This is a genomic window from Methanomethylovorans hollandica DSM 15978 (assembly GCF_000328665.1).
Taxonomy (GTDB): domain Archaea; phylum Halobacteriota; class Methanosarcinia; order Methanosarcinales; family Methanosarcinaceae; genus Methanomethylovorans; species Methanomethylovorans hollandica.
Genome location: NC_019977.1, coordinates 1,898,452 through 1,956,122 on the forward strand (window position 1 = coordinate 1,898,452; position 57,671 = coordinate 1,956,122).

Here is a 57,671-nt window from a genome sequence, read left to right on the forward strand (position 1 = left end):
GAGACAGAAAGTGGAGCGGATGTTCATCGAATCAAAGAACATTCTCGCCCACAGAGGTGCCGAACAAAAAATAAGCTCCTACAGAGGTGGTTATCACGGGCATGAACGTGAGATCATTGAGAAAGGGCTTTCCAGCGGGCAGATAGCGGGTGTTATTTCCACTAATGCACTTGAACTGGGAATTGACATCGGTGGCCTCGATGCCTGTATCATGGATGGATTCCCGGGAACAATAATGAGTGCAAGGCAGCAAGCAGGAAGGGCAGGGCGCGGACATGCGCAAAGCATAGTGGTACTTGTTGCCGATCCGAATCCTCTGGATCAGTACTACATGCGAAATCCCGGGGACTTTTTCAGAAAACAGTGTGAAGAAGCGGTGATAAATGTCTCTAACCGCTATATACAGGCAGGCCATCTGTTGTGTGCCGCCAGAGAGATCCCTTTACGTGCAGCAGATGAACAGTATTTCGGAAATGAGTTCAGCAATATAGTGAATGTGCTGGAAGAAGAAGGATTACTTGAAGGCACTGATGAAAAAAAAGCATTGGACACTGATGCTCATATGCACGTATCTATCCGGGATATTGACAGTGATGCATATACTATTATTGACAAAGCTTCCAAAAAACCTCTGGAGAATTCTCTTTGCAGACTACAGGCTTACAGGGAGGCATTCGAAGGTGCTGTGTATATAAACAAGGGAAATGCCTATGTTGTCACTACCCAGAACCATGAAAAACGCGAGATACACGTAGAACATACACAGAATGAATACTATACCAGGTCGATGGTATCCTCAGAAGTGATCATTAGAAATGTCTTAGAAACAAAAGCGTTGTCAACTTGCCCTGATGTAAAAGTGGGATTTGGAAGTGTGGATGTTACCCAGCAGGTAACAGGATACAAGAAATTGCAGCAGCGTACGGATAAAGAACTTGATCAATGTGCTTTGCAAATGCCTAAGTTCACTCTTGAAACAGAAGCTCTCTGGATTGAACTGCCCGGCTGGTCCATGGGGGCAGTTGCAGCACACGACAGAGATTTTGCGGGAGGGATCCATGCTATTGAACATGCTATAATAGCGATGTACCCTTTACACCTGCTTGCTGACCGCAATGATGTAGGAGGGCTTTCCACAGCAGAACACGCTGATATAGGAGGCAGCAGTGGAATATTCGTATACGATGGACATCCGGGAGGTGTCGGTTACGCTGAGAACGGATATGATAAGATCGTTGAAATGCTGGAGGTCACTCTGCGGTCCATTGAAAGCTGTCCCTGCAAGGAAGGGTGCCCATCCTGCATCCAGTCCCCAAAATGTGGTAACAATAACAATCCACTGGACAAGGATGCTGCGATCATCTTACTTTGCAAAATGCTCGGAAAACCTGAATATATTCCTCAGAAGAAAAAGGCCCTTAATGAAGTGAAAAAATCAGAAAAACGTATTAGTGACATACCTGAAAACAAGGAAAGAATTGAACAGAGATTCGATCCTGTAAGCGCTCTGAACAGGGCTAGGAGAAAACTTCGCCAGAAGCAGACAAAAACAGCATCCGAATGGGTAAAGACCGGTATTTTCACTGGAAAAGAACAAAAAGATCATGAACAGGCGTATGAGTGCTTTGAAGCTGCTCTGCAGCTTGAGCCCGACAATCCTAGTGCATTGCTGAACAAGGGTATAACCTGTTTGAACCTCGATCAGAACCAGGCTGCACTTACATGCTTTAACAGGCTTATTAATATGGGTGTGGACCAGAGTGTTGTATGGAAGAACAAAGGAACTGCTCTATATCGCCTCGGAGATCCAAGAGGCGCTATAAAAGCATACGATGAGGCTTTGAGAATTAAACCAGATGATAAGAAAGTACAGGAACTGAAAGAGAGAGCAAAGAAAATGTGTCTTTAGGAAGAGCTGATCAGTGAACCTGAAAAAGAGATGAGAATCCTGATTAACCCTCTATAATTTGTACCGGATACAAATAGAAGGGTGACCGGATTACTCACTTTTTTGAACATCAATTGGATATGCGTCTTTCACTATTTCTTAATGAACTGGTTGGAGTCTAATTCCTGGAAAGCCAGGTTCAGTTCTTCTTTCGTGTTCATGACGATGGGACCGCCCCAGGCAATCGGTTCTTTTAACGGCCTGGCGGACAGGAGCAGGAAGCGGATACCCTTATCTGCGGCTTTGATCCAGAACTGGTTGCCATCACTGAAGAGAACAGCTTGCTTTTCGTCGATCAGATCATCAGGATTATCTATATTTTTGGCAGGGTCAAAAATAGCTTGGCCTGCAAAAATATATATAAACAGAGTGTCGTGAGGATCGTTTGAGAAGGACCATTCGTGACCAGCTGCAACTTCAACATCCAAGTAGGTAGCTTTGACATATTTTCCTTCGAAAGCCCCTCTTGTACCCAGATATTCACCGGCAACTATATGGATTCTATTGCCGTTTTCCTCAATGACAGGAATGTTTTCACATTTAATGTCACCGTAACCGGGATCGGTCATTTTGTCTTTGGCAGGAAGATTCAACCACAGCTGAGCGCCAAGCAGGCGGTCGCTAGCTTTCGGCATCTCCTGATGTATAATTCCAGATCCTGCAGTCATCCACTGGCAGTCGCCATCGAGAATGCTGCCACGATTACCCAGACTGTCACCATGCTCGATATCGCCCTTAATAAGATAGGTGATCGTCTCAATACCACGATGTGGATGCCAGGGGAATCCTTTTGTATAATCATCCGGGTTCGTAGAATCAAAGGCATCAAGCATCAGAAAGGGATCAAAGTCCTTCGTATCATTATAACCAAGGACACGGACCAACCTGACTCCTGCACCATCAACGGCTCTCTGACCACTTACGATTTTTTTAATTTCTCTTAATTGACTCATAATCTGTTTCCTTCTGATATGTCATAGGATGTATGAATTTTTCTGGTATTTTCTTGACAAAAAACGCAGAAAATAATTTTTAAATCTTTTTGAGGGTTTAGGGACAATTATTTAAACATGTAATAAAAAAACTTGCTTGCTTTACTGAAAAACTCATCGATTCTGCTCACAATTAGGTCTCCGGACCTTATCATTGAAAGTTTTAAAAAATAGAGGCATGGTAAATGATTATTTAATACAGCTAATTAAAAGACATATTATTTAAGAGATTGCAGTTTCAGAATTTTTATCTTTTGGCAGTGTCCCCATTTTGTCGTAAATTCGTCTGTACCCTGTATGGCAAAGAACCCATATTTATTTTCGCTCCTTGCAGCTTTCCACAGTCCAATCCCTTTACAAAGAAGATCCCATAATATTAATACAATGAAATGGGCCATGAATCCTGAGGCTCCCAGCGCATGCAGGATGTCACTAACACATTGAAGCTCCCAATAATGCATTGGTATATATCAAAATATAAAATTTTGGCATATCAACATAGATAATCGTTGATATTATAATCAGAGTATTTTAATAAGAAAAAATATTTTTAGTTATAAAAACAATATAAATAATAACATTTAAGTAGTTTTTATATTTTCTTTTTTAAGATATGATCCGTGTGAAACATTAATAAGTAGTGCCGACTACTATAAAGTAGTATGGTAATTCCTGTATTATTGAAATTCCTGGTCTTTATCATAAGCCTATCAATTTCAGGGTGTGTTTCACCTAGTGACCAGCCTGTTGATACTGTCACAAATATCAATGTGCCAACGGGACCCATTGCATACGTAGATACAGACGGAAATGCAAATTATAACTGTGATGGAGTAAATGACCATGTGGAAATCAACAAAGCACTTGAATATATCAATAGTATTGGCGGTGGAACTGTATACCTGAAGGGGCCAAATACATACTGGATAGATGGTACCCTGAAGATGGGATCAAACACCGTCCTTGCAGGAGATTCCAGTGCCTGTATCAAGCTCATACCAAATGCCGATTGGGGCGACTATGTGCCTTTGATCACCAACATGGAAGATGCAAATAAGAATTTTACAATCAAAGGATTCATAATAGATGGAAATAGTGAGAACCAGTCCGTTCCCCGGGGTTCAGGATACTATGACATGATCTATTTCCACAAATGTACTGACATAACTGTCACAAACATGCGTTTGCGATGGGGCACAAGTGATGGCCTGATTGTTAGGAACTACTTCCATGATATTCCTTCTAATATCGTTTTCGCGAATAATTCAGTATATAAGCTTGGACATGAAGCCTTGTATACCCTGGGACTTAATGGAGTTACAGTAGCTAACAACAATGTGTTCACGAGGACTAACACCGCCTTCAGACTATCAAGTTCAGGCCACGCTAAGATCTACAATAACATCATCCATTCAGAGATACAGGACTGGTCAACCGGACCAGGCATCGAGATCGACAAGAGTGATGGATACGAATCCGAGAATATAGAAATATACAGAAATCGGATCCACACCCTTAATGGTGCTGCTATCTGGATATTTGGAGAGGACACTGATAATGTAGTACGTGGCAAGGATGTGTACATACATCACAATATTATATATGATGTTGGCCAATACGATAAGTTTACCGGCTACAGCAACGCAGCGATCGTGATAGGACAGTTCAATAATACAGTAATAGAGAACAACGTCATTCATAATGGAGGCCATGCAGGAATTAAATACTACCAATACCCGAACACAGCCAGCATGAATGAATCGTTCACGACCATTGTCAGGAACAATGTTATATTGGGCTCTAATAAAAACAATGACAGGGGATTGTGGAACACTGATGAAATAAATCACACGTTCATATCAAATAACAACTGCATATACAATGTGGACCTGAACTATGATGGGGACGGTATAATCCACAAAGATGATATATATGTTGATCCACTGTTCGCCGACATGGCAAAACGTGATTACCATCTGAGAAGTGCTGCAGGCCGTTGGTCCGGCAATTCATGGATAAGTGATTCTGTAACAAGCCCGCTTATAGATGCTGGATATCCCGCATCGGGCTTCAGCCGGGAACCAGAACCCAACGGTGGTAGAATAAACATAGGCAGATATGGCAATACTAATGAAGCTTCCAAGAGCCCTTCGAGATAACACACAGAAAAGTGGACTACTGTTTGTAAATAAAATTTAAAATTGAAGCACATTTTCTGAAAGTAGCATAGACTAAACTTTAAGATCAAAAAAGACATTTTCAAATCCATGCAAATCATGCGTGATCATCCCACACTTTGGATAAAGGGCAATACTTCAGCTTCTCTCAAAGGCAAAACAATAGTACTTGCAGTGACCGGTAGCATCGCAGCCGTACGCACTGTGGAGCTTGCCCGTGAATTGATCCGCAGAGGTGCTGATGTATATGCTGTCATGAGCGAGGCTGCCTCATGGATACTTAATCCTATGGCTCTGCACTATGCTACCGGCCATGAAGTGATGACCCGGATTACCGGAGCTGTAGAACATGTGGAATTCTGCGGTATGAGCGGTAAAGCTGACCTGTTGCTCATAGCCCCCGCAACAGCCAACACCATTGGAAAAATAGCATCGGGAATAGATGATACGCCTGTTACGACATTCGCCACTACGGCCATTGGATCAAATATACCTGTAATGATAGTGCCTGCTATGCATGAAGCTATGTATAACCATCCAGCAGTGGCTGAAAATATAGAGATGATCAAATGTTGGGGCGTAGGGTTCATTGGACCTGACATAAAGGAAGGCATTGCCAAAATAGCCTCTAATGAAGACATAGTACTGCAGGTGGAAAGACAATTAGGCAGCAAAGAGCTTGCCGGCAGAAGACTTCTCATAACCAGTGGTTCCACAGCAGAACCCATTGATCCGATCCGAATACTTACCAACAGAGCATCGGGAAAGACAGGAGTAGAACTTGCTCTGGAAGCTTATCGGCGTTGTGCGGAAGTGACCATAGTACACCGCAACAGAATAGGATGTGCAGGTATCAAGGAGATATATGCTGAAAGCGCCTCTCAGATGACAGAAGCCGTTCTTGAAGAACTTGCCTACGGTTGTGATATACTAATCAGTGCTGCAGCGATAGCTGATTATACCCTTAACTCGGCAGATACGAAAATAAAATCAGGCGGGGAACTTACCCTGCACCTGAAACCGGTGGCCAAGCTTATAAACAAAGCAAGGGACGAATATCCTGACTTGCTCATTGCAGGCTTCAAAGCTGAAACAGGAACCAGTTTGGACGAGCTTCTTGAAAGAGCAATGCACACCCTTGAAACTTCAAAGCTCAATATGATAGTTGCAAACGAGGTAGGAAGCAGGGGTATCGGTACAGATGACAATGAAGTATATATCCTTACTCCAGAAGATACCGGCTACATCCACATAATAGGATCAAAAAGAGTGATAGCTTCTGCATTGCTGGATGAACTGAGCCACTTGCTAATATCAAGGAAGTAACCGACATGCAAGAAAGAAAATGGTCTGCGAAGGCTTTCGCTCCTGCACATATAACCGGCTTTTTTTGTATACACGACCATGAGGACAAGCGCAAAAAAGGGTCCACAGGTTGTGGCATTGTCCTTGACAGGGGGGCAGTCACCACTGCGACCTACACAGAAGAGCTTGAAGATACCCTGATATTCCTTAACGGCAAGCAGGTAGACGGCAACACTACGAGGACTGTTGTGAACATGCTTACAGATATACCCCTGCTCGTGGAAAGCGTGACGAACATGCCTATTGGATGCGGGTTTGGAGCATCTGGTGCCGGTGCCCTCAGTACGGCTTATGCAGTGAACGATGTATTATCACTAAACCTTACATCATCCGAAATAATTGAAACTGCACATGTGGCAGAGGTTGTAAACAGGAGTGGTCTTGGCGATGTGATAGCACAATCCTATGGAGGAGTTGTTATCCGTACCGCGCCAGGAGCACCGCAATACGGAGATGTGGACTGGATCCCTGCCGCAGGAAAAGAAGTGCTCTGTCTGGCACTTGGAGAGCTCGGCACAAGTTCTATCATATCAGACCCTGATCTTGCCTGGCGCATAAATTCGATGGGAAAAGGTTCAATGAAAAGGCTCATGAAATCACCTACTTTTGAGACTTTCATGCAATGCTCCCAGGATTTTGCCTTCGGTACAGGACTGGCATCCAATATAGTAACAGATATAATAGAAGCTGTAGGATCTGCAGGGGGCATAGCTTCCCAGGCTATGCTGGGTGAATCTGTTTTTGTAACGGTGGGCCCTGATAGAAGAGAAGCGGTGATAGAAGCACTCTCCGAATTTGGGGAGCCTTCAGCATATTATCTCAACAACTGCAGAGCAGGTCTTTTGTGACAAAAGACCTATTTAACATGTTGTTGCATTAAACTCTCAGGCAAATATTATCGAATTAATCTAAAAGGAAGGAATATGGAAAGGGAGACAGAAGATCGTGACACATATCCCTGAAGATCATCCAAGATATGCATCCCTGATAACCAGGGAAAAGATAGTAGAAGGTGTACAGGTAGGTATCACCAGCCAGCAAGGTCTTGTGGCACAGGGCAGGGGCGAAGCCTTTGATTATCTTATCGGTGAACGCACAATAGAGTCTGCTGTAATAGCAGAACGTGTGGCAGTAGCTTATTTGCTCACTGCTGAAAGACCGGTGATATCCATTAATGGGAACACTGCTGCCCTTGTACCAGGCAGCCTGGTGTCGCTGGCAGATGTATCAGAAGCAGAAATGGAAGTGAATCTGTTCCACCGCAGTGACGCGAGGGTCCACAGGATAATCGAACATCTGAAGGCACACGGAGCAGGAAATGTACTTGGTGCAAAAGGTGATGCACGACTTGACCTATCACATGACAGGGCTATAGTCGATCAGGAAGGTATATACGGAGCAGACGTGGTACTCGTACCTCTGGAAGATGGAGACAGGTGCCAGAAACTGGTGGAAATGGGCAAGGTGGTCATAGCTGTGGACCTGAACCCTCTGTCCAGAACTTCCCTGTCTGCAACTGTGACGATCGTCGATAACGTGACCAGAGCATTAGAGAACATGGTCTATTTCACAAAGGAAATGAAAAAGGATAATAAAGAACAACTCCGGGGGATCATTGATTCGTACGACAACCGGAAAGTGCTTGCTGATGCAATGTATGCCATCCAGGAAAATCTTAAGAACCAGGCTGCTCGCGAGGGAATCGAATGGATCTGATTGATCAGACTAGAGAATACGTATCAGAAGTACTCGCAGATGAGCCTAGTAGTCATGACATGCATCACATCGAGCGCGTAGAGAAGGTATGTATGCGCATAAGGGAAAAAGAAGGCGGTGATGAACAGGTGCTGCGCCTTGCTGCACTGCTTCATGATGTGGGTATTGTGAAAGAGCATCAGGAGGGAGGAGACCACGCGCAGTACAGTGCTGAGATAGCACAGGAATTCCTCACTGTCGCTGATGCTGATAAAGATCTTATAGAACATGTGACGGCTTGTATCCGGTCACACCGGTTCAGCCGCAGGCTTGAGGCTCAAACACTGGAAGCAAAGATATTGCAGGATGCTGATAGAATAGATGCACTTGGTGCTGTTGGCATTTTCAGATCTCTGGTTTCCATGGGTGCTTTGCGTGTCCTGAGGTTAAGCATCGGAACTATTAAGGAAACTTCGATGAACGCTTATAATGATGAACCTCTTGAAGGTTTCTATGAGTATATGGAAAAGAAGCCTTTCAAAATACTGGAAAGACTTAACACTGGCACTGCCAGAAAAATAGCAGAAGAGAGGCTAAAGATTATGCATGCATATCTTGATGCTCTAAAAGAAGAGACCTGCTACATCGAGTGATAAAAATGGCTGACATGATCATAACGAACGGGCATATCCTTACAATGGAGCCCGGCAAGGAACGCGAGTTCAGTAAAGGAATGGTGGTTATAGATGAAGGCATCATCACGGAAGTCAGAGAAAAAACGCAGGAGACTGCAGATATTATAGTGGATGCACAGGGAGGCATTGTTATGCCTGGTCTTGTGAACACACACACTCATGCTGCAATGACACTTTTCAGAGGATATGCAGATGATCTGCCCCTTTCCCAGTGGCTTCAGCAGCACATCTGGCCTGCAGAAGCAAAACTTACTGATAATGATATATATAATGGGACTCTGCTTGCATGCCTTGAGATGATCAAAAGCGGCACCACTTGCTTCAATGATATGTACTTCCATATGGATGAAACGGCAAAAGCGGTAGAAAAAGCCGGAATAAGGGCTGCTCTGTCCTATGGAATGATAGAGTTTGGAAATAAGGATAAAGCAGATGCGGAATTGAAGGAGGGAAGCAGGTTCGTGCAGAGGTGGCATGGCAAGGCAGATGGCAGGATCACAGCAATGTATGGACCACATGCACCTAATACCTGTTCCAGGGAATTCCTTCAAAGAGTTAAGGATAAAGCGAGAGAGGATGGTGTGAAGGTACATATCCATGTGCTGGAAACAGAGACTGAACTAAAAGAGATGAAAGAGAAGTATGGCATGTGCTCCATACACATGCTGAATAACATTGACTTCTTTGATAGCGATGTTATCGCCGCTCACTGTGTGTGGCTGTCTGATGGAGATATTAAGATACTGGCAGAGAAGGGAGTCAATATATCCCATAATCCTGTGAGCAACATGAAGCTTGCATCCGGCATTGCACCTGTGGAGAAGCTTCTGAAAAGTGGAGCAAACGTGTGCCTGGGAACCGATGGATGCGCCTCTAACAATAACCTGGATATGTTTGAGGAAATGAAAATAGCAGCATTACTGCAGAAGGTCAGCACCATGGACCCTACGGCACTACCTGCAAAAGAAGTGCTGAAAATGGCAACTGTCAACGGTGCCAAAGCACTGGGGATCAATGCAGGTATGATAAGAAAAGGAGCACTTGCAGATATAATAATAGTTGACAGGAACAAAGCCCATATGAGACCATTCTATGATGCTGCCTCTCATTTGGTATACAGTGCCAACGGGCAAGATGTGATGACAAGCATTGTCAATGGCAAATTACTAATGCAGGATTATGAAGTGCTTTGTATGGATGAGATGAAAATAATAGAGCAGGCAAGTGTGGCTGCAGAGGATCTTATACAAAGAGTAAATGAATAAAATTTTTATCAAATTTGTTTTTTGGAGATATTAACATGCACAAAAAAGAACTTATAGAATACGGCGATCAGAAAATAGAATGGGCTCGTGCTCATATGCCGGTGTTGGAAATAATAAGAAAGAGTTTCGAGAAAGAAAAACCTCTGGAAGGACGTAGGATCGCAATGGCCCTGCATGTGGAGGCAAAGACTGCAGTGCTTGTGGAAACACTGGCTGTAGGGGGTGCAGAAGTAGCGATCACAGGATGCAACCCTTTAAGCACGCAGGATGATGTATCTGCTGCGCTGTGCACACGAGACAATATCAGCTCATGTGCAAAATATGAATGCAGCAATGAAGAATATTATGCTGCGATGGATAAAGTACTCGCAATAGAACCTGATATTACAATAGATGATGGTGCAGATCTCATATTCAAGCTGCACACAGAAAGACAGGAATTGCTACCCAATATACTGGGAGGATGCGAGGAAACCACTACAGGCATACACAGGCTGAAAGCTATGGAAAAAGACGGAGCCTTGAAAATGCCGGTTATGGCTGTCAACGATGCTATGACAAAGTTCATGTTCGACAACAGATATGGGACCGGACAATCATCCTGGGATGGGATAATGCGGACCACGAACCTGCTGGTGGCAGGCAAGAACGTTGTTGTAGGAGGCTACGGATGGTGCGGCAAGGGAGTTGCCATGCGTGCAAAAGGCCTTGGAGCTAATGTGATAGTCACAGAGATAGACCCGATACGCGCCCTTGAGGCAAAGATGGATGGCAATCTGGTGATGCCCATGAAAGAAGCGGCAAAGATAGGTGATATCTTTGTGACGACTACAGGGAACCGTGATATCATAACCAGGGAACATTTTGAAGTAATAAAGGACGGGGCTATCCTTTCCAACTCGGGCCATTTCAATGTTGAGATCGACCTGGAGAATCTGGAGGATATGGCAAAAGGCGTGCGTACTGTGCGCAAGAACATAAAAGAATATGATCTTGGCAGCAGGAAAGTGTATGTACTTGCAGATGGCAGACTGGTGAACCTGGCTGCAGGCGATGGACATCCTGCCGAAGTAATGGATATGAGCTTTGCTAACCAGGCCCTCTGTGTGAGACACATAGCAGAGAATAAGCTTGCCAACGGAGTACATGCTGTACCCAAAGAGATCGATATGCATGTAGCCGAACTGAAACTCATGTCAATGGGGGTCGCTATCGACTCACTGAGCGAGGCACAATGCGAATACATGTGTGGATGGAAGTCTGGAACTTAAAGTAATTACTACAACATGCTGCTGAAAGGAAAAAGGTTACCGAAATAGTTTAGAGAGGAGAAAGGAATAGAAATAAGTAATGAAACAAACATGAGTAACGCCTGGAATGTTCTTTAATGGTTTGGGATATTGACAGAATATCCATCCCAAACCTGTTTAGTCCTGTTGTGTGCCTGCGAAATGTATATATAGAATAAATACGTCTTGGGGGTCTACACCGAACTGATGCGAAAGTGAAAGGCAAAAGGACATGCAAACAAGATGGGCTCGTAGCTCAGTCAGGCAGAGCGTCTGGCTTTTAACCAGACGGCCTAGGGTTCAAATCCCTACGAGCCCGCCATGAAAACCATGGAGTTATAGTACATGTTTTTTGCCAATTAATCCACGTGCACATTTTTTGAGGGAGGAGAAAATTTGAATAAGTTCAACCTGCTCGACAATGAACTGATCCCAAAACATGAGATATTGGGTGAGGATGAGTTGAAATCTGTTCTAAAACGCTACAAGATAGAGAGAGAACAATTCCCAAAGATAAAAATCAATGATCCTGTAGTGCAAGAAATTGGCGCATCGGTCGGAGATGTTGTTAAGATAACCAGGAATAGCCAGACGGCCGGACAGGCACTTTATTACAGACTTGTAATAGAGTGAGAAAACATCAAATGAGAGCATTTTCTTTTTATATCACAACTGTATCGTGGTTGTGCTACATAATGTTTTTCATACCTTTCTATCAATCAATTAGGTGTAATCATCATTTAAGAGGGCAGTAAAGTGTCAGAGGCATATTTTACCAGGGACAAAATAGTTCAGCACCATATCGACTCTTATAATAAATTCCTTGAAAGTGGTCTACAGAATATTATTAACGAACAAGGAATAATTGAGACCGATATAGAAGACGTATATATTAAACTAGGGAACATCAGAGTGGAGAAGCCTGTAGTAAAAGAAGCGGATGGAGCTATTGAAAAGTTATATCCGAACGAAGGAAGATTGCGCAATCTTTCCTATTCAGCTCCCATATTCCTGCAGATGAGCGTAGTGCAGGGGGAAGAAGAATCTGAACCTGTGGAAGCAAAGATCGGGCAATTACCCGTAATGATAAAATCCTCAATATGCAACCTTGTGGAACTCAATGAAAAAGAAATGATAGATTATGGCGAGGACCCACTTGATCCCGGAGGATATTTCATAGTGAACGGTACCGAAAGGGTTGTTATGACCCTTGAAGACCTCGCCCCTAACAAAATACTGACGGAGTATGGCGAGAGATATGGCGACATGATAGAAGTTGCCAAGGTATTCTCCCAAAGAAGAGGCTATAGAGCTCTCGTAGTAGTGGAAAGAGGACGCAAATCCCTACTGGAAGTATCTTTCCCATCGATATCAGGCCGCATCAATTTTATAACTTTAATGAGAGCATTGGGAGTGGAAACTGACCAGGATCTTGTAAATACAGTGTCAAGCGACCCTGAGATCATGAAATTCATGCTCGAAAACTTGGAAGAGGCAGAAGTAGCCACTACCCGTGAAGCCATTGAAAAGATAGGCACAAGGGTTGCGGCAGGTCAGGCCCGTGATTACCAGATGAAACGTGCAAACTATGTAATGGATAGATATTTGCTGCCTCACCTTGGAAATGAACCTAAGGACAGGTTCGCAAAGGCATATTTCATTGGAAGGATGGCTGAATCCTGCTTTGAACTTGCCCTTGGGAAGCGTTCCGAAGATGATAAGGACCACTATTCCAACAAAAGGCTAAAGCTGACAGGTGATCTGATGGAAGACCTTTTCAGAGTAGCGTTCAATCGCCTGGCCAGAGATGTAAAATACCAGCTGGAAAGAGCTAATATGAGGAACCGTGAGTTGAACGTGGTAACCCTTGTCAGGGCCGATGTACTTACTGACAGATTACAACATCCTCTTGCAACAGGTAACTGGGTGGGGGGCAGAACAGGTGTGTCCCAGCTTTTGGACAGAACAGATTATATTTCAACCCTTTCACACCTCAGACGTGTGATCTCCCCTCTCTCAAGAGCACAACCTCACTTTGAGGCTCGTGATTTGCATCCCACACAATGGGGAAGATTATGCCCATCTGAAACTCCGGAAGGACCTAACTGTGGACTAGTTAAGAATTTTGCCCAAATGGTAGAATTATCTACTGGTATTGATGATAAAAGCGTTCTTAAGAAAGTACTTCTCGATCTGGAAGTAAAACCAAATATCCCACATCATCTACTGGAAAAAGTGGTGGAATATGACACAGAACTTGAAGAGTATACTGAAGAATTTGATACAATTCCACATGAGGAAGAGAAGCCTGATTTAGGATATACCGACTATTCAGATATGGATGATGGAATGGGAGGCTTTGCAGATGACTGAAGCAAAAGTGTTTTTGGACGGGGAACTCATCGGTACCCACAGTAATCCACAGGACCTTGTGGAGAACATTCGCAAACAAAGGAGAAGTGGAGTAATATCCCGACAGGTCAATGTGACCCTTAATGAGGATATCCATGAGGTCATCATTAACTCCGATATAGGAAGGGCCAGAAGGCCATTAATAGTAGTTCGGGATGGAAAGTCTTTACTGACCGAGGATCACAAGGAGTCTCTGAAGAATAGAGAGACAACCTATGATGATCTGGTAAAGGAAGGTGTCGTTGAATATCTGGATGCTGAAGAAGAAGAGAATGCCTTTATCGCCCTTACAGAGCCTCAGATAGTGCCAAAGAACACACATCTTGAGATAGACCCCAGTCTTATTCTGGGGATCTGTACAGGCATGGTGCCTTACCCCGAACACAATGCATCTCCTCGTAATACCATGGGAGCAGCCATGGTAAAGCAGTGTATAGGTGTGTCCACATCCAACACAAAACTAAGACCTGATACACGTGCACACGTTCTGCACTATCCTCAGAAAGCCCTTGTAAGAACCATGACCTGCGAGAACATTGCATTTGATGAAAGGCCTGCAGGGCAGAACTTCGTGGTGGCTGTGATGTCATTCGAAGGCCATAATATCGAAGACGCTCTGGTCTTTAACAAAGGCTCTATTGAAAGAGGTCTTGGAAGAAGCCATTTCATCCGGACGTTCGAAGGCGAGGAAAGGAGATACCCGGGAGGGCAGGAAGACAAGTTTGAGATACCTGATTCCGAGTATAGAGGAGCCCGCAGTCCTGAAGCATATTCTAATCTGGATGTGGATGGTCTTGTAAACCCTGAAACTTTGGTAGGACCAAACGACGTCCTGATCGGTAAGACAAGTCCCCCTCGTTTCCTTGAGGAACAGTCTGATTTTGGTATTACCGTTGAACAGCGCAGAGAAAGCGCAATAACAATGCGTTCTAATGAAAAAGGTATCGTTGACACCGTAATTCTCACAGAGTCAATAAATGGTACTCGCCTTGCAAAAGTAAAGGTAAGGGACCAGAGAATACCTGAGATTGGAGACAAATTCGCTTCCAGACATGGACAGAAAGGAGTTATCGGCCTTATAGTACCCTACCAGGACATGCCTTTTACAGAGAATGGGATAGTTCCCGACCTTGTCATCAATCCACATGCTATCCCCTCTCGTATGACTGTGGGACATGTGCTTGAGATGATAGGTGGAAAAGTAGGTTCCATGGAAGGCAGGCGTATCGATGCAACTGTTTTTGCCGGGGAGAATGAAGAGGATCTGCGTGCAGGCCTTAAAAGACAGGGATTTGCCCATACCGGAAAAGAAGTGTTCTTCGATGGTGTCACAGGAAAGAGAATACCTGCTGATGTATTCGTAGGCGTTATCCTTTACCAGAAACTACATCATATGGTCGCCTCAAAGATACACGCCAGGTCCCGCGGGCCTGTACAGGTGCTCACACGCCAGCCAACAGAAGGCAGAGCAAGAGAGGGTGGTCTGAGGTTCGGAGAAATGGAGCGTGATGTTCTTGTTGGACACGGGGCTGCCATGACGCTGAAGGAAAGACTGCTTGATGAATCTGACAAGGTTGTTGAACTTGTCTGCGGACACTGCGGTATGATAGCAACCTTTGATCGCAAAAGGAACATAAGATATTGCGCAAGCTGCGGCGCTGAAACTGATATACACCCAGTAGAAATGAGCTATGCCTTCAAGCTGTTACTTGATGAGATCAAGTCGCTGGGAGTTGCACCGAGACTGAAGTTAGACGATGCTGTGTGAAGGTGATAGAAAATGGATACACTACCCTCCATACCTAAAAGGATATCTGCAATACAATTTGGCCTGATATCTCCAAGAGAGGTAAGGAAAATGAGCGTTACCAACATCATTACTGCAGATACCTATGATGATGATGGTTACCCTATAGATATGGGACTAATGGACCTTAGACTGGGAGTTATAGATCCCGGACTTAAATGCAAGACCTGTTCAAGTAGGGCAGGAGAATGCCCTGGGCATTTTGGACATATAGAGCTGGTTGCCCCAGTAGTACATGTGGGATTTAACAAGACAATCCGCAAAGCATTACGCTCTATATGCCGCAATTGCAGTGCCCTTTTGCTGGAACCGTCTCAGAAAAAGAATTTCCTTACTCAGATCGATAAACTCCATGAAATGGGACATCTGCCGGACCCTGTGATTAATGACGTTTTTAAGGAGGCAAGGAAGACAAAAGTCTGTCCACATTGTGGGACTGAGCAGTTAGAGATCAAGTTCGAAAAACCCACTGAATACATAGAGGATGGGCACAAGCTAACACCTACAGAGATAAGGGACAGGTTCGAGAACATATCAGATGATGATGTGAAAGTGATCGGAATGGACCCTTCATGTGCCAGGCCGGAGTGGATGATCCTTACAGTATTACCCGTGCCGCCTGTAACAGTCAGACCATCCATCACACTTGAGTCCGGCCAGCGCAGTGAAGATGACCTGACCCACAAACTTGTGGATATAATACGTATAAACCAGCGTTTCCAGGAGAACAGGGATGCAGGAGCGCCACAACTTATCATAGAAGATCTGTGGGAACTGTTGCAGTACCATGTGACCACTTTCTTTGACAACGAAGTATCAGGCGTTCCACCGGCAAGACACAGATCCGGAAGACCTCTGAAGACACTTACCCAGCGTCTCAAAGGAAAGGAAGGACGTTTCAGGGGAAGCCTGTCAGGTAAACGTGTAAACTTCTCTGCACGTACCGTAGTGTCACCTGACCCAAACCTTAGCATCAACGAAGTTGGAGTACCCGAAGCCATAGCTATTCAGATGACCATTCCTGAAAGAGTCATCGAGAGAAATATAGAGCTTCTAAGAATGTATATCCTTAAGGGAAGCGATGTCCACCCCGGGGCAAACTATGTGATCCGCCCGGATGAGAGACGTATAAAGATAACGGAGAACAACAAGGAAGAGCTGGCCGAGAAAGTAGAGAAAGGATGGGTTGTTGAGAGACAACTGATGGATGGAGATACCGTACTATTCAACAGGCAGCCATCTCTGCATAAGATGAGTATTATGGCCCATCAGGTGAAAGTCCTTCCTAACAAAACATTCAGGCTTAATCCTGCAGTGTGCCCCCCATACAACGCTGACTTTGATGGGGATGAGATGAACATGCACGTGCTACAAACTGAGGAATCAAGAGCTGAAGCAAGTATACTCATGCAGGTGCAGGAAAATATCCTTTCACCACGTTTCGGCGGACCTATCATTGGGGGCATCCACGATCATATATCGGGTATGTTCCTGCTTACAAGGAACGAGAACCGGATAACCAAGAACGAAGCTTTGGAGCTTCTTAGAAAGGCAGAGATAAGAGAATTACCAGAGCCTGCGGGATATAAGGAGACCGGAGAACCCTATTGGAATGGGAAGCAAATATTCAGCCAGATACTTCCGAAAGGACTTAATGCAGAATTCCCTGCTGAAGTGTGTTTTAAATGTGATGTTTGTAAGAAGGAAGCCTGTGAATACAATGCATATGTTGTGATCCGCAATGGAGAGATGATACAAGGCACAATCGATGAAAGGGCGATAGGGGCTTTCAAAGGTATCATACTTGACAAGGTAGTAAAGACATACGGTACTACAGCTGGTGCTAAATTTATAGATGATTTTACCAGGCTTGCCATAAGAGGCGTAATGAAGACTGGCCTGAGCTTTGGTATCAGTGATGAGGATATTCCGGAAACTGCCAAGAAAAATATAAAGGAAGTTCTGACTAAAGCCGAGAGTGAAGTCCAAGACCTTATCGCAGCTTACGAGGCAAAAGAACTGGAACCTTTGCCAGGAAGGACCCTTGACGAAACCATTGAAATGAAGATCATGCAGACCCTGGGTAAGGCAAGGGACCAGACAGGTAACATTGCAGGTAATGAGCTTGGTCTGGAAAATTCTGCTGTGATAATGGCCAAGTCCGGAGCAAGAGGTTCCATGCTGAACCTCACACAGATGGCTGCCTGCGTTGGACAGCAGGCAGTGCGTGGTGAACGTATCAGGAGAGGATATGCAGGAAGAACACTTCCTCACTTTGACAAAGGAGATCTGGGAGCCGATGCACATGGATTTGTCAAAGCCAGCTATAAAAGTGGATTATCTCCTACTGAATACTTCTTCCACTCCATAGGAGGACGTGAAGGTCTTGTGGACACTGCGGTACGTACATCCCAGTCAGGATATCTGCAAAGAAGACTGGTAAACGCTCTCCAAGACCTTGAAGTGCAATATGATGCTACTGTGAGAGAAACGAGGGGTGTTATAGTGCAGTTCAAGTACGGAGAAGATGGTATAGACTCAACTAAGAGCGACTACAGTAAGCCTGAAAACGTACATAAGATAGTAGAAGCAGTGACAGGAAAGAAGGTGAACTGAAAATGGCTTTGATCGAATCTACGATAGATTCAATGCTTAGTAACCTTGACCTGCCTTTGAACATCCTCCAGACAATTAAAGAAGATGTAATTAAAGCAGGAGTCAACAAAAAGGAGCTTGAGGAGATCATCGAGAAGGTTAAGGAAAGTTACGAGTATGCAAAAGTAGAACCTTGCGAAGCTGTGGGAGTGGTATCAGCCCAGTCAATAGGAGAACCGGGCACTCAGATGACGATGCGTACTTTCCACTACGCCGGTGTGGCTGAGATCAACGTTACATTAGGACTTCCCCGTCTTATAGAAATAGTTGATGCAAGAAAGGAACCAAGCACTCCAACAATGACAATATCCGTTCTGGAAGAATATGCACAGGACAGAGATAAGGTACGAAAACTCGCATGGGAAATAGAGGCTACACACATAGATCAACTAGCAGATGTTACCACCGATCTGCTGAATATGCAGCTAATAATAGACCTTCATGAAAAGACCTTGAACCATAGAAGCATAAGTGTAGATGAACTTATCGAAAAACTGAGTGATAAGTTGGATGTACAGGTAAGATTGTCCGAAAACATTGAGAACCAACTCATTGTGAACCCAAAAGAGCCTTCGTACAGAGAACTCTTACAGATGGCAAAGAACATTAACAGTATCACCTTGAAGGGGATAGAAGGAGTCAAAAGAGTGGTGATACGCAAGGATAGTGACGAATATATGCTCTACACCGAAGGTTCCCAGCTGAAGAAAGTGTTGGAGGTGGAAGGTGTAGACATAAGTCGTACCTATACAAACAACATTAGTGAGATATACGATGTATTCGGGATAGAGGCTGCAAGGAATGCTATTATCAAGGAAGCTACCAGTACGTTGGGAGAACAGGGTCTTACAGTGGATATCAGACACATAATGCTGGTTTCTGATATCATGTGCTGTGATGGTGAAGTCAAGCAGATAGGCCGTCATGGTATTTCAGGTGAAAAGGCTAGTGTATTTGCACGTGCTGCTTTTGAGGTAACTGTGAACCATCTGCTTGATGCAGGAATGCGCGGCGATATTGATGAGCTAAATGGTGTCACAGAGAACATTATAGTAGGACAGCCTATTAAACTTGGAACTGGAGATGTACACCTGGTAGCTAAATAACGTTCCAAAATGGTTTATGTATTACAGAAGAGCAACCAGAAAGTAAATATAAGGATTCACTTATTAGGATACAGACCTTAGGTTTAAATTGCACAAGAGATGGTATATATGGCTATTAATATCGACAAAGCATTGATCAAGGCGATAAGGACAGGAAAGGTGGTGATCGGCTCTAAGAGCACCATCATCGCTGCTGTTAGTGGAAAAGCGAAAATAGTAGTTCTTGCTTCCAACTGCCCGACAGAAATAAGAGCACAGATCGAGTCTACAGATGTACCTGTACTAAATTATTCCGGTACGAACATGGAACTTGGTCCTGTTTGCGGAAAGCCTTTTGTGATCGCTGCCCTTGCGATCCTTGAAACGGGTGAATCCGATATTCTTGCAGCAGCTTGAAAGGAGTTGCTTGACTTGAGCGAGATCAGGCTGTCAACAGAAGGAATAAGATACATCGCATTATTTGAAAGTGTAACAGGTGCAACTGTGAAAGATTGCATTGTTGAAGACGACCGTATAATATATGTGGTGAAAGCAGGTGACATGGGAGCAGCCATTGGAAGAAATGGTGACCACATAAACCGTATAAAGAAAACTGTTGACAAGCAAGTTGAACTCGTTGAATATTCAGATGATCCGGTCATATTCATAAAGAATGCTTTTGGCCCAGTAACTGTTAAGTCGGTGAACATTACCACAAGAAAAGATAAACGTGTGGCTTATGCAGATGTCTCTAACAAGGAAAAAGGACTGGCCATCGGACGTGAAGGAAAGAACATCGGAAAAGTAAAAATGGTTGCACAAAGGCACCATGATATAGATGATGTTATACTCCAGTGACTTATAACAGGATCAGGGTAAAGCACAACATTATTGTGATGAAATCTTGGAGGAAATATTATGCCAAATGGAAAATATGCAGCTCATACTTTAAAGAGCATTCGTCAAAATGCAAGGTGGAAGGACACCCAGTATAACAGGCGTACTCTTGGTCTGAACGTAAAAGCTGACCCCCTTGGAGGAGCTCCACAGGGAAGAGGGATAGTACTTGAAAAGCTAGGAATAGAGGCAAAGCAGCCTAACTCTGCTATAAGGAAATGTGTGAGGATACAGCTGATCAAAAATGGTCGTCAGGTATCTGCATTCTGCCCCGGGGACGGTGCTATCAACTTCATTGACGAACACGACGAAGTTACAGTAGAGAGAATTGGCGGACGCATGGGCGGTGCAATGGGAGATATCCCGGGTGTGCGTTTCAAGGTTATTGCAGTTAACAATGTGTCCCTGAACGAGATGGTCATTGGCCGCAAAGAGAAACCAAGGAGATGATCTTCAATGTATAAATTATATGGAAAATGGGACCTTGCAGAAGTAGAGGTAACAGATCTAGGAATAAAGAGATATGCTAATCTCGATCCTGTGATATTGCCACATTCAAGCGGCAGACACGCACGCCAGCAATTCAACAAATCTAATTTGCTTATAGTTGAACGTCTTGTAAACAGTATGATGAGAGGAAAGAAAAACACCGGCAAGAAACAAATTGCTATGCGTACTGTTGAAGATGCTCTGGAAATAATCAATACAAAAACAAAAAAGAACCCCGTCCAGGTACTTATAGAGGCTATTGCCAACGCTGGTCCCAGGGAAGAAGTTGTCAGACTTAAATACGGAGGCATCTCTGTCCCTAAAGCTGTGGACACTGCACCTCAGAGGCGTGTTGACAGCGCTCTTAGATACATTTCAATGGGAGCAAGCCAGGCAGCATTCAAATCAAAGAAGTCTCTGGCAGAATGCCTTGCATCTGAACTGATAGCTGCAGCAAATCGTGATGCGAAGTGTTTCTCCATTAACAGGAAGGATGCTAAGGAAAGAGTTGCAAAGGCAGCACGTTAAGCTGTTCATTGCTCACAATAATAGAATTACAGGGTAGTATTATGGGAAGAAGAAAGAAAATGGTGGAGCGCGTCACTGCGTTGATGGGCACGCCTGAAACGATACGCAACATAGGCATAGTTGCGCACATTGATCACGGTAAAACCACATTATCCGATAACCTGCTGGGCGGAGCCGGAATGATATCCAAGGAGCTGGCAGGTAAGCAGCTCTTCATGGACTCTGACGAGGAAGAACAGGCAAGGGGAATTACCATCGATGCATCCAATGTTTCAATGGTGCACGAATATGAAGGAAAGGAATACCTGATCAACCTTATAGACACACCTGGCCACGTGGACTTTGGTGGAGACGTTACACGTGCCATGCGTGCAGTAGATGGAGCTGTAGTCGTAATTGATGCGGTAGAGGGTACAATGCCACAGACAGAGACTGTTCTGCGGCAGGCCCTAAGAGAGCATGTTAAACCTGTGCTGTTCATAAATAAAGTAGATCGCCTTATAAATGAACTGCAGGTAGATTCTCAGGAAATGCAGGTAAGACTCGGGAAGCTTATAGACCATGTTAACAAGCTCATCAAAGGAATGAACGAAGAGAGATATAAGGCAGGCTGGAAAGTAGATGCTGCTGCCGGTACTGTAGCTTTCGGTTCAGCACTTTATAACTGGGCAATAAGTGTACCAATGATGAAAAAGACTGGTATCAGTTTCAATGATGTATACGACTACTGTAAGAAAGAGGATATGAAGGCACTTGCTGACAAATGTCCTTTGCATGAGGTCGTAAACGACATGGTGGTCAGGTTCCTGCCAAATCCTCTGCAGGCGCAGAAGGGAAGAGTGGCAGCTATCTGGCACGGGGATAAAGAATTACCTATTGCGAAAGCTATGATGAGTGCTGATGCCTCTGCAGACCTTACATTCATGGTCACTGACATATCCATGGACCCACACGCAGGAGAAGTAGCCACTGGAAGACTTTTCAGTGGAAGTCTGACACGTGGAATGGAAGTATACGTATCCGGTGCTGCCAAGAAGAACAGGATACAGCAGGTAGGAATTTTTATGGGCCCCGAGAGGCTTGAAGTCGAAAAGATCCCTGCTGGTAACATAGCTGCTGTAACTGGCCTTAAAGATGCCATCGTAGGTTCCACAGTAACCACTCTGGAAAACATGACACCTTTTGAAAGCATAAAACATGGCAGTGAACCTGTGGTGACAGTTGCAGTCGAAGCAAAGCACATGAAAGATCTCCCCAAGCTTGTTGAAGTCCTTAGACAGGTAGCAAAGGAAGATCCAACACTCAGGATCACCCTTGATGAAGAAACCGGGGAGCACCTGATGGCTGGTATGGGCGAACTTCATCTTGAGGTTATCGCACACAGAATAGAGCGTGACAAAGGAGTGGAGATCACCACAACACCACCGCTGGTTGTATATCGTGAAACAATTCGTGGAAATGCGGGCCCTGTTGAAGGAAAATCACCAAACAGACACAACCGGTTCTATGTAGAGATTGAACCCATTGAGCCAGAAGTGGTCGAACTTATCCGTAACGGCGACATTTCAATGAATATGCCGGAACTGGAACGCCGTGAGAAACTTATGGCAGCTGGAATGAGCAAGGATCAGGCAAAAGGTATCGCAGACATATACGAATCTAATATCTATATAGATATGACAAAGGGTATCCAGTACCTTAATGAAACTATGGAGCTTATCCTTGAAGGATTCCAGGAAGTCATGAAAGCGGGACCATTATCAAGGGAACCCTGTATGGGCATCAAGGTCAAATTAGTGGACGCAAAGTTGCACGAAGATGCTGTACACAGAGGACCTGCTCAGGTAATTCCTGCTTCAAGGCAGGCCATACAGGCAGCCATGCTTATGGCTGGAGATACACTCCTTGAGCCATATCAGAAAGTTTTCATCCAGGTACCACAGGACCAGATGGGTGGAGCAACAAAGGAAATCCAGGGTCGTCGTGGAATTATAATGGATATGCATACTGAAGGCGACACTACAGTTATTGAATCAAGGGCTCCTGTAGCTGCATTATTTGGTTTCGCTGGTGATATCAGGTCAGCGACCGAAGGACGTGCAATGTGGAGCACTGAATTCGCTGGCTTTGAGACACTGCCTACAAACCTGTTGGGCGAGGTAGTAGGAGCCATCAGACAAAGAAAAGGCCTGAAGAAGGACATACCACAGGCATCTGATTACCTTTCCATGTAAGCTGAGGTACAAGGCTTATGCCTGTACCTCCAGCTTTTCCTCGGAAAGGTTTAAACGTAGAAAAAACTATTAGGACAAATCATAATTAACCAATATCAAATAGGAGACGATTTAAATGGCTGAGAAACCACACATGAACTTAGCAGTCATCGGTCACATTGATCACGGCAAATCTACACTTGTCGGAAGATTGATGTTCGAAACCGGGGCAGTGCCTGCACACATGATCGAGAAATACAAGCAGGAAGCAAGAGAAAAAGGAAAGGAATCATTCGCCTTTGCATGGGTTATGGACTCTCTGAAGGAAGAGAGAGAAAGAGGTATCACCATCGATATCGCCCACAGAAGGTTCGACACTGACAAATATTATTTCACAGTCGTGGACTGTCCAGGCCACCGTGACTTCGTAAAGAACATGATCACAGGTGCCTCCCAGGCAGATGCAGCAATCCTTGTAGTCGCCGCACCGGACGGAGTCATGGCACAGACAAGGGAACACATATTTCTGTCCAGAACCCTTGGTATCAACCAGCTGATCATTGCCGTCAACAAAATGGACGCAGCAAAGTACAGCGAGGAAAGATACAATGAAGTAAAGGAACAGGTTTCACAGTTACTCGGCATGGTCGGTTTCAAGGCATCTGAGATCCCATTCATTCCAACCTCTGCTTTTGAAGGAGACAATATTAAGACATCTCCAAGTCCAAATACACCATGGTACAAAGGACCAGGAATTCTTGAAGCCCTTAATGCCCTCAAGCTGCCAGAAAAGCCGGATAAACTTCCACTAAGGATCCCTGTACAGGATGCATACACCATCTCCGGTATCGGAACTGTGCCAGTAGGCAGAGTAGAGACCGGCATAATGAAGAAAGGTGACAAAGTAGTATTCATGCCAACTGGAGCAGGTGGAGAAGTAAAGTCCATCGAAATGCACCATGAGGAAATTGAACAGGCAACCCCGGGCGACAACATCGGCTGGAGCGTAAGAGGTGTAGGAAAGGCGGACGTGCGCAGAGGAGATGTATGTGGACACAGTGCTAACCCACCAAGCGTGGCCGATGAGTTTACCGCACAGATCGTGGTACTCCAGCATCCATCTGCGATCACAGTAGGATATACACCTGTATTCCACTGCCACACCACACAGACCGCATGTACTCTTATGTCAATAGACAAGAAGCTTGACCCCAAATCCGGACAGGTCAAGGAAGAGAACCCCACCTTCATTAAGGCTGGAGATGCGGCAATTGTAACTGTTAAGCCAACAAAGCCAATGTGTATCGAGCCTGTAAAATCAATTCCACAGCTTGGAAGGTTCGCCATTCGTGATATGGGAATGACCATTGCTGCCGGCATGTGCATGAGTGTCAAACAGAAATAAGGACACTCTCCTTTGATCTTAGAGGAGAATAATATGGCACAGAAGGCAAGAATTAGATTATCAGGGATTAGTCCGGTAAATCTGGATGGAGTTTGCGATCAGGTAAAAGCGATCGCTGAAAGGACCGGAGTCAGCATTTCCGGACCAGTACCACTACCAACCAAGAAACTGGTAGTCCCTACGAGGAAGAGCCCAAGCGGAGAAGGAACCGCATCATGGGATCACTGGGAAATGAGAGTACATAAAAGGTTGATAGATATCGCAGCCGATGAAAGGGCATTGAGGCAACTCATGCGTATTCAGGTTCCGAAGGACATTAACATAGAGATAGTACTCCAAAACTGAAAACAAAAAGTTACAGATCATATCTGTAACCCTCTTTTTTCTTTCTTTTATTTCAGCAGGAACCTATTTACAGAGAATCTGCAGAAAGAAATAACATTTTTAATCAGCCAGATAACAAAGTAGTTAATATGTAATCGGGATTAGATTTAATTTTAAAAAACTCTATTATTCGAAGCAGAAAAAATCCTGAAAAACTGGATTGCAAATAGATTAAAATAATAAAAAGTAGTTGAAAGCAATCATTTGCTAGAATTAGAGAGATAAATCATCAAATTATGCAAGCACAGGAAAAAATAGATATCTATTATAATAAAAACAGGATACTTTCATTCCGAAAAGATATGACTTCTGTAAATATGAGTAAATCTCTTTACGAACTTTTTGTCTTGTCATGCCTTTATTAAATTCATTCTGATCTGGATCCAATATCCTGCAAATACCTGTGTGAGAAAGAGGAAAAAATGTCATTTGAAAACCTAAAGATTAAAAAAACGCTTCAAAGAGCGCTTGAAAGCGAAGGATATATCACTCCTACACCCATACAGGCACAAGCAATTCCACATTTATTGGAAAACAGGGATCTGATAGGTATTGCCCAGACAGGTACAGGCAAGACTGCTGCATTTGTATTACCTATACTTCAAAAACTGTCAGAGACAAACAAACCTTCCAAATCCCGAGCGCCACGAGTACTTGTACTTGCACCTACGAGAGAGCTTGCTGCACAGATAGGAGACAGCTTTTCCACTTATGGGCAGTTCATAAGGTTCCGGTACACAGTTGTATTCGGTGGTGTAGGACAAGGACCCCAGGTGAAGGCTTTAGCACACGGTGTTGATGTTCTTATCGCTACTCCAGGAAGACTGCTTGATCTCCTGGACCAGGGACACGTAAAATTGAACGAAGTGGAGTTCTTTGTGCTTGATGAAGCTGACAGGATGTTGGATATGGGTTTCATAAAAGATGTGTACAGAATAGTACCCTTACTTCCTGTAAAAAGACAATCTCTTTTCTTCTCTGCTACAATGTCTCCACAGATTGCAGAACTTGCCAGAAAACTTCTAACAAGCCCGGTACATGTGGAAGTATCCCCTCAGGCAACAACAGTAGAAAAAATAGACCAATTCGTCTTTTTCGTGGACCAGGAGAACAAAGACAACCTGTTGCTTGGCCTCCTGCAGCACAATCATTTAAGATCTGTTTTAGTTTTTACCCGCACAAAACATCGTGCAAATAAAGTGGCTTTGATGCTTAACAAGAATAAAATCGAAGCCGATGCCATCCATGGTAATAAATCACAAAACCAGCGTACTAAAGCCATGGACGATTTCAAGTCAGGGAATGTAAGAGTACTGGTGGCAACAGATATTGCTGCGCGGGGAATCGATATTGAGGATATATCTCATGTCATAAACTACGATCTTCCTAACGAACCAGAGAATTATGTACATCGCATCGGACGCACGGCAAGAGCAGGATCGGATGGTACAGCATACTCATTCTGTGCAGCAGACGAACGTGATTATCTGCGCAGCATCGAAAAACTCACACGGCAGGAAATAGAGGTTGCAGAACATCACTATCATTCGGAAACAGCAAGGAACGCTACTGGAGACGCAGCCAAACCAGCTCCAAGAACACAGCGTGGATCCGGACAGAAAACCAGACCACAAAAACAGAACAGACAACACCCAGTATCAAGGAAACCGCGTCCTGCAAGAGGAAGCTAACCATCTGAAAATAACATCAACAGCACATTTATCAGTGATGAATACCTTACCGGTATTCACTCTTTGGACCTGTAGTGTAGCGGATATCACTTAAGCCTCCGGAGCTTAGAACCCGGGTTCGAGTCCCGGCAGGTCCGCTAAAATAAATTGTTTTTATTATTTTTAACGTCCTCAAAAAATAGTGAAAACTTGATTGACTACACCGACCTTATAAGACGGAAACCAAGCGAGCAGTGGCCATAGCCCTGTTATTAAACTATATATATACATATATATATACATGCGTGTGTGTGTTGCGTGCACATACATAACTTTTAAGAAAGCATTTACTTTTACCTGCATCAGTAAGAAATATAAATATTCAAAATAGTTGATAAATGGGATATCCAAATGAAAGATTACTTGAGGAAAAAAAATAAAATAAAAGGCAGAAACAAAAAAGCTGTTGTGAAGGACATCCAATTGCGCAGCATTGCAATTGGAATAGGTATTGTCCTGATCCTCACAGGGATCGTAGGGATATTATACAACATTCAGAATTCTGAAGATTGGTCTGTCTCCGACGAAGGCATATTGTCCTATGACCTTCCGGAGAGAACAGATTATTCAATCACTGATGTTAACACATCAGAAGATGGTGATGTACTAAAATATTTGACATTTAAAAGCGAGGATGAAATCATCGGGGGACTTATGCGTTTTCCTTCATACGGTGATAAAGTCCCTGGCATAGTAGTGCTCCCGGGGGCAGGAGTAACTAAGGAAGGACAGCAGAGACTTGCATCCGACCTTGCAGATATGGGATATGCCACGATCACTATAGACCAGCGCAACATAGGAGTTGTGGACCCTGTAAAAGACCTCGCACTGTTCAATGAAGGAAAAGAAAGCTCAGAATACCGCATGGTGTATGATGCACTCATGGCTGCAGAAGTATTAAGAGATCAGAAGGAAGTGGATCCTGAAAAGATAGCTATGCTCGGAATAAGTAATGGTGGGAGGTTTGCCATAATTGCAGCAGCCCTTGATCCTAAAATTAAAGGAGTTGTAGGTATCAGCACATCCGGGTATGGAACAGGCTCAATTGATAAAAACAATGTCGATGAAAACACGTTCACTTTTTACAGGTCCATAGATCCTGATAGCTACATAGCAACAATATCCCCCCGCAAAGTGATTATGTTTCATGCATCCGATGATACTGTAGTTCCCTACAGTATGGCCCAAGATACCTTTGAACTGGCCAGAGAACCAAAATCAATGTATACGATCAATGGCAGCAGTCACGGATACGATATGTCTTCAAAAGAAGATTTAGAAAAGGAATTCTCAATAATCCTTGGTTAATAAAAATAAACTATTATATGCAACCTGAAAAGAAAAAGGGGAAACTCATGAAGCTTGAAACACAGGCTGTACCCAGTACCGAGAAACTAACCTGTATTATGTTCGATATGGACAATACACTTTTTGATTTTGTGGAAGCAAAGATACGAGCCTGCCAGGAAATAGTGCAACACATTGGATGTGGAGATGCCCTGGAACTTTTCCAGTACTTCAGAAGACCGGGCCATGGCTTTGAAGACTGGAACAATATCCTGGATTACATTGCAGATAAAGGTGTATTTTCACGATCTGTGTATGATGAATGTTGCCAGATATATGAAACTGAGAAATTAAAAGCTGTAGACCCATATCCTAACGCTGTTCATACTATAAGGGAACTTAAGGAGATGGGGCTTAAAATTGCGATCCTTACCGATGCATATAGCAATAATGCAAAAAAGAGGCTGGAGAAAACAGGATTTACCCAATGGCTGGATGCCCTCTTCTGCGCAGACATTACAGGTTCAAGCAAACCTTCACATCAGACCTTTCTTTTTGCCTTGAATGCACTCGGCCTGCAACCATATGAAACTCTGTTTGTTGGTGACAGCCTGCACAGGGATATCGCACCTTCAAAGGCTTTAGGAATGCTCACTGCCTATGCAGCTTACGGAGACCGGAACGGCGACATGAACAAAAGATCTGAAGCTATATCTCCTGACTTTATATTGAACGATATAAGCGAAGTTCTGAACCTATTTGGACCTGGAAAAAGGGCATAACTATGCAGTACGATGTCATTGTTGTGGGAGGTGGGCCAGTTGGTTCAACTGCAGCGCGCTATGCAGCCCAGGAAGGAGCAAAGGTGTTGCTCATCGAAGAGAACGCAGTTATAGGTTCTCCCGTGGGATGTACCGGCCTGCTCAGCACACGTGCAGTAAAAGAATGTGATGCAGAGCCTTCGGAAGAGTTTGTCCTTAATTCCGTCAGAGGAGCTTGTGTCCATCCGCCTTCTGAAATCCCATTACCCATAGATGGAGGCAGGACCAAAGCGTACGTAGTTTCACGAAAAATGTTTGACAGAAAACTTTTCAGGATGGCGATAGATACCGGAGTTGACGTAATGCTCAGGACACGTGCAGTAGGAATGCAGCGCAGCAACGATGTGCAAACCCTCAGCGTGCTTGAAAGAGGAAAACAAGAAAATATCCAGGCAAAGGTCATCATAGCTGCAGATGGGGTACGCAGTAATATGGCAAAGATGGCGGGTCTTGGCAATGTACAGAGGATCATGCCCGGCATACAGATAGAAGCTCCATACCGTTCTGATGATCCTGATTTTGTGGAACTTTTCGTTGGTTCCAGAGCGCCTGGTCTTTTTGCCTGGACCGTACCTGTGGATGAACATATTTCCAGAATAGGACTGGCAACTGATACCATCGATGGTCCTGAAACTTATGAATACCTGCAGTGGCTGCTTCAACATAATCCTCACATTAGGTCGAGATACGGAGGCGGGCAAACAGATATGGTATTCGGGGGTATACCTATTGGACCCTTACGCAGGACCTATGCTGATGGAATAATGATCGCTGGTGATGCTGCAGGCCAGGTTAAACCCACTTCTGGAGGTGGCATATACACAGGTGCCGTATGTGCAAAAATTGCTGCAAAGGTAGCAGTATCCCTGGGTGACGATGCATCTGCGGGTAGTTTACAGCAATACGAGAAAAAATGGAAAGCTTCCATAGGCAAAGAACTCAGTATGGGAATGAGGATCCATGATTTCATAAAGGGACTCAGCGATAACGAGCTTGATGAACTGCTGGGTGCCATGAACACGCCATTGATCCTGGATACGATCACAGAATACGGGGATATGGATCACCCTTCAGTACTCATCAGAAAAATGCTTGACCCAAGAAGGTCAGCTCACATGCTGAAGCTGTTCACAGCCTTTGCAAAGGCTGTGTTGTAAGGTCGCAGGACATTTAATAATATAACAACAAATAACATGAGTATGAATAATATAAAAATCATGATACGTTTACTCCTTTTACGCTTTTTAGATTGAGCAGCTTTTCTACTACTTCTCCAGAGATCTTACTGTCAGTGATGATTGTAAGGCGTGGCTCACTCGTAAAATAAGGATCATCAGAAACAGCCTGCCTTATACTGATCCCATGATCTGAGATCACACCTGCGACATCTGCGATTATGCCCGAATGTGCTGCATCATCTGGAATTATGATTATTACCCCAAGACCAAGAGAAGGAGCTACATCCCGTAGAAGTGGCATTGAATGAACTTTCTCAAATATATTTTTCAAAAGAGGATCTTCAAGTATAGCCTCTGTAGTAGAGTCCACCACACGCCTGTCCACCCCTACCTCCCGGGCAAGCTGGGTATGGGGGATCTCTATCTTACCGGATGTAACCTTTCCATCTTGATTGACCTGAAAACCCCTCTCAAAAAGAAGCCTTATGACTTTCTGCTGTGCTGGGTGTTTTTCGAATTTTTGCATTATGGAGCTCCACATGGTCTATAGATTGGCTTTTAAATTATAAATCCTTAAGGTAGATAAACAAAGAAAACCTTTTAATCTGAACACACATGTAGAATAGCAGTATTTTGTACACACCTGCCAGGATGATCTGGTGATCTATAGGATCATTTAGGATTATGCCTTTAAAAGCAGGCTGTGAACTTTTTATTTTGCCAGAATAGAGTTATGTTGACGCTGTTGGAGGAAATATATGAAGACATACCGGGACTATGATGACCTGCCTAAGATAGAACTTCCCTATGGGAAGGAGGTGTCGATCAGTGACAGTACTTTGAGGGACGGAGCCCAGATGCCGGGCATTGTTATGAGAAGCAAGCACAAAGTGCAGATATACGAATATCTGCATATGATCGGCATTGAAAAACTGGAAACCTTTGTCTATAATGAAAGGGATAGAAAGGCTATCAAGCTTATGCAGGACAAAGGGTATGAATTCCCGGAAATAACAGGATGGGCCCGTGCAAATCCTGCGGATATCGACATGGTCCTTAATGTTGACGGAATAGAAGAAACAGGCATACTCATGTCCGTGTCGGACCCCCATATCTACGATAAGATGAAACTTCCTACCAGGGAAGCAGCTCAGGAAAAGTATCTCAATGCTTTACAATATGCAGTAGACCACGGATTGCGGACACGCGCTCATATAGAAGATATGACCCGTGCCGATAATTATGATTTCGTTTTCCCCCTGGTAGAAAAGATACTTGAAATCGATCCAGACTGCACTATCCGGATCTGTGACACCATAGGATATGGCATCCCTTTTATGAATGTGGATGAACCCTACGGAATACCCACTATTGTCAAATACCTGAAAAATGAACTCGGTGCAAAGAACATAGAAACTCACTGCCATGATGACTTCGGGCTTGCAGTTGCAAACTCTCTGGCAGGCTACTGGCACGGTGCCAACTGGTCTAATGTGACGTATCTGGGCATTGGCGAGAGAGCAGGTAATGCAGAAATGGAGAAACTTTTGGTATTCCTCAAAAGGCGCATCAAGGGTTTTGAGAAATATGACCTGAGCTGTCTTGTGGAATTTGCTAAATTTATGGAGAAGGAGATCGGCATACGGATACCCAGGAATAAATCCGTGGTGGGACAGAATGTATTTGCTCACGAGTCGGGCATCCATACGGCAGGCGTCATCAAGAATCCCTTCACATATGAACCATATCCGCCCGAGATAGTTGGGGGCCAAAGGAACTTCCTCATAGGGGATTCTTCGGGAATTGAGGTGCTTAAGTTCAAAGTACAGGAAACACTAAAAGAAATGATGGATGTTCACATAGAGGTAGATAAGAACGATAAGCGTCTAAGGAATATACAGGCAGACATTCAGAGACTCTTCAATGAAGATGAGAGAGTTTCCTGCATTTCCGATGAGGAGATCCGCGCCTATGTCAAAAAATACTTTATGTTCAACCCCATAGTGGACCAGGAGCTGCATCGCAGAGAGGATGACGAAAGTCCGGATAACACAATCTGAAGCAAACAACAAGAAATTAAACCACGCATGTATGGCGAAGTGGACTGAATTGTAAAAAACAAGTGGTGCTAACTGTAAAAAGCAGTTATGTCCACCACTAATATTCTTTTTTGAAATCTTAACTAAAATGGGTTAAATGAGATTGTATAAAAAAGCGAAGCTGTTACTTCAGCTCCTCTGCAGTATATTTTGCGATCGTATTTGTCATTTCACTAAGCTTTGCATTGCCTCCCAGGTCATAGGTAACATACTTACCTTCAGATATGACACGCTCAGTAGCCCTGAATATAGCGTCTGACTGTGCGGATTCACCCAGATATCCGAGCATCCAGGCACCTGCAAGCACTGTTGCTACAGGATTCACTTTATCCAATCCAGCATATTTGGGTGCAGAACCGTGAGCTGGCTCGAACATGGCGAAATTATCGCCTATATTGGCAGAATATATCAGGCCGATGCTTCCCACAAGAGCAGAACATTCCTCACTGAGCACATCCATGAACAGGTTCGTGGAAAGTAATACTTTGTTGTTGAATATCTGCGGGTTCTTAATCAGCTGCTGTGCGATATTGTCGATGTGGTATTCCCACACTTCAATACCCGGATATTTCTGAGCTGTCTTGTTGACTTCTTCCAGGAACAGGCCACATGTGCGCCTGAGAATATTACTCTTGTGGATAGCCACAACGGTATCATAATTTCTTCTTTTGGCCTCCTCAAAAGCATATCTTGCAACCTTGCCGCTTGCTGTGCGAGTGATCTTCCTAATGGCTATGGCCACATCATCGGTGAGACGTATCTCCTCGCCCACATACAGCCCTTCCGTACCTTCACGGACACACACAAAATCAACATCACCAAGAGGTCTGCTGGTGTTCGGGAAGGTCTTGATGGGGCGCACGTTGGCATAAAGATCATATTTCTGCCTGATAGAAACAGCCACGCTTCTAGGGGCTCCCACTATACCAGGGGTTGTTGTAGGACCCTTGTAACATGCATTAGAATCGTCAAGTATATCCCAGGTCTCATCAGGGACAAGAGAATTTCCACCATGCTGCTCCCACCATGTGGCACCGGCATCACAGGTTATGAACTCCACATCAGTTCCGGCAGCTTCCATTACCTTGAACATCGCATCCACAAGTTCGGGACCTACACCATCTCCTTTAATTACTGCTGCAGTCTTGCTCACTATTAATCACCGACCATTCTAAAGGCATAAGTCACTTTTAAGCCTTCGCCATAAAACACGAAACTTTAATCCTCCTGTAACATATATATTCCAGTATGATTGGCAATTTCCCCATAACAGACGAACACATGCATATAGATCCCAGAGGTAAAGGGCTTGAAGCTGTCAAGGAGTTCCAGCAGGCAGGAGGAACACATATATTCCTTGTGATGAAGCCATCATGGACACTAGGTGTCAAAGTCACCAAGCCTGAAGACCAGATAGCTGTTTTTGAAGAGACCATAGAAATATCCAGGAAGATAAATGAAACCGGTGTAAAGTCTTTCCCAGTGCTTGGAGTGCATCCTGCCGAGATCACACATCTTCTCGAGTACATGGACCTGCAAACTGCAATGAAAACGATGAAAGGAGGACTGGACATAGCTGCCGGATATGTAGAAAAAGGGTTTGCGGTGGGCTTGAAAAGCGGGAGGCCACACTATCCAGTCATACCGGAAGTATGGAATGCTTCCAATGAAATAATGGAACACGCTTTCACCCTGGCAAAAGACCTGGATTGTGCCGTGCAGCTGCATACGGAAAGCGTCGGAGAGCCTGAACTGGAGGACATTGCCGCCCGGGCCAGGAAAACTGGAATCAGCCTTCACAAAGTGGTTAAGCATTATGCTCCCCCCCTGGTGAATGTCTGTGAACAGCTTGGCATATTTCCGGGAGTACTGGCAGGCAAGGGAGCCATAGAAGAGGCATTGGCACAGGGCACCAGGTTCATGATGGAAACGGATTACATAGACGACCCGCAAAGGCCTGGGGCTGTGCTTGGGCCTAGGACCATACCTAAAAGGACATTAAAACTTGCCGAAGAGTACGGAGAGGAGCCCTTCTGGAAGATCCACAAGCAAAACCCCGAGCTTGTATATGATGTAGATATCGAGCTTTGATAATTGTTACAGTCACTCTGCAAGCAGAATGTAGATATCCATCACATTTGTGCCCGTCTCACCGATCTTATGCAGGTCATCAATACCGTCAAAGAAAGTGTATGAGTCATGTGAAGCCAACATAGTTCTCGCATCCATACCTTGCATTGATGCTTTTTCCACACTGTTTCCATCAGCAAATGCACCGGCTGCATCAGTGGGACCATCGATACCATCCGTACCGGCTGCAAGGAACAACACACCTTCGTGATCTTCCGTCTCTATTGCGAAGGATAAGGCCATTTCCTGACATCTGCCTCCCTTACCCCCATTCTTTAAGGTTACAGTGGTTTCCCCTCCTGCTACAATACAGGCAGGTCTTGGCATCGGTCTTGCATGCAACAGCTCACTCCTTGCTAAGGCAGCAAACACTTTTGCTATCTCTTTGGACTCACCTGAGATATAAGAGCTCAAAAGCAGCGTATTATACCCCATCTCGGAAGCCTTCTTTGCAGCAGCCTCCAGAGCGATACAATTGGTACCTACCAACTTGATATAACATAGGTCGAACACAGGATCCCCTGCTTTGAGGGTTTCTTCAATTAATCCGTTCAGTCCGTCCTCGAGTAAACGGCTGATGGAAGGAAGAAGTGTGATGTGGTATCTTTCTACAATATCATTGAAATCTTCGAATGTCGATGAATCGGGCACTGTAGGGCCAGAAGCAACTACATCAAGAGGATCGCCCACTACATCTGAAAGCACGAGGCTGATAGATTGTGCAGGAAAAGCCATTCTTGCAAGGCCTCCGCCCTTTACCATGGACAGGTGTTTTCTTACAGTATTGATCTCTTTTATCGTTGCCCCAGAGGTAAGCATAGTTTCATGGAGCTTAACAAACTCCTTGAAAGATACATCCTTGCGCGGAAGGGCTAAAAGAGAAGAACCGCCACCAGAGATGAGGAAAATAACGAGATCATCTTTTTCAGTCCTGGATAAGATTTCCTTTACCATCTGCCCTGCTTTGAGGCTGTTCTCATCCGGAAGAGGATGTGCTGCCTCATATACCTCGATACGTTCGAGTTTACTCCCAAGCCCGTATTTAGTGATCAACATACCTTTAAGAGGTAGATCATGAAGAATTTCTTCAAGAGCTTTTGACATGGGCACTGAGGCTTTTCCAAAAGCTATTACATATATGTTTTGGAAGTTGTCCAGATCATATGAACGGGTCCCCACCCGTAATGTGTTCTTATCTCTTGCCAATGCCCTTTTGACAGCAACAGAAGGCTCCACAGCCTCTATAGCACTTTTAAGGATTTCAGCTGCATCTTTTTTTAGACCATTGCGCATAACTATTCACTCAAGAAATTGTATACTTGTTCATTATCTACCAGCTTTTTATATGATTTCCTCTAGTCCGACCTTAAACCTGCACTTATGCACAATAAATATGTATTAACATGAACAACTGCAAGCTATAAGCCATAATATCACTACTACAGGAAACTGTGGCAGAACAACACTTGCTCCATCTACTTAAATCTTCTCAATTTATCCAGCTATATAGTTTTCAAAGAGCAGGAATAAACCGGATATAAGATACCTAAAGATCACAAAGCCTGCACACAGAGCTTTCACATACCTCATTGCTGAACTTCCATTTCAGACCCCATGCCTTAATATCCCTTATTATTGATATAAAATCTTCTCCGCTGGTGGTAAGAGAATACTCACAGCGAACCGGAAGTACGGAATCATCGATGACCTTTTGTATCAACCCCTCTTCTTCCAGTTCTTTTAACCTGGCAGAAAGGGTCTTTGGGGTGATGTCCTTCAACTTGCGCTTAAGTTCGTTGAAACCTTTTTCACCTTTTTCACCTTTATGAAGTTCAAATAAGATGTAGAGAGACCATTTTTTGCCAATGATATCCACTGTTTTATAAACGGTACAATCCTTCATAGTATCCATATAGAAACTATAAAGTATATAAACCAATATCCTATTTATACTAAATATCATAAAGATACTAAACAGAATGGGAAAAGCCGATCAACCTACCTACTTATTTCAAAGAGTGATACATCATGCAGTTTCTAAACAAAACCCCTTCGGGGGAAGTACTTACAACATCCGGGCTGGTAAACTACCAGGAAGAAGCAGTCGTCAGCCGCACTCTCTCACAAACAAAAAATGGTACTGTAACTGTTTTTGCTTTCGACGAAGGACAGGGATTGAGTGAGCATACTGCCCCCTTTGACGCACTTGTATTCCTGCTGGAAGGAGAAGCCCAGGTAAACATACAGGAAAAAGAACACATGATCAAAGCAGGGGAAATGATCATAATGCCCGCAAACCAGCCACACAGCCTGATGGCTTTAAAAAAGTTCAAAATGCTGTTGGTTATGTTGCGCTCTTGAGGTACAGCATGACAGATGATCAGTCCAAAAGAATCGCAGTAATAAGATGTGACATCGTTTCAGAAGCTTGTCCTGGTGTCGGTTGTTTCATGGCATTTAATAATAGAAAGGAATATTTCAAGGAATACGGAAGTAACACTGAAATGGTGGCTTTCTTCACCTGCGGAGGATGTTCCGGACGCAGAATACATCGTCTTTTAAAGTCCCTTGGAAAGTTTAAAGTCGATGTAGTGCACCTCAGCTCATGTATGCAGATGGATAACTATCCAAAGTGTCCTCATATAGAGGAAATAAAACGGACAGTAAGGAATGCAGGCATGGAACTGGTGGAAGGTACGCATCATTAAGGAGCAATGAGTATCCATGGTAATAAGGACTATAGTGAAAATAGATGAAGAGAAATGTAACGGCTGTGGAAAATGTATATCACCCTGTGCGGAAGGTGCAATACAGCTTATAAACGGCAAAGCAAGAGTGGTAGCAGAGGAACTCTGTGATGGCATGGGCTTTTGTATAGGCGTATGCCCACAAGGAGCTATCTCTGTGGAACAAAGGCAGACCATTGAATTCAACAGAGAAAAAGCAGAATCACAACCTCGCAGTACGGATATATCCATAAAATGTTTTAAATGCGAAAAAGGAGAGAATGAAAGATACCTCATACCCATGCGTTATCAGATGGAAAGTATCTGGGTATGTACACGCTGCCTGCCATCATTGATCCATGGATGATAACATGCTTAAGATGAAGATCCTTAAACCCGTAGACAGCCTTTGTGATTATACATTCAATTTCTGCTGGAACGACAGCAAACTGCAGCCCGAGGATGTGATACCGTTCCAGGAAGGGACATCCATCACATATAGGGATCTTGTGGCTGCACTGAAAGCAGGTAAAGACTTGTATATAGATGGAAATGTAGGTAAAAGGCTCGCTTACAGTATGGGTACTGATCTAAAACATCTTGGGGGCACGGGAAAGATAGAAACGGCAGGAAACATATTCATTGAAGGCGATGTAGAGCCTGAAGCCGGAATGGGGATGGTATCCGGCAGCCTCTATGTTAGAGGCGACATCGCAGAACCCTGGGGAAACATATTGGAAGTAACTTCCGATGTCACAGGCTACAGGAAATTCCGTTCCATAACCGATATACTCTCTAATGGTCCTGGCCAGGATACACTAAAGAAAAATTCACTGACTGAAAATACCCTGATATTGAATGATGGCATCCTGAGAGGAACCATAGGGGCAAGATGTAACTGGGAGGGAACCATCATCGTAGAAGGAAATGTCTATAACGGTACTGGCGTGCTGATGCAAAAGGGGACTGTAATTGTCAAAGGAGATGCAGGAATGAACACAGGTTCGCATCTTGATGGCGGGACCGTTGTTGTTCATGGCAGTGTTGGCGAATTCTCAGGTGCCTATATGAAAGATGGTAGACTGGCCTTTATAAATGCAAAGGGTTATGTGGGTGCAGGCATGACAAGAGGAGCCGTATATTCAAAGAAAAAAGCCAGTACAAGTCCTCCGGCAGCCAAGGCAAAGCTTGAAAAAGATGACATAGAATTTATCCGCAAGATCATGGAAACCGGCCGTGTTGAATCCATGCTCTACAACAAATACGAAGCTGAAAAAGAAAAAGAAAAGTTTGTAAAAGTGCATATGAGAGACGGATCCATAGTTATGAGGAAGATCTGACCACGTATCATGCTTTAGGGAAGGTTGCCCAGAAAACACTTCCTTTACTTTTGGGATTTTCAGTTACATCCACCTGCCCGCCATGAAGTTCCACTATTTTTTTGGCTATTGCAAGACCCAGACCTGATCCTTTTATTGCACCTTTCTCTACCCTCCCGAAAAGTTCGAAGATGGCTTCCTTGAGCAAGTTATTGTAGTTATGCACATATGTGCTATAAAATGCCAAAAGAACTACTATAACAAAAAGGTGAACTATCCACAACCAATATAGGTGCATGGTCCGCAAAAGAGAGATGTGAGCAGGTGCTTCAGCAGGTCCTAAAGAAGACATAGTTAAAATCGGGTCGTAACCTTGCATCTGATCACATATCTCGTTTCCTGCAACTAAATGCAGAAAAGCCAGTGAAAATATCAAAAAAACGAATACCATCCGAAGTATACTTCTTTTTTTCAATATTTGCCCTCTGGAATGAGGAGGGAATAATATATACAACTGAGATATATACTTTCGTTGAAATGAAATTGCTGCCGGTCAAATGATAGTAACAAAAACATAAATAACTATTAAGAACAAAGAGAAACAGAAAAAGAATAACCTATGGAGCAGGAGGTTATAAACTATGGAAAAAGCTACTTTTGCAGCAGGTTGTTTTTGGGGAGTAGAGGCAAACTTCAGAAAGGTAAACGGAGTAACAGCAACGGCTGTCGGCTACACTGGTGGCCATGTTCAAGATCCGACATATAAAGACGTATGTACCGGAAAGACCGGCCACGCTGAAGCAGTTGACATTCTTTTTGATCCTGAAGTAGTAAGTTATGCACAGTTACTTGAAGTGTTCTGGAAGATCCACGATCCAACCACACTAAACCGTCAGGGACCGGATGTTGGCACCCAATACAGATCAGCTATCTTTTACCACAACGAAGAACAAAGATCCATAGCCATTGGATCAAAGGAAGCAGCACAAAAAACAGGCAAGTTCAAAATGCCTATAGCCACTGAAATTGTGCCTGCATCAACATTCTACAGGGCAGAGGAATATCATCAGCAATACTTTGAGAAGGGAGGCATAGGGGGATGTATGATCCACTAGGATCATTCCAGCTGGATAAATTTAAGCAGGTTCGTACCTCCCTTTTTCCCATGACCGACAGTTTGTCCCTGAGTCATGATCACCAGTTTCCCGGGAGCATAAATACCATATTGCTTGAGCTTTTCAAAAGCCGTATCTTCCCAATCAGTTACCTTCCCTTCTACGAATATGGGATGAACCCCGTACTGGAAGGCCAGTCTGTTGCAAGTATTAGGATACCTGCTGAAACCTATTATCCATGTATCTGGCCTGAAACGGGAGATGCGTCTGCAGGTTTCCCCCGATGCAGTGGGAATAAGTACATATTTAATAGGTAATTGTTGTAAAGCCTCGTTTATCTGCAGGGCGATGATATCATCGATCTGTAACTGCATTTTGCTCATGGCCTTCTTCATGAGATAGATACCCGTTTTGGATGTGCTGCGCCACTTTTCTGTCTGCCTCGCTATCTTGGTCATTATTTCCACAGTGTTCAAAGGATATTTGCCTACGGCAGTCTCAGCTGACAACATCACAGCATCTGTTCCGTCTATAATAGCATTGGCAACATCCGTTGCCTCAGCGCGGGTCGGACGTATGTTAGAGGTCATGGATTCCAGCATCTGCGTAGCAGTTATCACTGGGATGCTGAGAAGGTTTGCCTTGTGAATGATCTTCTTCTGAACTACAGGAACATCCTCTATAGGGATCTCTACACCCAAATCACCTCTGGCAATCATAATTGCATCTGCTTCAAGGAGAATACCATTGATGTTCTCGACAGCCTTCTCCCTTTCAATCTTTGCTACCAGAAAAACCTGCTTGTCTTTGGAGGCAGCATATTCCCTCACCTTTCTTATATCGTCCGCAGATTCTATGAACGATATACTGAAACAGTCAAGCCCTTCATCCAGGGCAAAATCGATCATTTGCAGATCTTTTTCAGTTACAGGTTCCAGGAATACGTTAGAACCCGGGAGATTAACACCTTTATGGGATGTCAGCTCTCCGCCCACAATAACTTTACATTTCACATTATTTCCGGATACTTCAAAACATTCCAGTTGCAGGAAACCATCATTTATATAGATCAGGCTACCCGGGGAAATGCTTTCCGTGAGTTTTGGATAGTCAATCGGTATGAAAGATTCGTCATAAGCTTCTTTCGATGTCGTGAGCACAACTGTTTCCCCCTGCTGGAGAAGAAGGGGTTCCTTTGCAAGTTTCCCAACCCTTATCTTAGGACCTGGCAGGTCCACAAGGATGGCAACTATTTTATCCATTTCACTGGTAATTTTCCGTATCCTGTGAATGATTTCCCTGTGATGGCAAAGCTCACCATGTGAAAAATTCAGGCGAGCTACATTCATACCTCTAAGTATGAGAGCTCTGAGAACTTCTTCCGAAGAAGAAGATGGTCCTATAGTACATACTATCTTAGTCTTATGATCAGCAAGCATCATGGATACACACCAATTATTTGTTAACCATTGTCATTGATGCTTTTTATCATTACCGCATACTGTTTCTAATGCGGTACTTCTGTTCAGCGTATATTTTTAACAGTACTTGAATTCATTTAAATACTGCTGCCATGTAATATCAGTACTGTAGATATTCATCACATCACACGGGGTAAAAATATGGTAAAAGCAGTATACGAACTGAACGAATTACAGAAAAAAGAGCTTGCCTCCATTTTTGGGGAAGGGGTCAATTTCAAAAGAAAAGAGAGGCACTTTTACACACATGATGTTGGATCTTTGCCGCCTGTGGTAAAGACATTCCTGGGAAATACACAACCTGCGGCCATAGTCAAGATCAGGGACGAGGAACAGGCTGTAAAACTCATGGAATTTGCCCTCAAATATGAAATAGCTATTGTGCCGCGTGCAGGTGCATCCTCAGGCTACGGCGGTGTAATACCCACTAATGGAGGCATCATTGCAGATGTCACTCCCATGCGCAAGATCATAAGCATCGATAAAGAGAACATGAAGGTAACAGTGGGTGCAGGCATAGTATGGGAAAAACTGGAATCCAAGCTGAATAAGCAGGGACTTGCAGCACAAGCTGTACCTTCCAGCGCAATGTCGGCCACAGTGGGAGGATGGCTTGCGCAGAACGGCCTGGGATACGGCAGCTATGAGTATGGCTGGTCACAGGATACCATGGAAAGCGCCAGGGTAGTGCTTCCCAATGGGGAAATAAAAGACTTCCAAGGCGACGAGCTGCAGAAGATCGTGGGCACCATGGGTACCATAGGCATCATCACACAGGTCACTCTAAAAGTAAGAGAATTTGAGAAGACAGCAGCTATATCTGCAAAGTTCCCGGATGCAGCTAGCATGCAGAAAGCTATCACACTTATCAGAGAGCGTAATGTACCTCTGTGGTCGGTATCGTTCATCAACCCAGAATGGGCACAGATGAAGAACAGGGCACCTCCAAAAACACATTACGGAGAACCGGTGGAAGAACACAGGCCAGAACTGCCTAATGCCTACATCTGTAACTTCGCCTATCCTGGATCCAGGGACGTTAATGCTCTCAAAGATATAATTATGGAGGCAGGTGGAGAAATATTGCCTGATGAGATAGCTAAGCATGAGACAGAAGAATGGTTCAGGTCCATGAAGGTCAAAAGACTGGGTCCGTCGTTCATTCCCGCAGAAGTGATAGTGCCTGTGTCCAGCATTGGAAAGGTTTTTGACGAAATCAATAAAAAGATAGGTATTACAGTGCTTGTGGAAGGTATGGTTGCCAAGGGGGACGAGGCTGTACTGCTGTGTTTCATGCCGCACTCAGAACTTTCCTTTAAGTTCAACATGGCATTTCCACTCGCTATCAGTATAGTGAAGATCGCAGAAGCAAACGGAGGACGCATCTACACATCTGGGCTGTACTTTGCAAAAAATGCTGACAAAGTTTTTGGAGATAAACTGACCAAGATCCAGGAACTTAAAAAGCAGGTTGATCCAAAGGACATAATGAACCCTGAAACACTAACCGGAAAATCCCTGATGAAAACAGGGCTTTCCATGGCAAAGAGCTTTGAGCCCCTGGCCCGTTTCGTAGGCAACCGGTCAGGAGTCGGTACACATGAGTTCACTGACCAGAAAGGCATACCTGGCGAGGTGTTATCACATGCCTACACCTGTGCCCAGTGTGGTTATTGTGTGCCAGAGTGTGACCAGTATTACGGAAGGGGCTGGGAATCTCAGTCCCCTAGAGGAAAGTGGTTCTTCCTGAAAGAATATATCGCAGGCAGGGTGGAGCTGGATCAGGAGCAGGTGGATACCTTCCTGGCCTGTACCACTTGTGAGATGTGTGACCATAATTGCCAGCTTGACCTGCCTATAGAGCGTTCCTGGATGACACTCAGGGAGAACTTTGTCCAGAAGAAGAAGATGATGACCATCCCGCCATTTGAGATCATGGCACAGAGCCTTGAAAAGGAAAGGAATATCTGGGCCAATTACAGAAAAGATAGGGATGGCTGGCTGCCCAACGATATCCGTGCCAAGATAAAGGATAAGGCAGAGGTAGCCTATTTTGCAGGATGTACGGCATCCTTTGTGGAAAAAGATGTAGCTATGGGTGCTGTACGCCTTCTTGACGAAGCGGGTATAGAGTTCACATACCTGGGAGACAAGGAAGCATGCTGCGGCATACCTATGCTCGTGGCGGGGAAATGGGACGTCTTCGAGAAGATCATGAAGATGAACACAGCGAACATGCAGAAAAAGGGAGTGAAGACCGTTGTCACTTCGTGTCCTGCCTGTCTGCTGATGTGGAAAACCCTCTACCCTCAGTGGGCTGAGAAGCTGGGTATGCGATATGACATTGAAGCAAAACATTATTCAGAAGTGCTGGTGGACAAGCTGGATGTGCTAAAGCCGAAGTTCAAGGTCCCGCTGAACAAGGTTGTCGCGTGGCACGATTCATGTCACATAGGCAGGGCTGGCTCGGGTGTGTATGAACCACCCCGTGAACTGCTCAAGGCTATACCCGGTGTGCAGTTCAGGGAAATGGAGCATAACAGAGAGAAAGCACTCTGCTGTGGTTCTGTGGTAACACTTATAGATGAACCTAAAGTGGCCAGTAAGATAGGAAACGTGCGTCTGCAGGAGGCTATTGCCCAGGATGCAGACATCATGGCAGCTCTCTGCCCATGCTGCATGGTGCAGTTCAGAATAGCTGCAAGGGATAACAATGTGAACCTGGAGATCCAGGACCTCGGTGCACTTGCAGCCCGCAGCCTGGGATATGATATTCCTGATACCACGAATGCTGCCCTTACTGCCTGGGCAACATTCGACAAGATGATAGACCTCATGTTGCCTGAGAACATGACCGAGATGATGGTCGAACTGCTGCCTGATATGATAGAAGCGATGCCTTCATACATGCAGGCAATGATGAAGACAGTCAAATATGTACCAGGCATGGATGCGCTCATGAAGCCCATGATGCCGATGATGATGCCTTTGCTCATGCCATCCCTTATGCCGAAGGTCATGCCAAAAATGCTGAAGGCAGTGGAAAAAAGGGTGCCAATGCCGGATTACATGCTGGAGCAGATGCCTGACCTCATGCCTGCTGCAATGGCAAACCTGATGCCGAACATGCTTCCGCAGATTGCACCGCTGCTGACACCAAAGATGATAGAGTACATCAAGACGCACTGAGAAATGTAATTTTGCAAATTGAATTTAAAAATGGGATATGTAGAATGAACTTGAACAGGCTTTAATTAAAAAGCTTGTTCTCTGTTTTGTAGATCTACTCTCCCACATATTTATAATGTTATATAGCATATAAATATATACATATATATACATATTTACACATACATGTATATATGAACATACACGTAGACACATATACAATAAATCTTACTCCATCTATATATACAAATACCTAAACATCTGGAAGAGTTACATTTTATGTAATCGGTTAACATTCAGCTCAAAGTTAAGCAATTAAACGCTAACTTATAAATAGCCTCAACCTAATATTTGAATAATTAGATTTTATAAGGAGTGAAGAATATGGACCTAATAGGTTTAGCTGTTCTATTCCTGATACTTGCTGTTGTTGCATATGTATTAGGAGCACGTGGGGTTGCAGGAATGTCGATGCAGGTGGCAAAGTGGCTTGTGATCATCTTTGTAATACTGGCAATAGTGACTTTCTTACTGTGACAGATACCATAGAAGAGATACCATAAAGAGGAGCATATGTGCAAAATTTCTTTGCTCCACATATTTTTTTGAGATTAAACACATCATAAAGAGACAAATCAGACCATGTCTTTGAACAATATAATCATTCGAGGAGCTAAAGAGCATAATCTGAAGAACATAGACCTGATACTGCCAAGGGACAAGCTCATAGTTATTACGGGGCTTAGTGGTTCAGGTAAATCTTCTCTGGCTTTTGATACTATCTATGCCGAGGGGCAGCGCAGGTATGTCGAATCATTGTCAGCCTACGCCCGCCAATTCCTGGGGCTCATGGAAAAACCCGATGTCGAATATATAGAAGGTTTATCTCCGGCCATCTCTATCGAGCAGAAGACCACAAGCAAGAACCCCAGGTCCACGGTGGGTACTGTTACCGAGATATATGATTACCTGAGGCTTCTGTACGCTCGGATAGGCATTCGCCACTGCCCCGATTGTGGAAGAATAATAGAACCCCAGAGCGTGGACCAGATCGTGGACAGTATAATGCACATCAAAGAAGGCTCAAAGGTCCATATAATGGCCCCTTTGGTAAGAGAGAGAAAAGGAGAATACAAGAAGCTTCTGGCTGATCTGCTGGCAGATGGTTATTCAAGGGTACGTATTGATGGGGAAATACACTCGCTTGAAGAAGCAAAGGATATTGAGCTTGGCAGATATAACAAACATAATATAGATATCGTTGTTGACAGGCTTGTTATAAAAGAAGGTATCCGGGAAAGACTTGCCGAAGATGTGGAAACATCACTTGAAAAAAGCGGAGGAAACGTGACAGTGCAGGTACTCGAAGGTGAAGAACTGGTCTTCAGCGAGAAAATGTCGTGCCCGGAATGTGGAACGGGTTTTGAGGACCTGGAACCTGCAGCATTTTCATTCAACAGCCCTCAGGGGGCCTGCCCGCAATGTCATGGGCTAGGCACATCTATAGAATTTGATCCTGATCTTATTGTACCAGACAAAGCTCTGAGCCTGCGTGAGGGCGCAGTGGAACACTGGAGCACTGCCGATGGCTATTATATGCAGTCTCTGGAATCCTTAGCAAAGCATATAGGATTTTCCATGGATACACCTTACGAACAGTTGTCTGAAAAGGTAAAGCATGTGATAATGTACGGCACGAACGAGCACATACCCTATCTTCATGTAGGCCGCACCGGAGGTGTATGGCAGCACACTGGCAGGTTCAAGGGAGTTATTGCCAATATATCTAAGATATATGAGAACACCGAATCCGAAAACACTAAAGAAAAGATGACAAAGTACATCAGTACCAAACAATGCCTGGTGTGTAATGGGAAAAGACTGAAGCCTGCGAGCCTTGCGGTAACTATCGATGGTAAAAGTATAATCGATATAACGGATATGTCTGTTGAGGACACTCTGTACTTATTCCAGAATGTGGAAACAAAGCTCAATGAGAGGGACTACACAATTGCCCGCCAGGTATTGAAGGAGATAAAGTCAAGACTGGGATTCCTAATGGATGTGGGATTGAACTACCTCACACTGAGCAGGTCATCAGCCACATTATCAGGAGGCGAATTCCAGCGTATTCGCCTAGCCACACAGATCGGGTCCAGCCTGATGGGAGTGTTATACATTCTGGACGAGCCCAGCATAGGACTGCACCAGAGAGATAACCTGAGGCTTATCAGTACACTGAAACAACTGAGGGATATTGGTAACACGGTCCTGGTGGTAGAGCATGATGAAGAAACTATAGAAAGCGCGGACCATGTAGTGGATATGGGACCTGGAGCCGGCATCCACGGAGGCTATATAGTTGCAGAAGGCACTCCGCAGCAGATAAGGGAAAATAAGGACTCTCTTACGGGAAAATACATGAGCGGAGAACTTAGCATAAATGTCCCGGAAAAAAGGCGGAAACCTATAGGTAAGATCACTCTCTACGGTGCCAGTGAGAACAATCTTAAGGACCTGGATGTGGAATTCCCTCTTGGGGTAATGGTATGTGTCACTGGCGTATCAGGTTCCGGAAAAAGTAGTCTTATAAATGAGACTCTTAACAAAGTGCTGGCAAAGGAACTCAACAGGGCCAGGGAAAGATCAGGCAGATTCAGATCGATCAGCGGACTGGAACAGGTCGACAAGGTAATAACCATCGATCAATCCCCTATTGGCAGAACCCCACGATCCAACCCTGCTACCTATACGAATCTTTTCACACCCATAAGGGAACTGTTCGCACAGACTAAACTTGCAAAAGCAAGGGGATACCAGGCAGGCAGGTTCAGTTTCAACATACGGGGAGGCAGATGTGAAGCATGTTCCGGTGATGGTACCATCACCATAGAGATGAATTTCCTGCCCGACGTATACGTACCCTGCGAAGTGTGTCATGGTAAGCGCTACAACCGGGAGACCCTGGAAGTCACCTATAAGGACCGTAACATAGCAGATGTGCTGGATATGACAGTAGAAGAGGCATTGGAGTTCTTTGAGAACGTTCCGGGTATCCAGCGCAAACTTCAGACCATATATGATGTGGGTTTGGGATATATAAAAGTAGGGCAGTCGTCCACAACATTATCCGGTGGCGAAGCGCAGCGTGTAAAGCTTGCTACTGAACTTAGCAGACGCTCCACAGGTAAAACTGTGTATATTCTGGACGAGCCTACAACAGGACTGCATTTCCATGACATTAAGAAGCTGCTGGAAGTCCTGCAGCAACTGGTGGACAACGGGAATACGGTTATAGTCATCGAACATAACCTGGATGTTATCAAGACCGCAGACTGGATCATCGACCTTGGACCCGAAGGCGGGGAAAAAGGCGGACTAGTGATAGTCCAGGGCACACCCGAGGAAGTCGCACAAAATGAAGTGTCCTATACGGCTGAATTTCTCAGACGTGTTCTGAACAAAAAGAAATTAGCTAAAGGTCCAGAAATTAATTGAGGATTTGTCAAAGAGAAGAATTTCATCTCTTCTCTTTCACTTTCTCTTCAGCTTCTTAACAACAGCTTCAACTTGTTCAACTGCAGTTCCTATGTATTTATCCGGATCTACAAGGTTGTTAATATCCTCTTCATTGAGGTAATTCGCAACATCAGGTTTTGACAGCAATACTTCCTTAAAGTGCTTGCCGGTCTCATGAGCCTCCATGGCACTTGAGCGTACGATCTCGTGAGCTTCCTGGCGGCCCACACCCCGTTTTGCAAGCTCTATCATTACAGCCTCTCCCATATTCAGGCCTCTTAGCAGGTCAAGGTTACGGCGGATATTTTCCGGATAGAACCTGAGATTCTCGATAACACCTATGCACAGCTTGATAATATGGTCCGTGAGCACACATGCTTCAGGGAACACGATCCTTTCACATGAAGAGTTGGTAAGATCACGTTCGTCCCACAGAGTGTTGTTCAGAAGTTCAGGCTCCACCATGGCACGTACTATCCTTGCAAGACCACATATCTGCTCGGACTTAATGGGGTTGCGTTTGTGAGGCATTGTGGAAGACCCTACCTGCTTCTTCTTGAAGCTTTCCTCAACCTCAGCAATCTCTGTCCTCTGCAGAGAACGTATCTCCACACCTACCTTATCAATGGTGGTCACAGTATTAGCCATCCACATGACAAATTCGGCATGCCTGTCACGCTGTATGATCTGGTTGGACACATCAACAGAACCTATATCCAGATAATACATCACACGTTTCTGTATCTCTATTCCATCCTTTCCAAAAGCAGCCTGTGTGCCTACCGCACCTGTCATCTGCCCTACCAGCAGGCGGGGCTTGAGTTGCTCCAGACGTTCGATATGACGTGCAACTTCAGAAGCCCAGATCGCAAATCTCAGACCATATGTGGTCGGTACACCGATCTGTCCGTGTGTCCTTGCTGCACATACAGTGTGCTTGTGATCTTCGGACTGCGCAAGTAACACATCCATTAGCCTGTGCATTTTATCTTCCAGGATATGCACAGCTTCCTTAAGCTGCAGACCTGTAGCTGTATCAAGAATGTCATTGGAAGTGGCACCAAAGTGCACCCATTTTCCGGCATCTTCAGTGCATTTTTCAGAAATGCCGATCACTACAGCCATCATATCATGGTGTATCTCATCCTCTATCTCTTTCACACGGTCCAGTTCCACAAGATCTGTACTTTTTGAGATGATCTCTGCAGCTTTCTGGGGGATAAGCCCGATATCCGCTTCAGCCTTGGCGAGTGCAGCTTCAACCATCATTAGTTTGTTAAGGCGGTTAGCTTCGCTCCAGACAAACTTCATCTCTTCTGTACCATAACGGTACTCAATTGGGTGAATTGCCATTTATAGAATCTCCTGAAGTTGTTTATTAAGTCTCTCTGACGTATAGTAAGTCTTAATCAATAAATATGCTTTGAGTGGAGAACATTACGCAATAAATAACTGCCTAAAAAGAAAAAGGTAAAGGATAGTAATCCCGGATACCATCAATTCCCTGGATTGAAAGAAGGAACCTGAACCGATTGAAGCTCAGCCCCTATGCTTTCATTTTGTTGCTGCGTATTGTTATCCAATTCAGGATACCATCTTTCAGGAAGTTGGTAGTCCAGAGATTCACTGTACGTAGACGGTACGAAAAATTTCGTTCCACGGTCCTTCAGAGATGGTTCAAAGCCCGGATCAATGGATTCCAGTGTCTCTTTACATATCTCGGCCTCAGATGACTTACCGATACTATACAGAGCGAATCGCTTGTTGTAAAGAACGGACCGGGAGCTGGGATCGATAGCAAGGGCACTATCATAGCAGGATATAGATGTTTCTACCTGGCCTATTAAATTGTATATGAAACCCTTATTATACCAGGCAGTGACACATGTGGGATCCAGTTCAAGAGTTTTGTCATAATAGTAAATTGAACCCTTGTAGCTGCTGACGAGATATGAGATGGTGCCTTTATGGTACATAGCGGATACAGATGTTGGATCGATCGCAAGCACCTGATCAAATCCTGCCAGTGCTTGCTGATAGTCTCCCCTAAGATAGAAGGAAAAAGCTTTTGTTCCCATTACAAGTGTATCCGATGGGTCCAGCTCGAGCAATTGGTCATAGCAAGCTACTGCATCATCATATCTGCCCATCCTGTCAAGTGCCAATCCTTTATGGTATATGGCATCCTTACTATCAGGTTGTTCTGCAATGATCTTATCATAACTACCAATTGCTCTGTCAAATTGTCCAAGCTTCTCGTAAGCAACGCTCTGTTTATAAAGTATATCGACATTACCACGATCTAATTCAAGCGCTTGATCATAAGACGATGCAGCATCAGGATATTTTTCAAGAGCATAGTATGCATCACCGCGATCAGAGAAAGCCTGAGAATTCTCCGGGTCAATAGATATGACAGTATTTGCATACTGGAGAGCTTGATCATAAGAACCTGTACTAAAAAGCACACGCCCTTTCTGCAGCATAGCAGAAGTGTTGTTAGGCTCAAGAGCAAGCACATTATCAAAGCAAATCTGTGCCCTGTCTGAATCACCAGTGCTCAGAGAAACAACTCCGAGAGAATACCATGCTGGAGAGTATCCGGGGTCAAAAGCGATAGCACTTTCATAGCATTCAATCGCCCATAGATCCATCCCAGCTTCCACCAGGGCTGAACCTTTATCACACAAAACTTTAACAGATGTCGGATCAAGCATAAGGGCTTTGTCGAAGCAAACCAGGGACTCATTATAATTACCGATATTCTGATAAGAAATACCTTTTGCACTCCATGCATCAACAGAATCCACAGTGAAAATATCCAGTTGTGGAACATCATTGTTGATCGATTTTTTCACAGACCCGGAAGTCTCATTATTGCTCAGAGGAGTAGGGACTATACCCTTAAAGATCTGGAACATCGTAGCTTTGTCGGTCTGCACCATTTTCATGGATTCTGCGGTATCGTCTGCATTTATAAGATTTGTATCTATCATTATACGTAAATTGGCTTCCTGGTACCCGGGATCTAATGCGAGTGTTTGCTCATACGCTACAATGGCCTCTTCGTATTTTCCAAGTTTGTCGAGGACCATACCTTTACGATACCATATGTCTGCAGATTCTGAATGTAGCTCCAGCAATTTGTTGTAAGCGGTAAGAGCTTCTGTGTAGCGTTCAACTTTTTCCAGGTTAGAAGCCTTTGCATATAGAGCAGCTGAAAAACCAGGATCCTCTTTTAGGGCTTTATCATAACTTTTTATGGCATCTGCAAAAAGTCCAAGCTTGTCAAGGTCCATGCCTCTCTCGAACCATACTCTTGCACAGGATTCTGCATTAAGAGCTTTACTGTAGCTATCAACTGCTCCATCATATTTTTGAAGCATATCAAAAGCTTTTGCACGATTGTACCATACTATAGCGGAGTTGGGTTCAAGTTCCGTTACCCGGTCGTATGAGGATATTGCATCCTCATACTTGCCCAGATTATAAAAAGCTGTACCTTTATCATACCAGATATGTGCCGACTCTGTGGAAAACGTGGGAGATTTGTTATAACACTCCATTGCATTGACTTCATCTATAAAAAGATACGATGACATATCTGTTATAGATACACCACTAAAACCATCCGAATTTAATTGTAATGCACGATCATAACACTCTATAGCCTCAGAATAGCGACCCAGAGAATCCAGAGTTCTTCCTTTCTTATTCCACGCTGTGGCATTTTGAGGATCAAGCACAAGCAGCTGATCATAGCAGTTGATGGCATCAGTGTATTGTCCGAGACTATCATAGCTCTGCGCTTGTAGTAACCAGGCATTTATATTGTAAGGATCCTCGGACAGAAGGAGGTTATACGCTTCGATGGATGAAGCATGATCACCAAGATTAGTAGCTGCCCTTGCTTTCCCGTAAAGGGCCTCAGCGTTGAGAGGTTCAAGCTTCAGAATATTATTATAATCAGCAAGCGCGTTTTCGTATTCTCCAATAGCTTCATAAGCTGCTGCCCTTGCAAACCACATTTTAGGATCATCCGGCAACATGGTAAGAGCTACGTCAAAAGATGCAATTGAATCATTGTATCTTCCCACCTGCAAATAAGAATAACCGGTATCATACATGGAATTTGCATATGTAGAGAAAAGATCCAGTATGTGGTCATAACAAACCATAGCCTCTTCATGCCTGCCCAAACCATCGAGAGATCTGCCCTTATGATAGACCAATTGAATATATTCGCTGTCGAAAGCCATACCGTTGAGATCTGTTAAAAATGTAGCGTTGGAAGAGTTGGAAGAAGAAACGTTAGATTGATCTGAAGATTGATTATAGTACTGTGCATCGAACTTTTTAAGAGATGCTTCATATATATTAAGGGATTCCTGATATCTACCTAAATTCTCCAGCATGACACCTTTTTTGTAAAGGAATTCACTGGAATTGGATTTATTCAAAATAGCGTCATATGAATTAAGTGCTGACTGAGGATCACCCATGAGGTACTGTGTTTCAGCCTTATTTTCAAGAATTTCGATTGACTGGGGATCTATTTCCAAGGCCTGCTCAAAGAACTCCAGAGCTTCTGTGTATGAAGCGTTGCGACTCATCTCAAGACCCTGGTCATTGAGAGACCTGGCGTCATAAGCAATACCATAAGCGCACTGAGTAGATATTAAAGCTAACATCACTAATGCGCAAACTGAAAGGAATAACCTGTTTAATGCCATCTGAATACCTGTCAGGAACTTCTAGTGATTATACTTTATTGTCTTATATTAGATAAGATTTTTGTTCTTCTTGAAGCGAACAAAATATGGACTGTTCCATATCCAAATTAATCTGCATCTATTATGTAATGGTATATATAATATAAATAAAGTATCTAGTTTTAATAATATAAATATGGATATGTTTATCAGAAAACTACCCATTCGGATGTAAGTTTTTGAAAAACCTCATTGCTTCAGAATTATAGTTGAAAACCATTTGTTTGAAACTTATGGTATTGATTGCACGATCTCTTGAATGTGATTTTAGTATTCATAAGTTACAAACCATGAGTGTTTAACTATAGTATACATAATAAACAAATAATTAATTAAAATATTAATAATGTTAAAATGCTCTTAATTTATTAGCACTTTTTATCTTCACTATTTTTATTTATATTCATTTCTTAATAGAAATCATTTCTAATGCAAAGACGCAAGGATTAGATTATGAAAAGAAAAGCTCAAAGATGTCATACTGTATCAACAACATATAAAGGCCGGTACCGATGAAGATACTGAGCATTGCATTTCTTTTCCATACATGCAGAACAGTGACGACTGCTATTGCAAAGATTTCAGGGCTTCCATAAGGAGACTGAAACCATTGTACATCCTTCAGGCAATAGAAAACAAGCAGTAAAAGGATCATAGGAGGTAGATTCCTCTCGATCATAGACATTGAACCGGGAGGCTCCTTTGAATTGAAAAGTATAAAAGGCAATATCCTTGTAATAAATGTTGCAATAGCCACAACTGTTATGACAGCAAGCAGATACAACGTTTCGTTGGTCATGGCCACCCCTTCTGATCTTTATCTGCCGCAGACATAGAGAAACTTTTGGCCTGGACTATTTTTTCATGTACGATCAGAATAATTGTCCCTATAAGAATTGAAAACAAAAGCATGTTTTCGGAACTGAATAGAACAAGAGAGATACCACCTGCCAAAACAGCAACAATAAAGGGAAAACGTGTACTTGAATGGTAGTACTGTTCAATTGTCAATACCATGAACAGTGCAGTAAGTACAAAAGACATGCCCTCCAGATCAAGATCAATTACTGATCCCAGCACTGCTCCAAGCATTGACCCGGTAATCCAATAAAAGTGGTTCAGTACAGCTATGAAAAAATAAAACTTGTTTTTCGGAACGTTTCCCGGAAGCTCTGTGGTAGTAAGGAGGGCATATGTTTCATCAGTAAGTGCAAATATAAGATAAGTTTTGATCTTTCCTGCAGCAGAAAATTTTTCAAGCATGGAAAGACCATAAAATGAATGCCTGAGATTGATAAGTAGAGTAATGATCAGGAACTCTGTGAGCCCTGCACCTGCTGACAGCAGTGCCACTGCTATGAACTGCACAGATCCTGCATAGACGAAGATACTCATCAAAAGAGCATATGACCAGTGATAGCCTGCTCCTGAAATCAAGAAACCAAAAGCAACTCCCAGAGGAATATAACCAAGAAGTACAGGAAAAGTGATCTTGAATGCATTTAAGAAGAGTGTTTTATTTTCAGGTTCCATGCTAACAAACAATATTCGAATTCTTAATTAGTATTTAACATTGTCCCGTCTGAATAATAAATAAAAAAAAAAGATGTAGTTCGCCAAAATGTATACCCTTGCAGTTGCATCGATAACATCACATGGCATCTTTCTGTGCCTTTGTGAAGTGATCTATCGCCTGCGCCAGTTCGCTGTGTTCCCGGGCATACTCGGCAATATCCATCTTGTTGAGATAGGCATCACATGCCTGAACCAATGCCTTTGCTCCATCCTTAGTTCCTCCTGGATGGGCATGTACTCCAGAGCCCATGGTTGTGATAAAATCCACATTTCCCATTACATCAATGAAAGGCTTCAATCTGATAGGATTAAGTCCGCCCGAAACAATGGGACAGCATTTTTTGACGCCTCTCCAGCTATCTTCTTCCAGGATGACATGATGGGCCGAATCTTCAGACACAAGATGCATGGCATCCTTATCATTTTCAGGTATCTTGGTCCAGGTTTGTTCAAAGAAATGGCCTTTAGACCTCATATACAGGATACCATGTGCAGCAACGACGTCCTCTTCGGGTGTACCTTTCATTTTACCAACACCTGCTGTACCTGTGTGTATACCTGAAACACCGGCAAGACGTGCAAATTTAGATAAGACAAGTACAGAGAATCCGATCGGATTCTCGGGCCTTGTAAAAGCTCCATGGGCTGCCCTGTGGAAATGGATGAACACACCCGGGTATCGCCTTCTGAGTGTCTGGACAGCCATCCAGCCTGCAGTTATACCATCGATAAGGAATGCATAGCTGCCGGGCTCAAAACCTGCATTCACGATCATTTCACACCTTTCGATCATGGTGTCAAAGTCGGCAGCTGAAACATTGAAAGAATGTACCTTGTTTCTGCCGGTTTCCTTAACTGCCTTGTCCATAGCCTCTTTTACGTGTTTTACCATTTTATCATAAGGACAGAAATCCTGGTTTGCCTGAGGCTCATCGTTCTTGACAAAATCTCCTCCTCCTGCCCAGAAATCATAACACACCTCTGCGTACTCTGCAGAAGTAAGCCCCATCTTTGGTTTTACGATGGTACCGAGGATAGGCCGGTCATATACACCAAGATATTTACGCATGTCATCCAGAGTATAGCTTGGACCATCATACTGTTCGAGCATCGATGATGGGAACCATACATCCAGTAACTTCAAAGCTTTTATCTCTTTTATACCCAGGATATTGCCGACTATGTATGTCAGGATGTTCTGAATATTGCCCCCTCTGTCAAAAAGTCTCCATGGATAGGCTATCCACACAAGATTTTGTTCAAGGTCCAGCTTATAGACCAGTGCGTTCATGGTCTTTGAAAAAGGGGTTTCAGTGTTGACCTTAAAATTTGTTCCGGTAGATGATTCGGCAGCAGTTTCAGCAGCTGCCTGAAGTATGTTCAATTTCCCCTCCGGGACCAGATGGAACACACTAAGCAGGTATTCTCCGTTATAAGGATCTGGAAGCTGCAAATTCACGTAAGATTGCTGTTTAGGATTAAGCGACGCTACAAGATCTGCATATATTGGATTCATATTAATAACAATTGTTAACATGCTATTTGAGTTTTTGGAGCCTAATCAAACAATACACAAAAACATATGTAAGTTGCTTTAAAGGAAAAAAAGTTTACAAGAATATTATAAGACGTTACTTGACACAATCCTTCATGAAGAGATCAATATGATCGCAATGAGGGCAAGAAGCACACCAATCCACTGCCTTAAAGACATCTTTTCTTTCAGTATGAACCATGCAAGTAATACAGTGCCTGCAGGATATAGAGATGAAGTGATAGATGCTATATCCAGCCTGCCTGCCTGCGAAGCCAGTGCAAAGAAAGTGTTACCTCCTGTGTCAAAAATACCGGCCAGTATTATAACGGGCAATATTTTTTTTGAAGGGGTCGACAAAGAGCCTTTGAAAACTATGAATGCAAGGATCATCGCAACAGCTGCGGCCCTGGCGGCAGCCAGCGGCCAGAACACTGCCGATTCACTGACATGATCAATGCATATAAAAAACATGCCAAAGCCTATTCCTGCAATTAACGGGAGCCTGAGATCATTGAGCTGCATTTTCCCTATGTCATTATTTCCGCCTGCAATTAACCAAACTGCTGCCAGTGCAAACATAAATCCTGCCATTTGATACATAGCAGGCAGTCCTTCATAGAATGCACCATAGAAGACCGGCACAGAAGCAGCTACAACTGCAGAAATTGGAGCAATGAACCCCATTTTACCCTGAGATAGACCATGATAAAGCGCCAGGAGAGCTATACCTATAAAAATTCCAGCAACTGCTCCCCAGATCATTCCAATAGATGATGGTACTTGTTCTCCCATTAGGTAAGCAGAAGCAGCAAGAAGGAAAACTCCAACTGTCTGGACTATCAGGACAACACTAAAGACATTTGCCTTTTTCGAGGCAAAGCCCCCGCTGAAATCTCCTGCACCCCAAGATGCAGCTGCAAGGAGACCAAAAAGGACCACAAGAAACTCAGCAGGTATCATCTTTACTCTCTTCTCCATACAGTATAATTAATTAGAGTTACTCTGATAGTGCCTCAATTTATCAAAAGTTTCCTCTGCAGCTATAATATATGGGCATATGCTGTTGATCTATTTAAACTCAATATTTATATCGCCTATATTTTTAGCAAGGGACTTTGAAATATATCCTGCTTCCAGTTTGCACACATGCAGAACTCCGATAGGGACAAGACAGGTATCACAACATGGTGCATGACTTGCTTTTTCAAGTACATAGTTATCTTTTATTCCATGTATTCCCTCAAGGGGAACTTCCATATGTGCTATGTTCTTGACAACATTGCAAGGAGTCTCAATTTCTATCAAGACTTTATTCCCATCGATCTTTCCGCTGACTTCATGGACATAGCCACATATTCTAGAATTTATTGTCACATCTGTCATTTAATAGCTCCTACATCAATTACCGAAGAAAACTCCCCAGAATATATAGTAAAAGAATTGCTAAAATAAAGGTTCTCCGGTGATTTTGATACCTACAAAAAAGATAACAATTTATTTGGAACTGGTGACAGAAACCTCATGAAGGATCATGGTCACATATTCTTTCCTCTGTATATAGAACCGTCCTTTGCTATCTTAGCAAGTATACCTAATTGAATTATTTCAAATATTATATCAAGAAAAGAATTAACAAGATCACCTGTAACAGGAACCTGGGCTATGGTCATATCTGTACCTATATTCGCCAGAGAAAGGAGGATAAAGCCCAGAAACAGATTCCTCATTTTCTTTTCCTGAGTTAACATTTTTAACAAACCGATTTTATTCATATTAACACCCATAATGATCATGCATAGACAGAAATCAATTATCAGATCCAGTAGAACAAGATATTACCGAATACCTGATAAAGATCACACCCCATAAGTGATAATCCCTTCTTCTTCGTGGAACAGCCTGGAACTCCATAA

The 57,671-nt window shown here is 43.8% G+C and carries 51 protein-coding genes and 2 tRNA genes (2 of these 53 only partly in view); 36 read left to right on the top strand and 17 right to left on the bottom strand.

From position 1 onward, the window contains the following. Positions 1–1,909, top strand: partial view of a DEAD/DEAH box helicase gene (locus METHO_RS09130; RefSeq protein ID WP_015325248.1) — the 3' portion only. It extends 896 nt beyond the left edge of the window; the window shows 1,909 of its 2,805 coding nt (coding positions 897–2,805); its start codon lies off the left edge, out of view; the stop codon is at positions 1,907–1,909. Positions 1,910–2,040: 131 nt separating this feature from the next. Here METHO_RS09130 and METHO_RS09135 read toward each other — a convergent pair whose 3' ends face one another. Both METHO_RS09135 and METHO_RS14410 read right to left on the bottom strand, forming a co-directional pair. After that, entirely contained in the window at positions 2,041–2,901 is an 861-nt protein-coding gene (locus METHO_RS09135; RefSeq protein ID WP_015325249.1) for a pirin family protein, read from the bottom strand. A 257-nt stretch (positions 2,902–3,158) separates the two neighbouring features. Then, positions 3,159–3,401 carry a DUF5652 family protein gene (locus tag METHO_RS14410; RefSeq protein WP_015325250.1) on the bottom strand — a complete coding sequence of 81 codons (243 nt, stop codon included), beginning with the start codon at positions 3,399–3,401 and terminating at the stop codon, positions 3,159–3,161. A gap of 201 nt (positions 3,402–3,602) precedes the next feature. Between METHO_RS14410 and METHO_RS09145 the strand changes: the two genes are divergently transcribed. The 25 genes from METHO_RS09145 to METHO_RS09265 all read left to right on the top strand — a co-directional run bounded on the left by METHO_RS09145 (position 3,603) and on the right by METHO_RS09265 (position 30,296). Continuing rightward, positions 3,603–5,099 carry a right-handed parallel beta-helix repeat-containing protein gene (locus tag METHO_RS09145; protein WP_015325251.1) on the top strand — a complete coding sequence of 499 codons (1,497 nt, stop codon included), beginning with the start codon at positions 3,603–3,605 and terminating at the stop codon, positions 5,097–5,099. Between the two features lie 108 nt (positions 5,100–5,207). Beyond that, positions 5,208–6,443 carry a bifunctional phosphopantothenoylcysteine decarboxylase/phosphopantothenate--cysteine ligase CoaBC gene (coaBC, locus tag METHO_RS09150; protein WP_015325252.1) on the top strand — a complete coding sequence of 412 codons (1,236 nt, stop codon included), beginning with the start codon at positions 5,208–5,210 and terminating at the stop codon, positions 6,441–6,443. 5 nt (positions 6,444–6,448) lie between these two features. Next, positions 6,449–7,330 (top strand): pantoate kinase, encoded by an 882-nt coding sequence (locus METHO_RS09155; RefSeq protein WP_015325253.1) that lies wholly within the window; start codon positions 6,449–6,451, stop codon positions 7,328–7,330. A 97-nt stretch (positions 7,331–7,427) separates the two neighbouring features. After that, positions 7,428–8,198: a 4-phosphopantoate--beta-alanine ligase gene (locus METHO_RS09160; protein ID WP_015325254.1), complete on the top strand. Its 771-nt coding sequence runs from the start codon at positions 7,428–7,430 to the stop codon at positions 8,196–8,198. Next, positions 8,189–8,830: an HD domain-containing protein gene (locus tag METHO_RS09165; protein ID WP_015325255.1), complete on the top strand. Its 642-nt coding sequence runs from the start codon at positions 8,189–8,191 to the stop codon at positions 8,828–8,830. The genes METHO_RS09160 and METHO_RS09165 overlap by 10 nt, the downstream gene beginning before the upstream one ends. Positions 8,831–8,835: 5 nt before the next feature. Beyond that, on the top strand, positions 8,836–10,137 hold the full coding sequence (locus METHO_RS09170; RefSeq protein WP_015325256.1) for an amidohydrolase family protein: 1,302 nt from the start codon (positions 8,836–8,838) through the stop codon (positions 10,135–10,137). 35 nt (positions 10,138–10,172) lie between these two features. Further along, positions 10,173–11,408 carry an adenosylhomocysteinase gene (locus METHO_RS09175; protein ID WP_015325257.1) on the top strand — a complete coding sequence of 412 codons (1,236 nt, stop codon included), beginning with the start codon at positions 10,173–10,175 and terminating at the stop codon, positions 11,406–11,408. A gap of 263 nt (positions 11,409–11,671) precedes the next feature. After that, positions 11,672–11,748: transfer RNA gene (locus tag METHO_RS09180), tRNA-Lys, on the top strand. Between the two features lie 74 nt (positions 11,749–11,822). Beyond that, the gene (locus tag METHO_RS09185; protein WP_015325258.1) at positions 11,823–12,059 is read left to right on the top strand and encodes a DNA-directed RNA polymerase subunit H; all 237 of its coding nucleotides are present in this window, start codon (positions 11,823–11,825) and stop codon (positions 12,057–12,059) included. A 123-nt stretch (positions 12,060–12,182) separates the two neighbouring features. After that, the gene (locus METHO_RS09190; RefSeq protein ID WP_015325259.1) at positions 12,183–13,799 is read left to right on the top strand and encodes a DNA-directed RNA polymerase subunit B''; all 1,617 of its coding nucleotides are present in this window, start codon (positions 12,183–12,185) and stop codon (positions 13,797–13,799) included. After that, complete coding sequence (gene rpoB, locus METHO_RS09195; RefSeq protein WP_015325260.1) at positions 13,792–15,606, top strand: DNA-directed RNA polymerase subunit B; 1,815 nt, start codon at positions 13,792–13,794, stop codon at positions 15,604–15,606. Before METHO_RS09190 ends, rpoB begins: the two co-directional genes overlap by 8 nt. Before the next feature lie 12 nt (positions 15,607–15,618). After that, positions 15,619–18,261 (top strand): DNA-directed RNA polymerase subunit A', encoded by a 2,643-nt coding sequence (locus tag METHO_RS09200; RefSeq protein WP_015325261.1) that lies wholly within the window; start codon positions 15,619–15,621, stop codon positions 18,259–18,261. A gap of 2 nt (positions 18,262–18,263) precedes the next feature. Then, complete coding sequence (rpoA2, locus tag METHO_RS09205; protein ID WP_015325262.1) at positions 18,264–19,406, top strand: DNA-directed RNA polymerase subunit A''; 1,143 nt, start codon at positions 18,264–18,266, stop codon at positions 19,404–19,406. Positions 19,407–19,514: 108 nt separating this feature from the next. Next, the gene (locus METHO_RS09210; protein WP_015325263.1) at positions 19,515–19,802 is read left to right on the top strand and encodes a 50S ribosomal protein L30e; all 288 of its coding nucleotides are present in this window, start codon (positions 19,515–19,517) and stop codon (positions 19,800–19,802) included. Between the two features lie 15 nt (positions 19,803–19,817). Next, a complete protein-coding gene (locus METHO_RS09215; RefSeq protein WP_015325264.1) occupies positions 19,818–20,243 on the top strand; it encodes a NusA-like transcription termination signal-binding factor in 426 nt (141 codons plus the stop codon). A 60-nt stretch (positions 20,244–20,303) separates the two neighbouring features. Next, the gene (locus tag METHO_RS09220; RefSeq protein WP_015325265.1) at positions 20,304–20,732 is read left to right on the top strand and encodes a 30S ribosomal protein S12; all 429 of its coding nucleotides are present in this window, start codon (positions 20,304–20,306) and stop codon (positions 20,730–20,732) included. Between the two features lie 6 nt (positions 20,733–20,738). Beyond that, the gene (locus METHO_RS09225; protein ID WP_015325266.1) at positions 20,739–21,299 is read left to right on the top strand and encodes a 30S ribosomal protein S7; all 561 of its coding nucleotides are present in this window, start codon (positions 20,739–20,741) and stop codon (positions 21,297–21,299) included. 41 nt (positions 21,300–21,340) lie between these two features. After that, complete coding sequence (locus METHO_RS09230; RefSeq protein ID WP_015325267.1) at positions 21,341–23,533, top strand: elongation factor EF-2; 2,193 nt, start codon at positions 21,341–21,343, stop codon at positions 23,531–23,533. 115 nt (positions 23,534–23,648) lie between these two features. Next, positions 23,649–24,917, top strand: coding sequence for a translation elongation factor EF-1 subunit alpha (gene tuf, locus METHO_RS09235; RefSeq protein WP_015325268.1), 1,269 nt, complete (start codon positions 23,649–23,651; stop codon positions 24,915–24,917). Positions 24,918–24,950: 33 nt separating this feature from the next. After that, entirely contained in the window at positions 24,951–25,262 is a 312-nt protein-coding gene (rpsJ, locus tag METHO_RS09240) for a 30S ribosomal protein S10 (RefSeq protein ID WP_015325269.1), read from the top strand. A gap of 461 nt (positions 25,263–25,723) precedes the next feature. After that, a complete protein-coding gene (locus METHO_RS09245) occupies positions 25,724–26,992 on the top strand; it encodes a DEAD/DEAH box helicase (RefSeq protein ID WP_015325270.1) in 1,269 nt (422 codons plus the stop codon). A 65-nt stretch (positions 26,993–27,057) separates the two neighbouring features. Further along, positions 27,058–27,129 (top strand) — tRNA-Arg (locus METHO_RS09250). A gap of 253 nt (positions 27,130–27,382) precedes the next feature. Then, on the top strand, positions 27,383–28,339 hold the full coding sequence (locus METHO_RS09255; protein ID WP_015325271.1) for an alpha/beta hydrolase: 957 nt from the start codon (positions 27,383–27,385) through the stop codon (positions 28,337–28,339). A 47-nt stretch (positions 28,340–28,386) separates the two neighbouring features. Further along, positions 28,387–29,100 (top strand): HAD family hydrolase, encoded by a 714-nt coding sequence (locus METHO_RS09260; protein WP_245546273.1) that lies wholly within the window; start codon positions 28,387–28,389, stop codon positions 29,098–29,100. 2 nt (positions 29,101–29,102) lie between these two features. After that, entirely contained in the window at positions 29,103–30,296 is a 1,194-nt protein-coding gene (locus METHO_RS09265) for an NAD(P)/FAD-dependent oxidoreductase (protein ID WP_015325273.1), read from the top strand. Positions 30,297–30,354: 58 nt separating this feature from the next. Here the strand turns inward: METHO_RS09265 and METHO_RS09270 are convergent, their stop codons facing one another. Beyond that, the gene (locus METHO_RS09270) at positions 30,355–30,843 is read right to left on the bottom strand and encodes a regulator of amino acid metabolism, contains ACT domain (protein ID WP_015325275.1); all 489 of its coding nucleotides are present in this window, start codon (positions 30,841–30,843) and stop codon (positions 30,355–30,357) included. A 232-nt stretch (positions 30,844–31,075) separates the two neighbouring features. Between METHO_RS09270 and METHO_RS09275 the strand changes: the two genes are divergently transcribed. Beyond that, entirely contained in the window at positions 31,076–32,377 is a 1,302-nt protein-coding gene (locus tag METHO_RS09275) for a homocitrate synthase/isopropylmalate synthase family protein (RefSeq protein ID WP_015325276.1), read from the top strand. 163 nt (positions 32,378–32,540) lie between these two features. Here the strand turns inward: METHO_RS09275 and METHO_RS09280 are convergent, their stop codons facing one another. Continuing rightward, positions 32,541–33,569, bottom strand: a complete 1,029-nt coding sequence (locus tag METHO_RS09280) for an isocitrate/isopropylmalate dehydrogenase family protein (protein WP_015325277.1) — start codon at positions 33,567–33,569, stop codon at positions 32,541–32,543. 95 nt (positions 33,570–33,664) lie between these two features. Between METHO_RS09280 and METHO_RS09285 the strand changes: the two genes are divergently transcribed. Next, positions 33,665–34,507 carry a TatD family hydrolase gene (locus METHO_RS09285; RefSeq protein WP_015325278.1) on the top strand — a complete coding sequence of 281 codons (843 nt, stop codon included), beginning with the start codon at positions 33,665–33,667 and terminating at the stop codon, positions 34,505–34,507. Between the two features lie 12 nt (positions 34,508–34,519). Here the strand turns inward: METHO_RS09285 and METHO_RS09290 are convergent, their stop codons facing one another. Both METHO_RS09290 and METHO_RS09295 read right to left on the bottom strand, forming a co-directional pair. Beyond that, positions 34,520–35,839 carry a glycerate kinase type-2 family protein gene (locus METHO_RS09290; RefSeq protein ID WP_015325279.1) on the bottom strand — a complete coding sequence of 440 codons (1,320 nt, stop codon included), beginning with the start codon at positions 35,837–35,839 and terminating at the stop codon, positions 34,520–34,522. Between the two features lie 253 nt (positions 35,840–36,092). After that, on the bottom strand, positions 36,093–36,449 hold the full coding sequence (locus METHO_RS09295; RefSeq protein WP_048831137.1) for a winged helix-turn-helix transcriptional regulator: 357 nt from the start codon (positions 36,447–36,449) through the stop codon (positions 36,093–36,095). Positions 36,450–36,574: 125 nt separating this feature from the next. On the opposite strand from METHO_RS09295, the gene METHO_RS09300 reads away from it, so the two are divergent. The 4 genes from METHO_RS09300 to METHO_RS09315 are packed head-to-tail and all read left to right on the top strand — an operon-like array spanning position 36,575 to position 38,612. After that, a complete protein-coding gene (locus METHO_RS09300; protein WP_015325281.1) occupies positions 36,575–36,907 on the top strand; it encodes a cupin domain-containing protein in 333 nt (110 codons plus the stop codon). A gap of 8 nt (positions 36,908–36,915) precedes the next feature. After that, positions 36,916–37,254 (top strand): CGGC domain-containing protein, encoded by a 339-nt coding sequence (locus tag METHO_RS09305; protein WP_015325282.1) that lies wholly within the window; start codon positions 36,916–36,918, stop codon positions 37,252–37,254. 16 nt (positions 37,255–37,270) lie between these two features. Continuing rightward, entirely contained in the window at positions 37,271–37,639 is a 369-nt protein-coding gene (locus METHO_RS09310) for an ATP-binding protein (RefSeq protein ID WP_015325283.1), read from the top strand. Further along, positions 37,632–38,612 (top strand): GltB/FmdC/FwdC-like GXGXG domain-containing protein, encoded by a 981-nt coding sequence (locus METHO_RS09315; RefSeq protein WP_245546274.1) that lies wholly within the window; start codon positions 37,632–37,634, stop codon positions 38,610–38,612. Before METHO_RS09310 ends, METHO_RS09315 begins: the two co-directional genes overlap by 8 nt. A 7-nt stretch (positions 38,613–38,619) precedes the next feature. Here METHO_RS09315 and METHO_RS09320 read toward each other — a convergent pair whose 3' ends face one another. Beyond that, positions 38,620–39,066: a sensor histidine kinase gene (locus METHO_RS09320; RefSeq protein ID WP_245546275.1), complete on the bottom strand. Its 447-nt coding sequence runs from the start codon at positions 39,064–39,066 to the stop codon at positions 38,620–38,622. Between the two features lie 166 nt (positions 39,067–39,232). On the opposite strand from METHO_RS09320, the gene msrA reads away from it, so the two are divergent. Further along, entirely contained in the window at positions 39,233–39,706 is a 474-nt protein-coding gene (gene msrA / locus METHO_RS09325; protein ID WP_015325285.1) for a peptide-methionine (S)-S-oxide reductase MsrA, read from the top strand. 2 nt (positions 39,707–39,708) lie between these two features. On the opposite strand, the gene pyk is transcribed toward msrA, so the two are convergent. Further along, positions 39,709–41,148, bottom strand: a complete 1,440-nt coding sequence (gene pyk, locus METHO_RS09330; RefSeq protein WP_015325286.1) for a pyruvate kinase — start codon at positions 41,146–41,148, stop codon at positions 39,709–39,711. Positions 41,149–41,328: 180 nt separating this feature from the next. On the opposite strand from pyk, the gene METHO_RS09335 reads away from it, so the two are divergent. The 3 genes from METHO_RS09335 to uvrA all read left to right on the top strand — a co-directional run bounded on the left by METHO_RS09335 (position 41,329) and on the right by uvrA (position 47,853). Beyond that, positions 41,329–44,376 (top strand): FAD-binding and (Fe-S)-binding domain-containing protein, encoded by a 3,048-nt coding sequence (locus METHO_RS09335; protein WP_015325287.1) that lies wholly within the window; start codon positions 41,329–41,331, stop codon positions 44,374–44,376. A gap of 363 nt (positions 44,377–44,739) precedes the next feature. After that, the gene (locus METHO_RS13355) at positions 44,740–44,892 is read left to right on the top strand and encodes a DUF1328 domain-containing protein (RefSeq protein WP_015325288.1); all 153 of its coding nucleotides are present in this window, start codon (positions 44,740–44,742) and stop codon (positions 44,890–44,892) included. 105 nt (positions 44,893–44,997) lie between these two features. Next, positions 44,998–47,853, top strand: coding sequence for an excinuclease ABC subunit UvrA (uvrA, locus tag METHO_RS09345; RefSeq protein ID WP_015325289.1), 2,856 nt, complete (start codon positions 44,998–45,000; stop codon positions 47,851–47,853). Positions 47,854–47,889: 36 nt separating this feature from the next. On the opposite strand, the gene purB is transcribed toward uvrA, so the two are convergent. The 9 genes from purB to METHO_RS09390 all read right to left on the bottom strand — a co-directional run. Next, positions 47,890–49,227: an adenylosuccinate lyase gene (purB, locus tag METHO_RS09350; protein ID WP_015325290.1), complete on the bottom strand. Its 1,338-nt coding sequence runs from the start codon at positions 49,225–49,227 to the stop codon at positions 47,890–47,892. Positions 49,228–49,370: 143 nt separating this feature from the next. Continuing rightward, on the bottom strand, positions 49,371–52,607 hold the full coding sequence (locus METHO_RS09355) for a tetratricopeptide repeat protein (protein ID WP_015325291.1): 3,237 nt from the start codon (positions 52,605–52,607) through the stop codon (positions 49,371–49,373). Positions 52,608–53,097: 490 nt separating this feature from the next. Next, a complete protein-coding gene (locus METHO_RS09360) occupies positions 53,098–53,445 on the bottom strand; it encodes a branched-chain amino acid transporter permease (RefSeq protein WP_015325292.1) in 348 nt (115 codons plus the stop codon). Next, entirely contained in the window at positions 53,442–54,179 is a 738-nt protein-coding gene (locus METHO_RS09365; RefSeq protein WP_015325293.1) for an AzlC family ABC transporter permease, read from the bottom strand. Before METHO_RS09365 ends, METHO_RS09360 begins: the two co-directional genes overlap by 4 nt. A 118-nt stretch (positions 54,180–54,297) precedes the next feature. After that, on the bottom strand, positions 54,298–55,737 hold the full coding sequence (locus METHO_RS09370; protein ID WP_015325294.1) for a ribulose-bisphosphate carboxylase: 1,440 nt from the start codon (positions 55,735–55,737) through the stop codon (positions 54,298–54,300). Positions 55,738–55,869: 132 nt separating this feature from the next. Further along, positions 55,870–56,718 (bottom strand): DMT family transporter, encoded by an 849-nt coding sequence (locus METHO_RS09375; RefSeq protein WP_015325295.1) that lies wholly within the window; start codon positions 56,716–56,718, stop codon positions 55,870–55,872. Positions 56,719–56,826: 108 nt separating this feature from the next. Continuing rightward, entirely contained in the window at positions 56,827–57,141 is a 315-nt protein-coding gene (locus METHO_RS09380) for a DUF6951 family protein (protein WP_015325296.1), read from the bottom strand. A gap of 152 nt (positions 57,142–57,293) precedes the next feature. Further along, positions 57,294–57,485, bottom strand: a complete 192-nt coding sequence (locus tag METHO_RS09385; protein WP_172635196.1) for a hypothetical protein — start codon at positions 57,483–57,485, stop codon at positions 57,294–57,296. Positions 57,486–57,614: 129 nt separating this feature from the next. Continuing rightward, on the bottom strand, positions 57,615–57,671 hold the end of the coding sequence (locus METHO_RS09390) for an AlbA family DNA-binding domain-containing protein (protein ID WP_015325298.1). Its footprint extends 1,113 nt past the window's final position; the window shows 57 of its 1,170 coding nt (coding positions 1,114–1,170); its start codon lies off the right edge, out of view; it ends in the stop codon at positions 57,615–57,617.

Bases quoted from the DNA above. Each gene is read 5' to 3' on its own strand.
- METHO_RS09135 (WP_015325249.1), bottom strand. From the start codon at position 2,901: ATGAGTCAATTAAGAGAAATTAAAAAAATCGTAAGTGGTCAGAGAGCC.
- METHO_RS14410 (WP_015325250.1), bottom strand. From the start codon at position 3,401: ATGCATTATTGGGAGCTTCAATGTGTTAGTGACATCCTGCATGCGCTG.
- METHO_RS09145 (WP_015325251.1), top strand. From the start codon at position 3,603: ATGGTAATTCCTGTATTATTGAAATTCCTGGTCTTTATCATAAGCCTA.
- coaBC (WP_015325252.1), top strand. From the start codon at position 5,208: ATGCAAATCATGCGTGATCATCCCACACTTTGGATAAAGGGCAATACT.
- METHO_RS09155 (WP_015325253.1), top strand. From the start codon at position 6,449: ATGCAAGAAAGAAAATGGTCTGCGAAGGCTTTCGCTCCTGCACATATA.
- METHO_RS09165 (WP_015325255.1), top strand. From the start codon at position 8,189: ATGGATCTGATTGATCAGACTAGAGAATACGTATCAGAAGTACTCGCA.
- METHO_RS09170 (WP_015325256.1), top strand. From the start codon at position 8,836: ATGGCTGACATGATCATAACGAACGGGCATATCCTTACAATGGAGCCC.
- METHO_RS09175 (WP_015325257.1), top strand. From the start codon at position 10,173: ATGCACAAAAAAGAACTTATAGAATACGGCGATCAGAAAATAGAATGG.
- rpoB (WP_015325260.1), top strand. From the start codon at position 13,792: ATGACTGAAGCAAAAGTGTTTTTGGACGGGGAACTCATCGGTACCCAC.
- METHO_RS09200 (WP_015325261.1), top strand. From the start codon at position 15,619: ATGGATACACTACCCTCCATACCTAAAAGGATATCTGCAATACAATTT.
- rpoA2 (WP_015325262.1), top strand. From the start codon at position 18,264: ATGGCTTTGATCGAATCTACGATAGATTCAATGCTTAGTAACCTTGAC.
- METHO_RS09210 (WP_015325263.1), top strand. From the start codon at position 19,515: ATGGCTATTAATATCGACAAAGCATTGATCAAGGCGATAAGGACAGGA.
- METHO_RS09220 (WP_015325265.1), top strand. From the start codon at position 20,304: ATGCCAAATGGAAAATATGCAGCTCATACTTTAAAGAGCATTCGTCAA.
- METHO_RS09225 (WP_015325266.1), top strand. From the start codon at position 20,739: ATGTATAAATTATATGGAAAATGGGACCTTGCAGAAGTAGAGGTAACA.
- METHO_RS09230 (WP_015325267.1), top strand. From the start codon at position 21,341: ATGGGAAGAAGAAAGAAAATGGTGGAGCGCGTCACTGCGTTGATGGGC.
- tuf (WP_015325268.1), top strand. From the start codon at position 23,649: ATGGCTGAGAAACCACACATGAACTTAGCAGTCATCGGTCACATTGAT.
- rpsJ (WP_015325269.1), top strand. From the start codon at position 24,951: ATGGCACAGAAGGCAAGAATTAGATTATCAGGGATTAGTCCGGTAAAT.
- METHO_RS09245 (WP_015325270.1), top strand. From the start codon at position 25,724: ATGTCATTTGAAAACCTAAAGATTAAAAAAACGCTTCAAAGAGCGCTT.
- METHO_RS09255 (WP_015325271.1), top strand. From the start codon at position 27,383: ATGAAAGATTACTTGAGGAAAAAAAATAAAATAAAAGGCAGAAACAAA.
- METHO_RS09260 (WP_245546273.1), top strand. From the start codon at position 28,387: ATGAAGCTTGAAACACAGGCTGTACCCAGTACCGAGAAACTAACCTGT.
- METHO_RS09265 (WP_015325273.1), top strand. From the start codon at position 29,103: ATGCAGTACGATGTCATTGTTGTGGGAGGTGGGCCAGTTGGTTCAACT.
- METHO_RS09270 (WP_015325275.1), bottom strand. From the start codon at position 30,843: ATGCAAAAATTCGAAAAACACCCAGCACAGCAGAAAGTCATAAGGCTT.
- METHO_RS09275 (WP_015325276.1), top strand. From the start codon at position 31,076: ATGAAGACATACCGGGACTATGATGACCTGCCTAAGATAGAACTTCCC.
- METHO_RS09285 (WP_015325278.1), top strand. From the start codon at position 33,665: ATGATTGGCAATTTCCCCATAACAGACGAACACATGCATATAGATCCC.
- METHO_RS09290 (WP_015325279.1), bottom strand. From the start codon at position 35,839: ATGCGCAATGGTCTAAAAAAAGATGCAGCTGAAATCCTTAAAAGTGCT.
- METHO_RS09295 (WP_048831137.1), bottom strand. From the start codon at position 36,449: ATGAAGGATTGTACCGTTTATAAAACAGTGGATATCATTGGCAAAAAA.
- METHO_RS09300 (WP_015325281.1), top strand. From the start codon at position 36,575: ATGCAGTTTCTAAACAAAACCCCTTCGGGGGAAGTACTTACAACATCC.
- METHO_RS09305 (WP_015325282.1), top strand. From the start codon at position 36,916: ATGACAGATGATCAGTCCAAAAGAATCGCAGTAATAAGATGTGACATC.
- METHO_RS09310 (WP_015325283.1), top strand. From the start codon at position 37,271: ATGGTAATAAGGACTATAGTGAAAATAGATGAAGAGAAATGTAACGGC.
- METHO_RS09315 (WP_245546274.1), top strand. From the start codon at position 37,632: ATGGATGATAACATGCTTAAGATGAAGATCCTTAAACCCGTAGACAGC.
- msrA (WP_015325285.1), top strand. From the start codon at position 39,233: ATGGAAAAAGCTACTTTTGCAGCAGGTTGTTTTTGGGGAGTAGAGGCA.
- pyk (WP_015325286.1), bottom strand. From the start codon at position 41,148: ATGATGCTTGCTGATCATAAGACTAAGATAGTATGTACTATAGGACCA.
- METHO_RS09335 (WP_015325287.1), top strand. From the start codon at position 41,329: ATGGTAAAAGCAGTATACGAACTGAACGAATTACAGAAAAAAGAGCTT.
- METHO_RS13355 (WP_015325288.1), top strand. From the start codon at position 44,740: ATGGACCTAATAGGTTTAGCTGTTCTATTCCTGATACTTGCTGTTGTT.
- uvrA (WP_015325289.1), top strand. From the start codon at position 44,998: ATGTCTTTGAACAATATAATCATTCGAGGAGCTAAAGAGCATAATCTG.
- purB (WP_015325290.1), bottom strand. From the start codon at position 49,227: ATGGCAATTCACCCAATTGAGTACCGTTATGGTACAGAAGAGATGAAG.
- METHO_RS09355 (WP_015325291.1), bottom strand. From the start codon at position 52,607: ATGGCATTAAACAGGTTATTCCTTTCAGTTTGCGCATTAGTGATGTTA.
- METHO_RS09360 (WP_015325292.1), bottom strand. From the start codon at position 53,445: ATGACCAACGAAACGTTGTATCTGCTTGCTGTCATAACAGTTGTGGCT.
- METHO_RS09365 (WP_015325293.1), bottom strand. From the start codon at position 54,179: ATGGAACCTGAAAATAAAACACTCTTCTTAAATGCATTCAAGATCACT.
- METHO_RS09370 (WP_015325294.1), bottom strand. From the start codon at position 55,737: ATGAATCCAATATATGCAGATCTTGTAGCGTCGCTTAATCCTAAACAG.
- METHO_RS09375 (WP_015325295.1), bottom strand. From the start codon at position 56,718: ATGATACCTGCTGAGTTTCTTGTGGTCCTTTTTGGTCTCCTTGCAGCT.
- METHO_RS09380 (WP_015325296.1), bottom strand. From the start codon at position 57,141: ATGACAGATGTGACAATAAATTCTAGAATATGTGGCTATGTCCATGAA.
- METHO_RS09385 (WP_172635196.1), bottom strand. From the start codon at position 57,485: ATGAGGAATCTGTTTCTGGGCTTTATCCTCCTTTCTCTGGCGAATATA.